The organism is Rhizobium sp. NZLR11, assembly GCF_019685115.1.
Lineage (GTDB): Bacteria > Pseudomonadota > Alphaproteobacteria > Rhizobiales > Rhizobiaceae > Rhizobium.
The window spans coordinates 171,499-227,620 of sequence record NZ_JABDWD010000004.1; the positions used below are offsets into that span (position 1 = coordinate 171,499).

General features: G+C 61.8%; 51 protein-coding genes and 1 tRNA gene (2 of these 52 running past the window's edge). 21 read left to right on the forward strand and 31 right to left on the reverse strand.

All coding sequences use genetic code 11. The annotated features are described in order from the left end of the window. Together HJB83_RS09430 and HJB83_RS09435 are read left to right on the forward strand one after the other, a co-directional pair. Positions 1-838, forward strand: partial view of a tripartite tricarboxylate transporter permease gene (locus HJB83_RS09430; RefSeq protein WP_221131756.1) — the 3' portion only. Its footprint begins 680 nt before the window's first position; only the last 838 of its 1,518 coding nucleotides appear in the window; its start codon lies beyond the left edge, outside the window; the stop codon is at positions 836-838. A 172-nt stretch (positions 839-1,010) separates the two neighbouring features. After that, positions 1,011-1,181: a hypothetical protein gene (locus HJB83_RS09435; RefSeq protein WP_221131757.1), complete on the forward strand. Its 171-nt coding sequence runs from the start codon at positions 1,011-1,013 to the stop codon at positions 1,179-1,181. 167 nt (positions 1,182-1,348) lie between these two features. Here HJB83_RS09435 and HJB83_RS09440 read toward each other — a convergent pair whose 3' ends face one another. Then, positions 1,349-2,440, reverse strand: a complete 1,092-nt coding sequence (locus HJB83_RS09440; protein WP_221131758.1) for a DUF475 domain-containing protein — start codon at positions 2,438-2,440, stop codon at positions 1,349-1,351. A 353-nt stretch (positions 2,441-2,793) separates the two neighbouring features. Here HJB83_RS09440 and HJB83_RS09445 point away from each other — a divergent pair, with 353 nt between their 5' ends. From HJB83_RS09445 to HJB83_RS09455, 3 genes are all read left to right on the forward strand, one after another. Next, a complete protein-coding gene (locus HJB83_RS09445) occupies positions 2,794-3,024 on the forward strand; it encodes a hypothetical protein (RefSeq protein ID WP_221116432.1) in 231 nt (76 codons plus the stop codon). 61 nt (positions 3,025-3,085) lie between these two features. Continuing rightward, entirely contained in the window at positions 3,086-3,265 is a 180-nt protein-coding gene (locus HJB83_RS09450; protein WP_221116431.1) for a hypothetical protein, read from the forward strand. Positions 3,266-3,625: 360 nt separating this feature from the next. Beyond that, entirely contained in the window at positions 3,626-4,348 is a 723-nt protein-coding gene (locus HJB83_RS09455; protein ID WP_207581774.1) for a hypothetical protein, read from the forward strand. A 122-nt stretch (positions 4,349-4,470) separates the two neighbouring features. Here the strand turns inward: HJB83_RS09455 and HJB83_RS09460 are convergent, their stop codons facing one another. The 4 genes from HJB83_RS09460 to cpdR1 form a co-directional block, all read right to left on the reverse strand. Continuing rightward, the gene (locus HJB83_RS09460) at positions 4,471-4,980 is read right to left on the reverse strand and encodes a hypothetical protein (RefSeq protein ID WP_221131810.1); all 510 of its coding nucleotides are present in this window, start codon (positions 4,978-4,980) and stop codon (positions 4,471-4,473) included. A 391-nt stretch (positions 4,981-5,371) separates the two neighbouring features. Then, positions 5,372-6,415 carry a porin gene (locus HJB83_RS09465; RefSeq protein ID WP_207581773.1) on the reverse strand — a complete coding sequence of 348 codons (1,044 nt, stop codon included), beginning with the start codon at positions 6,413-6,415 and terminating at the stop codon, positions 5,372-5,374. A 514-nt stretch (positions 6,416-6,929) separates the two neighbouring features. After that, a tRNA-Val gene (locus HJB83_RS09470) sits at positions 6,930-7,004 on the reverse strand. An 84-nt stretch (positions 7,005-7,088) separates the two neighbouring features. Further along, complete coding sequence (gene cpdR1, locus HJB83_RS09475) at positions 7,089-7,451, reverse strand: response regulator CpdR1 (protein ID WP_003542883.1); 363 nt, start codon at positions 7,449-7,451, stop codon at positions 7,089-7,091. Positions 7,452-7,639: 188 nt separating this feature from the next. Between cpdR1 and HJB83_RS09480 the strand changes: the two genes are divergently transcribed. Both HJB83_RS09480 and hisN read left to right on the forward strand, forming a co-directional pair. After that, positions 7,640-8,521 (forward strand): N-formylglutamate amidohydrolase, encoded by an 882-nt coding sequence (locus HJB83_RS09480; RefSeq protein ID WP_207581772.1) that lies wholly within the window; start codon positions 7,640-7,642, stop codon positions 8,519-8,521. A gap of 312 nt (positions 8,522-8,833) precedes the next feature. Next, entirely contained in the window at positions 8,834-9,607 is a 774-nt protein-coding gene (gene hisN / locus HJB83_RS09485) for a histidinol-phosphatase (protein ID WP_207581771.1), read from the forward strand. Positions 9,608-9,635: 28 nt separating this feature from the next. Here the strand turns inward: hisN and HJB83_RS09490 are convergent, their stop codons facing one another. Then, positions 9,636-10,610 carry an alpha/beta fold hydrolase gene (locus HJB83_RS09490; protein WP_207581770.1) on the reverse strand — a complete coding sequence of 325 codons (975 nt, stop codon included), beginning with the start codon at positions 10,608-10,610 and terminating at the stop codon, positions 9,636-9,638. Positions 10,611-11,032: 422 nt separating this feature from the next. Between HJB83_RS09490 and HJB83_RS09495 the strand changes: the two genes are divergently transcribed. Beyond that, positions 11,033-11,503 (forward strand): Hsp20 family protein, encoded by a 471-nt coding sequence (locus tag HJB83_RS09495; RefSeq protein ID WP_207581769.1) that lies wholly within the window; start codon positions 11,033-11,035, stop codon positions 11,501-11,503. A 68-nt stretch (positions 11,504-11,571) separates the two neighbouring features. Here HJB83_RS09495 and HJB83_RS09500 read toward each other — a convergent pair whose 3' ends face one another. Further along, positions 11,572-12,621, reverse strand: coding sequence for a bile acid:sodium symporter family protein (locus HJB83_RS09500; RefSeq protein ID WP_207581768.1), 1,050 nt, complete (start codon positions 12,619-12,621; stop codon positions 11,572-11,574). A 48-nt stretch (positions 12,622-12,669) separates the two neighbouring features. Here HJB83_RS09500 and HJB83_RS09505 point away from each other — a divergent pair, with 48 nt between their 5' ends. Next, the gene (locus HJB83_RS09505) at positions 12,670-13,524 is read left to right on the forward strand and encodes a LysR family transcriptional regulator (RefSeq protein ID WP_207581767.1); all 855 of its coding nucleotides are present in this window, start codon (positions 12,670-12,672) and stop codon (positions 13,522-13,524) included. A 23-nt stretch (positions 13,525-13,547) separates the two neighbouring features. Here HJB83_RS09505 and HJB83_RS09510 read toward each other — a convergent pair whose 3' ends face one another. Next, complete coding sequence (locus HJB83_RS09510; protein ID WP_221116428.1) at positions 13,548-14,600, reverse strand: low specificity L-threonine aldolase; 1,053 nt, start codon at positions 14,598-14,600, stop codon at positions 13,548-13,550. A 536-nt stretch (positions 14,601-15,136) separates the two neighbouring features. Here HJB83_RS09510 and gltB point away from each other — a divergent pair. The 3 genes from gltB (at position 15,137) to HJB83_RS09525 (ending at position 22,592) form a co-directional block, all read left to right on the forward strand. Next, on the forward strand, positions 15,137-19,861 hold the full coding sequence (gltB, locus tag HJB83_RS09515) for a glutamate synthase large subunit (protein WP_221131759.1): 4,725 nt from the start codon (positions 15,137-15,139) through the stop codon (positions 19,859-19,861). A 221-nt stretch (positions 19,862-20,082) separates the two neighbouring features. After that, positions 20,083-21,537 carry a glutamate synthase subunit beta gene (locus tag HJB83_RS09520; RefSeq protein WP_207581764.1) on the forward strand — a complete coding sequence of 485 codons (1,455 nt, stop codon included), beginning with the start codon at positions 20,083-20,085 and terminating at the stop codon, positions 21,535-21,537. 422 nt (positions 21,538-21,959) lie between these two features. Then, positions 21,960-22,592 (forward strand): hypothetical protein, encoded by a 633-nt coding sequence (locus tag HJB83_RS09525; RefSeq protein WP_207581763.1) that lies wholly within the window; start codon positions 21,960-21,962, stop codon positions 22,590-22,592. A gap of 36 nt (positions 22,593-22,628) precedes the next feature. Here the strand turns inward: HJB83_RS09525 and HJB83_RS09530 are convergent, their stop codons facing one another. Both HJB83_RS09530 and HJB83_RS09535 read right to left on the reverse strand, forming a co-directional pair. Next, positions 22,629-23,864 carry an SGNH family hydrolase gene (locus HJB83_RS09530; protein WP_207581762.1) on the reverse strand — a complete coding sequence of 412 codons (1,236 nt, stop codon included), beginning with the start codon at positions 23,862-23,864 and terminating at the stop codon, positions 22,629-22,631. A gap of 171 nt (positions 23,865-24,035) precedes the next feature. Next, positions 24,036-25,259: a lytic murein transglycosylase gene (locus HJB83_RS09535; protein ID WP_221131760.1), complete on the reverse strand. Its 1,224-nt coding sequence runs from the start codon at positions 25,257-25,259 to the stop codon at positions 24,036-24,038. Between the two features lie 203 nt (positions 25,260-25,462). Here HJB83_RS09535 and galU point away from each other — a divergent pair, with 203 nt between their 5' ends. After that, positions 25,463-26,350: a UTP--glucose-1-phosphate uridylyltransferase GalU gene (gene galU / locus HJB83_RS09540; RefSeq protein ID WP_207581760.1), complete on the forward strand. Its 888-nt coding sequence runs from the start codon at positions 25,463-25,465 to the stop codon at positions 26,348-26,350. 177 nt (positions 26,351-26,527) lie between these two features. Here the strand turns inward: galU and HJB83_RS09545 are convergent, their stop codons facing one another. Continuing rightward, complete coding sequence (locus tag HJB83_RS09545) at positions 26,528-28,066, reverse strand: outer membrane beta-barrel protein (protein ID WP_207581759.1); 1,539 nt, start codon at positions 28,064-28,066, stop codon at positions 26,528-26,530. A 143-nt stretch (positions 28,067-28,209) separates the two neighbouring features. Here HJB83_RS09545 and HJB83_RS09550 point away from each other — a divergent pair, with 143 nt between their 5' ends. Next, positions 28,210-29,205, forward strand: a complete 996-nt coding sequence (locus HJB83_RS09550) for an SIS domain-containing protein (protein WP_207581758.1) — start codon at positions 28,210-28,212, stop codon at positions 29,203-29,205. Between the two features lie 58 nt (positions 29,206-29,263). On the opposite strand, the gene HJB83_RS09555 is transcribed toward HJB83_RS09550, so the two are convergent. From HJB83_RS09555 to HJB83_RS09605, 11 genes are all read right to left on the reverse strand, one after another. After that, complete coding sequence (locus tag HJB83_RS09555) at positions 29,264-29,719, reverse strand: NfeD family protein (RefSeq protein ID WP_207581757.1); 456 nt, start codon at positions 29,717-29,719, stop codon at positions 29,264-29,266. Positions 29,720-29,722: 3 nt separating this feature from the next. After that, the gene (locus HJB83_RS09560) at positions 29,723-30,760 is read right to left on the reverse strand and encodes an SPFH domain-containing protein (RefSeq protein ID WP_207581756.1); all 1,038 of its coding nucleotides are present in this window, start codon (positions 30,758-30,760) and stop codon (positions 29,723-29,725) included. A gap of 192 nt (positions 30,761-30,952) precedes the next feature. After that, positions 30,953-31,987, reverse strand: coding sequence for a ferrochelatase (gene hemH, locus HJB83_RS09565; RefSeq protein WP_221116423.1), 1,035 nt, complete (start codon positions 31,985-31,987; stop codon positions 30,953-30,955). Positions 31,988-32,114: 127 nt separating this feature from the next. Further along, positions 32,115-34,049 (reverse strand): bifunctional UDP-sugar hydrolase/5'-nucleotidase, encoded by a 1,935-nt coding sequence (locus tag HJB83_RS09570; RefSeq protein ID WP_221131761.1) that lies wholly within the window; start codon positions 34,047-34,049, stop codon positions 32,115-32,117. A 169-nt stretch (positions 34,050-34,218) separates the two neighbouring features. After that, positions 34,219-34,539, reverse strand: a complete 321-nt coding sequence (locus HJB83_RS09575) for a hypothetical protein (protein WP_207581753.1) — start codon at positions 34,537-34,539, stop codon at positions 34,219-34,221. Between the two features lie 20 nt (positions 34,540-34,559). After that, complete coding sequence (gene omp10, locus HJB83_RS09580) at positions 34,560-34,928, reverse strand: outer membrane lipoprotein Omp10 (protein WP_207581752.1); 369 nt, start codon at positions 34,926-34,928, stop codon at positions 34,560-34,562. A gap of 172 nt (positions 34,929-35,100) precedes the next feature. Then, positions 35,101-36,552 (reverse strand): homospermidine synthase, encoded by a 1,452-nt coding sequence (locus HJB83_RS09585; RefSeq protein WP_007631624.1) that lies wholly within the window; start codon positions 36,550-36,552, stop codon positions 35,101-35,103. A gap of 182 nt (positions 36,553-36,734) precedes the next feature. Continuing rightward, positions 36,735-37,019 carry a YciI family protein gene (locus HJB83_RS09590; RefSeq protein ID WP_207581751.1) on the reverse strand — a complete coding sequence of 95 codons (285 nt, stop codon included), beginning with the start codon at positions 37,017-37,019 and terminating at the stop codon, positions 36,735-36,737. A gap of 2 nt (positions 37,020-37,021) precedes the next feature. After that, on the reverse strand, positions 37,022-37,651 hold the full coding sequence (locus HJB83_RS09595) for an aminotransferase class IV family protein (RefSeq protein ID WP_207581750.1): 630 nt from the start codon (positions 37,649-37,651) through the stop codon (positions 37,022-37,024). Next, positions 37,648-38,808, reverse strand: a complete 1,161-nt coding sequence (locus tag HJB83_RS09600; RefSeq protein WP_221131811.1) for an aminodeoxychorismate synthase component I — start codon at positions 38,806-38,808, stop codon at positions 37,648-37,650. The genes HJB83_RS09595 and HJB83_RS09600 overlap by 4 nt, the downstream gene beginning before the upstream one ends. 90 nt (positions 38,809-38,898) lie before the next feature. Then, on the reverse strand, positions 38,899-40,755 hold the full coding sequence (locus HJB83_RS09605; protein ID WP_221131762.1) for a M3 family oligoendopeptidase: 1,857 nt from the start codon (positions 40,753-40,755) through the stop codon (positions 38,899-38,901). 207 nt (positions 40,756-40,962) lie between these two features. Here HJB83_RS09605 and HJB83_RS09610 point away from each other — a divergent pair, with 207 nt between their 5' ends. Then, positions 40,963-42,507, forward strand: a complete 1,545-nt coding sequence (locus HJB83_RS09610; RefSeq protein WP_221131763.1) for a sigma-54 dependent transcriptional regulator — start codon at positions 40,963-40,965, stop codon at positions 42,505-42,507. Positions 42,508-42,685: 178 nt separating this feature from the next. Further along, the gene (locus HJB83_RS09615) at positions 42,686-44,521 is read left to right on the forward strand and encodes a DUF882 domain-containing protein (RefSeq protein WP_221159551.1); all 1,836 of its coding nucleotides are present in this window, start codon (positions 42,686-42,688) and stop codon (positions 44,519-44,521) included. Between the two features lie 316 nt (positions 44,522-44,837). Here HJB83_RS09615 and HJB83_RS09620 read toward each other — a convergent pair whose 3' ends face one another. The 3 genes from HJB83_RS09620 to HJB83_RS09630 all read right to left on the reverse strand — a co-directional run bounded on the left by HJB83_RS09620 (position 44,838) and on the right by HJB83_RS09630 (position 46,335). Beyond that, positions 44,838-45,101 (reverse strand): DUF2312 domain-containing protein, encoded by a 264-nt coding sequence (locus tag HJB83_RS09620; protein ID WP_007631616.1) that lies wholly within the window; start codon positions 45,099-45,101, stop codon positions 44,838-44,840. A 91-nt stretch (positions 45,102-45,192) separates the two neighbouring features. Beyond that, positions 45,193-45,498, reverse strand: a complete 306-nt coding sequence (locus HJB83_RS09625; protein ID WP_221131765.1) for a DUF1244 domain-containing protein — start codon at positions 45,496-45,498, stop codon at positions 45,193-45,195. A 48-nt stretch (positions 45,499-45,546) separates the two neighbouring features. Continuing rightward, a complete protein-coding gene (locus tag HJB83_RS09630) occupies positions 45,547-46,335 on the reverse strand; it encodes an N-formylglutamate amidohydrolase (protein ID WP_221131766.1) in 789 nt (262 codons plus the stop codon). A 201-nt stretch (positions 46,336-46,536) separates the two neighbouring features. Here HJB83_RS09630 and HJB83_RS09635 point away from each other — a divergent pair, with 201 nt between their 5' ends. From HJB83_RS09635 to HJB83_RS09645, 3 genes are all read left to right on the forward strand, one after another. Next, on the forward strand, positions 46,537-47,022 hold the full coding sequence (locus HJB83_RS09635) for a DUF1036 domain-containing protein (RefSeq protein ID WP_089152718.1): 486 nt from the start codon (positions 46,537-46,539) through the stop codon (positions 47,020-47,022). Next, positions 47,022-48,461 (forward strand): pyruvate kinase, encoded by a 1,440-nt coding sequence (gene pyk / locus HJB83_RS09640; RefSeq protein WP_207581744.1) that lies wholly within the window; start codon positions 47,022-47,024, stop codon positions 48,459-48,461. The genes HJB83_RS09635 and pyk overlap by 1 nt, the downstream gene beginning before the upstream one ends. 122 nt (positions 48,462-48,583) lie before the next feature. Further along, complete coding sequence (locus HJB83_RS09645) at positions 48,584-49,219, forward strand: LysE family translocator (protein WP_221116420.1); 636 nt, start codon at positions 48,584-48,586, stop codon at positions 49,217-49,219. Between the two features lie 2 nt (positions 49,220-49,221). Here the strand turns inward: HJB83_RS09645 and HJB83_RS09650 are convergent, their stop codons facing one another. The 3 genes from HJB83_RS09650 to HJB83_RS09660 are packed head-to-tail and all read right to left on the reverse strand — an operon-like array spanning position 49,222 to position 50,596. Further along, the gene (locus HJB83_RS09650; protein WP_221116419.1) at positions 49,222-49,779 is read right to left on the reverse strand and encodes a DUF4865 family protein; all 558 of its coding nucleotides are present in this window, start codon (positions 49,777-49,779) and stop codon (positions 49,222-49,224) included. Then, positions 49,776-50,180 carry a cupin domain-containing protein gene (locus HJB83_RS09655; protein ID WP_221116416.1) on the reverse strand — a complete coding sequence of 135 codons (405 nt, stop codon included), beginning with the start codon at positions 50,178-50,180 and terminating at the stop codon, positions 49,776-49,778. Before HJB83_RS09655 ends, HJB83_RS09650 begins: the two co-directional genes overlap by 4 nt. Then, complete coding sequence (locus HJB83_RS09660; protein ID WP_221131767.1) at positions 50,177-50,596, reverse strand: tautomerase family protein; 420 nt, start codon at positions 50,594-50,596, stop codon at positions 50,177-50,179. The genes HJB83_RS09655 and HJB83_RS09660 overlap by 4 nt, the downstream gene beginning before the upstream one ends. Before the next feature lie 117 nt (positions 50,597-50,713). Between HJB83_RS09660 and HJB83_RS09665 the strand changes: the two genes are divergently transcribed. Further along, a complete protein-coding gene (locus HJB83_RS09665) occupies positions 50,714-51,610 on the forward strand; it encodes a LysR substrate-binding domain-containing protein (RefSeq protein WP_207581739.1) in 897 nt (298 codons plus the stop codon). Between the two features lie 4 nt (positions 51,611-51,614). Here HJB83_RS09665 and HJB83_RS09670 read toward each other — a convergent pair whose 3' ends face one another. Continuing rightward, on the reverse strand, positions 51,615-52,559 hold the full coding sequence (locus HJB83_RS09670) for a GlxA family transcriptional regulator (RefSeq protein WP_405048983.1): 945 nt from the start codon (positions 52,557-52,559) through the stop codon (positions 51,615-51,617). Between the two features lie 125 nt (positions 52,560-52,684). Here HJB83_RS09670 and HJB83_RS09675 point away from each other — a divergent pair, with 125 nt between their 5' ends. After that, complete coding sequence (locus tag HJB83_RS09675; protein ID WP_221131768.1) at positions 52,685-53,482, forward strand: SDR family oxidoreductase; 798 nt, start codon at positions 52,685-52,687, stop codon at positions 53,480-53,482. Positions 53,483-53,580: 98 nt separating this feature from the next. Here the strand turns inward: HJB83_RS09675 and HJB83_RS09680 are convergent, their stop codons facing one another. Both HJB83_RS09680 and ggt read right to left on the reverse strand, forming a co-directional pair. After that, positions 53,581-54,555, reverse strand: a complete 975-nt coding sequence (locus HJB83_RS09680) for a threonine/serine dehydratase (RefSeq protein ID WP_207581736.1) — start codon at positions 54,553-54,555, stop codon at positions 53,581-53,583. Between the two features lie 125 nt (positions 54,556-54,680). Continuing rightward, a protein-coding gene (ggt, locus tag HJB83_RS09685; protein ID WP_221131769.1) for a gamma-glutamyltransferase crosses the window boundary here: on the reverse strand, positions 54,681-56,122 show its 3' portion. Its footprint extends 295 nt past the window's final position; only the last 1,442 of its 1,737 coding nucleotides appear in the window; its start codon lies beyond the right edge, outside the window — the gene reads right to left on this strand; its stop codon occupies positions 54,681-54,683.

The window sequence follows — 56,122 nt, forward strand, 5'->3', positions numbered from 1 at the left end:
CCGGATCGCGGAGAAGGTCGAGGCGGTCAAGGGTTCGCTGTGGATGACGGCTGAGGACTGGGCGCGATCATGGAAGCCCTGGTTGCGCGGCACCTTGATCGGCTTTCCGATCGGCGCGATGCCGGCGGGCGGCGCCGAAATCGGCACCTTCCTGTCCTACGCGACCGAAAAGCGGCTGGCGAAGAACCCAGAGGAGTTCGGCCATGGCGCGATCGAGGGCGTGGCCGGTCCTGAGGCGGCAAACAACGCGTCGGCCGCCGGCACGCTGGTGCCGCTTCTGACACTCGGCTTGCCGACGACGGCGACGGCAGCAATCATGCTGGCCGGCTTCCAGCAATACGGCTTGCAGCCGGGGCCGCTGCTGTTTGCCACCAATCCGCAGCTCGTCTGGGGCCTGATCGCCAGTCTGCTCATCGCCAATGCAATGCTGCTGGTGCTGAACCTGCCGATGATCGGGCTCTGGGTAAAGCTGCTGACGATCCCGAAGCCGTGGCTCTATGCGGGCATCCTACTGTTTGCAACGCTCGGGACGATCGGCGCCAACCCGTCGGTGTTCGAGCTTAGCATGCTGCTCGCCTTCGGCGTGCTCGGCTATCTCATGCGGCTCTTCGGCTATCCGATCGCGCCTGCGGTCGTCGGCCTGATCCTTGGGCCTCTGGCCGAGCAGCAACTGCGCCGGGCGCTGGCGATCAGCCAGGGCGACGTCACGACGCTGGTGATGTCGCCGATCGCGGCGGGCCTGCTTATCGTGGCAGCGGCGGCCTTTCTCATCCCGCTGATTCTGCGGCTTCGCGGCCGCGGCCAGGTGCTGGCGCAGCTGGCGGCAAACGAAGACTAGAACAAAGAAGGCTAGAAGAAAAAGACGACATTACCCCCTCCCTCGAGGCCGGCCATGGAAATGTGTGCCGGCCTCCTGTTTCTGCATGGCTGAGGTGATTTTCTGAGCATTGTTGCAGCGGGTGCGGGTGCCCACCTATAACTGGTCAATCATAGAGCGAGAAGAAAAGACAATGTCCGCTATCCGTAATTCAGTCCATACCGGTTTCCTTGGCCGCGCATTTGCTGCGCTCGGTGCCGCAAACGCCGTCAGCGCCGCTGTTGAAGCCGGCCGCCGCCCGCGTGCCCGCGATCTGAGGGAACTCGGCATCGACCCGGTCTCCTTTGGTCAGGTCATCCGCTAAGACCTTCAAGGCATGAATGCATGAAATAGCCCGCAACCGGTTGGTCGCGGGCTTTATTTTTGTCCAATGGGGATGCCGCAACGCTGGGCGTCGCGGCTTTGGTCTTGTTTATGCATGTCGTCATCCCGGAACCGCTGCACACTTCCGGGCGACGTGCATTGTAATCGTCAGGCGTGAAGCTCGTCTTGCTTGGCGGTGTGATCCTCTATCCGCTCGCGCTTGTTGTGGCGGATGGACGACCAGAGCGACAGGCCGATGAGGGCTGCGCCGCCGAGACCGGTGATCACCTCGGGGATGTGCACCAGGGTCTGCGTATACATGATCACCGCGAGGATCAGGATGGCGTAGAAGGCGCCATGTTCGAGATAGCGGTATTCGGCAAGCGTTCCCTTCTCCACCAGCATGATCGTCATCGAACGCACGTACATGGCGCCGATGCCGAGGCCGATCGCAATGACGAAGAGGTTCTGCGTCAAAGCGAAGGCGCCGATAACGCCGTCGAAGGAGAAACTGGCATCCAGCACCTCCAGATAGATGAAGGCGCCGAGGCCGCCCTTGGCGGCAGCGCTCATCGTCTGCTGCGAGGCATCGAGCAGCCCGCCGACCACTTCGACCGCGAGGAAGGTGAGCAGGCCGTAGATGGCGCAATGGACGAAGACGGTGGCTTCCTCGCCGCCGATCAGCCAGGAGAAAACGAGCATCAGCGTCAGCACGAAAGCGATCTCGATGCCCTTGATGGTGGCCGAGCGGGCCATCATCCTTTCAAGGCTCGGAAGCCAGTGGATCTCCTTCTTGTGGTCGAAGAAGTAGTTGAGGCCGACCATCATCAGGAAGGTACCGCCGAAGGCTGCGATCGGCAGATGCGCGTCATTCATGATGCGGGCATATTCGGCAGGTTCGCGGGCGGCTAGCACCAGAGCATCCCAAGGGCCGATCTGTGCGGCGATCGCGACGATTGCCAGCGGGAAGACGATGCGCATGCCGAAGACGGCAATGATGATGCCCCAGGTCAGGAAGCGCTGCTGCCAGACCGGCGTCATCTCCTTCAGCTTATTGGCATTGACGATGGCATTGTCGAAGGACAGCGAGATCTCCAGCACCGCAAGCACCGTGCAGATGAAGAAGACGGTCGCCATGCCGCCGATCGTGCCGGTCGTCTGCCAGCCGAGCACGGCGCCGAGAACGAGGCCGAGGGCAGTGACGATGAAGGCCCAGCGGAAATAGCTGAGCGAGGATTTGTGGGTTACGGACTGGATCATCGCCGCACCTCGCGGCCGCAAATCCTGTTGGAAGGGGTGGCTATGTTGGAAAGAGGAGGCATGCCACCACGGGCATGCGGGTCAGGCATGGTGAGCTTGTTCATCGATGAAAAATCCGCCGGCTAAGCTGCAGGCGATACCGACATCACGAGAGCGCCGTTAAAAACTCTCGCCAGAGGGGCCCGGCACCAAAGTTCCCCGTCAGCCGATGTCTGGAAGGCTGCGGGATAGGCCCTAGGTAATGAACTTCCCCGGCCTGTCAAGGCCGGTGGCCGCATGGAGATCAGGTGTTTTTTTGGAACCATCCCGGTGCCCGACCGTTAGCCACTGGTTGAGCTTAAAAGAGGAGGCCGATGATGCACACTTCGACCCATGTCCCCGACAAACGCGCAGAGGCTGCCGACCGCATGAAGCGGGCAAAGCCAAATCGCATGCAGAAGGCGCAGGTGCTGCCGCCGCATCAGGTCGACCTGACACTGACACCCGGCGTCTATCACGACATTCACGTGCCGGCCCACGTTACCGGTGCAGATCTTTCCAAGGGTGGTCCCGACATCAAGAGCAATGCAGAGACCAAGAAATAACCAGCATTCCGGAAGGCTCTTTTGCGCACTGACGGCAGATTTGAAACAGGGTGAGAACAATATGACGATCAACTTTGTGCCCCGCGAGATCTTCATCCGGCACGAGAATGAATGGCAGGCCGTACGCGAGGCGGCGGACGAGCGCATCAATATCGGCAAACGGGAAAAGCCGCTGGCCGCGTCCGTCGGTGGCACGACACCGGTTGCAAAAAACGATCCTGCAGCCGCACCCTCCGAATGAGCAACAGACAATCACGCAGATACAGGCGCCCGGTATGATGCCGGGCGTCTCGTTTTCGACTGGTCCTCATCCCGATCGACATGCCGTGCGGAATTGGAGCCGAGCCGTTGTTTGAGCTTTCAGAAGGCGAAGAGCACGCAGGCGGCGGCCAGCGTCGTGAGAAGGCAGTCGGCCGATACGGGATTTGTTCGGCTTTTTCCCCTCAGGCGTTTCGATTCCCCCACCGGCTTCTCCGATGCCGGCCGGTGCCTACATGTCATTTGAGGTAAAGATCGGCGAACAAGACATCATCCTGTCGCCGCGCCAACCTTTCAGAAAGGATTGGGCGGCGATAATCCCTGCCTCACGGGAATCGGACAGATGGCCAGGACAGCGACACGCGGCCGCCGCAAGGCGCCGGCGAGAGGAAAGAGCAAAGCGAGCAGCAGTGGCGGATTGCTGCCCTGGGCAGTGATCGGCATCGCCGCGATCGGCGGCATTGTCGCCCACGACCATTGGAAGAGCATTCAGCCGATGTTTGCAGGGCAATCGGCGTCGATGACGCGGGAAACGGCGGAGCCGAGACCTGCCGTCAGGAAGGACGTGTCGCCGAAGCAGGTGGCGCTTGCCACACCCTTGCCGAAAGCCGTACCGCCGGCGCCGCAATCGCAGCTGCTGCCGCCGGCGACGATCCCGACGCCGGTCATCCAGCCGGTCAAGGCGGTGCCGTCCCCGCTTACCCCTGCCAATCCGGAAACCGGGACGGTCGCGTTCGGTTATTGCGGGCAGGGCGCCCATATCAATTGCGTCGGCGATGGCGGCGTCTTCTGGTACAAGGGCGAGAAGATCGTGATCGCCGATATGGCAAGCCCTGTCGTCGACCAGGCGCGCTGCGATGGCGAACGCAGGGTCGCCTTTGCCGCCAAGTCGCGGCTGCTGGCGCTTCTGAACGCCGGTCCCTTCACCATGAATGCCGCGGGCAAAGCCGAGCCCTCAGGCGCGCCGCGCGTCGTCTCGCGCGACGGGCGCTCTTTCGGCGCGCAGCTGATCAATGAAGGGCTGGCGCGCAAGCCGGGCGCTGCCGGCGGCGCCTGGTGTGCCTGACGGCCAGAGCATTTCCGTTTTTCTTCGAATCACGGAATGCTGTGCCTCTTTGTTTTCACGCAATCTCGGGTTTTCACTCAATCCCGGACGTAAAATCGCCGCGCACTTTTGCTGGAACTGCTCTACTTTCCCTTTCTCACCAGTTTGCCGCCGGTGCGGAAGCTGCCGGCAAACGAGGAATCCTTGCTTTCGGCAGTGCATTCGATCGCGATCGGCTTGCCAGCATAGGGATTGCCGAAAGTGCAGAAGCCGGCGACCTTGACCTCCCCGGTCATCTTGTTGCCGACACCCGTGGTGACGAGGCTGAGCGGCAGGCGGGCATTACCGTTGGAAGCGGGCTTGATGCCGCTACCGTCGCCCTGGAACCCAAGCGCCTTGCCATCCGACGTGAAGATGAAGGTCACCACCCCATTGGCGAGGGTGACGCTGGCAAGTTCGTTCTTGCAGCCCTTGGTGGCATCGAACTTGGCGACAACAAGCTTGGCGCATTTGCCGGACAGCGTAATGACCCCCGGAGCCCCTGGAAACGTCTCTACAGGAGCTTGCGCGGCAGAAGCCGGCAGGGCCAGGGCGACGGAAAAAATGGCAGCGGCAACAAACGCGGATAACTTCATTTCGATCTCAAACCCCATGTCCTGGCGAGGCGAATCACACCTCTCAGCCTCGATTCGCCATGGCATGGCTCTGTGTCCGAATTTGGTTCCATTGTCCCCCCGCGGCACAAAGATACCATGGCCGCCGGGCCTGCCGGCGATCGATTGCAAGGTCAAGCAATGGGATTGGCGGCCGGACATCGAAAAAGGACCGATGTGACGCGACGATGGCAAGGCGCTCATCGAGCGCCTGCCGTCTTGGACGCACTTCTGGTCAAGGGGAATGGGCCCAGGCAGGGAAATCCAGGCCCATTCTTTCCCGATCGGAGGTCAGTCAGATCAGGAATTTGTAGCTGCCGGTTTACAGTGCCCCGCGTCTTTTAAGACGCACAGAGGACGCTGCAGCACTTTGAAGTGCTGCAGCCTTTTATTAGAACGCGCGCTGCAGGCGGAAGTAGCCCGAGGTCACGTCTTCAGCATTGTCCGGATCGAGGTACTGAACCGAAACCTTTGCCGAGAGGTTTTCAACGATCTGGTAGTCGATCGTTACGCCGGCCTTCCAGGCGCTGACGTCGTCGTTGAACTCGCCAGCAGTGACACCGTAGTTGTCGTAGTACTGAACAGCCGGGGTAATCTTCAGCTTGTCAGTCGCCTTGATGGCGTATTCGGCCGCGATCGCCCATTCAGCCTTGTTGTAATAGGCGTTCGGGTTCGTTGCGTAGACAACTGCGAGGCCGAGCGTGCCCGGACCGACAGCAACCGTACCCATAGCGCGGACGGCGCCTTCTTCGTTGTCGGTGTCGTAACCGGCAGTGATCTGGTAGCTGAATGCACCAGCCTTGCCGCCGAGACCGACTGCAACGCCGACGTTGTTGGCGGTTTCGCCATCATAGAACGGGCTGTCTTCCAGCTCGTCGACGCTGATGCCAGCGTAGAAAGCGTCGGTTTCGTACTGATAACGGATGGAGTTATGCAGCGTGACCGGCGAACCGATGTCGTCGGTTTCGCCTGAGAGGCCGTCATCCCACCAGCTGTAGAACAGACCGGCGCGGAAGCCGGCGATGTCGATATAAGCGGAGTCGAGCTGAGCCTTCTGAGCGGTTGCGTTGTCAGCATTGAACTGCATGACGATGACGCCGGTCAGCGGACCGTATTCGGTGTCGCTCTTGGCGGTGAACTGAACCTGGCCGCGCGTACGGGCGTCCCAATCCGAGTCGTTGGCGACGGAACCGCCGCCGCCGGCGCCGATCGAGCTGGCGTGCGGAGCAACGTCAACCTGGAAACGGATGTAGCCGTTGATCTTGAGGCAGGTTTCGGTGCCCGGGATGTAGAAGTAGCCGGTGCCGTAAGCGTCGCAGACGCGGACATATTCAACCGGTTCCGGTTCGGCAGCAACGATAGCGTCGGCAGCCTGAGCGCCGGATACTGCTGCAAGTGCAGCAGCGGAGCCGAGAAGAAGGCTCTTAATGTTCATGGAATAACCTCCAGTTCAGATGCAAGAGGATGAAGACCGTTGCCATCGGCAGTCCCTACGTATCTTCATCCCGTGTGACCGAAGCGGCACCCTTTAGCTTGGCGCCTGCCTCGCCGCGGAAATTACATAGGCGATGCTGCGCCGCAACGAGATTGTCGATCATGACAGTAGGCTCGGTCAGCTATGTTGCTGAAATAACACGCGTTTTGTCACAAACCCGTCACCTCTCCGTCACAAAACCGGACTTCCGGATGCTCGAGCAACGAGGGGCTGAATCCCAGCGAGTGATGTGCAATTGATGATCGTGTGAGCACGCCCTCATATGCGGCGCGTCATGACTGCCATCTGCACGGACCAGCCAAGGCCGACAACATGGTTTGCCGGGACAGGCCATGTCGATGTCGCCTCGAGAAGCGGCGAAGGTCCGGCATCGGCAAAAATAAATGGGATGGAGACCGAGAAAATTCACCAAACAGCGGCTTGGCGAAATCCCTTGTGGGGCAAGGGGATCGGATGGTGGGCGTGACAGGGATTGAACCTGTGACCCCTACGATGTCAACGTAGTGCTCTCCCGCTGAGCTACACGCCCATCCGATGGCGGCGGATAGATCACAAAACCTTTGGAGCCGTCAATAGGCTTTTTGCAGTTTTGTGACGTGCCGCCCGGCAAGCCTTACGCGGCAAGCATCTTGTTGACCTCGTCGACGAGATCGCGCAGGTGGAAAGGCTTGGAAAGGACCTTGGCATCCTTCGGCGCCTTCGAATCAGGGTTCAGCGCCACCGCCGCAAAACCGGTGATAAACATCACCTTCAGGTCGGGGTCGAGTTCGGTGGCGCGGCGCGCCAACTCGATGCCGTCCATTTCCGGCATGACGATATCGGTCAACAGCAGCGAAAACGGCTCCTCGCGCAGCCGGTCGTAGGCGCTGGCGCCATTGTCATAGGAAAGGACCTTGTAACCGGCCTTTTCGAGCGCTTTCACCAGGAAGCGGCGCATGTCGTTGTCGTCTTCTGCGAGAAGTATCTTCTGAGTCATCAATCCAGACCGCTGATCAATAAGTTTTTGGTGGGCTGCCAAGCGTTTACACTAGTCTTCACCCGGTAAACAACCGGTGAATTGCCCGTGCCCGACCGCCATCCCTGCTACATAGTATGGACTTGAGGCCGGGCAACTGGCAACATGGGCAAAGCAGTCAGTTCATGACATGGTAAAGAGGGCCGAAAGTGCCGGAAATACGCGAATACGAGCTTTTTGAGGTTCATGAGCCCGTGTCGCAGACCATCCCTTTCGTCTACAACTCCCCCCATAGCGGCCGTATTTATCCACCGGAATTTATCGCGCAGTCCAGGCTCGAGGGTATCGCCATCCGTCGTTCCGAGGATCACTATGTCGACGAGCTGTTCGGCTCGGCCGTCGCACTCGGCGCACCGCTGCTGGCGGCCAACTTTCCGCGCGCCTTTCTCGACGTCAATCGCGAGCCCTACGAACTCGATCCGCGGATGTTCGACGGGCTGTTGCCACCCTATGCCAATGTCAATTCGCTCCGCGTCGCCGGCGGGCTCGGCACCATCCCGCGTATCGTCGCCGAGAACATGGAGATCTATGCGCGGCGCCTGCCGGTGCAGGAGGGGCTCGACCGGGTCGAAGCGGTCTACAAGCCCTATCATGCGGCGCTGCGCCGGCTGATCGCGCGGACGCATGTGCAGTTCGGTTTCGGCGTGCTGATCGACTGCCACTCGATGCCCGGCAATGTGCGCGTCGCCGGCAGCACCGCACGGCCCGACTTCATCATCGGCGATCGTTATGGCACCAGCGCTTCGGCCGAGCTTTCGCGCGCGGCCATCGCCATCCTCGAGGAAATGGGCTTTGCGGCGATCCGCAACAAGCCTTATGCCGGCGGCTTCATCACCGAACATTACGGCCGGCCTTCGCGCGGACTGCACGCGCTGCAGATCGAAGTGAACCGGGCGATCTATGTCGACGAGGTGACGCTGGAGAAACGCGGCGATTTCGCCGTGGTCGCTGAGGCGGTCACGGCTTTCATGCAGCAGATGGCGGACTATGTCGAGAAGTTCGCCGGCGATCGGGCGCTGGCCGCCGAATAACCTCTGTCGATTATACCGACGTCTTTCCACTTGGTCTTCCCGGCCAAAAAAAACCGCGCTTGTAAGCGCGGCTAAGTCTAGGGAGGAAACACCCAAGGAGGGTATTTACAGTCAGAAGACTGTACAAACGACGCTACTATTGCATTGCACAAATGTCAAGCAATATATTGCGCTGCGACATCTTTGGGCAGTGGGCGCGTAATGGAAGCGATTGGAGGGTTCGTCGCAACCCTATCGAACTGCCTGCTGTGTTTGCATTCCCGCTGCTTTTCGTTATGAAAGCGTCACTCCCGCCAGCCAAACGGATCCCTCATGCTTCCTGACCGTTCGTTCTTCAACCGCCTGGCGGAAGCCGCCCGAGCCGAGACGCTGCCGCGCTTCCGCTCCGGTCTCGATGTCACGAACAAGCTTTCCTCCGGTTTCGATCCGGTGACGGAGGGCGACCGGGCGGCCGAACTCGCCATCCGGGCGCTGATCGAGGAGAATTTCCCCGGCCACGGCATTCTCGGCGAGGAACACGGCAATGTCGGGCTCGACCGCGAATATGTCTGGGTGATCGATCCGATCGACGGCACGCGTGCCTTCATCTCGGGCGTGCCGGTATGGGGAACCCTTATCGGCCTGCAGAAAGAGGGGCGGGCGATCATGGGCATGATCGAACAGCCGTTTACCGGCGAACGTTATTTCGCCGACCAGAACGGCTCGCTCTATACCGGGCCGGAGGGGGAGCGGCGGCTGGCGACCCGCCAGTGCGACACGCTTTCGAACGCCATCCTGTTCACCACCTCACCGCATCTCTTTAACGGCGAGGAGATGGAGAAATACCGCGAGATCGAGGGTCAGGTCCGGCTCTTCCGCTACGGCTGCGACTGCTATGCCTATGCGCTGCTTGCCGCCGGCCATATCGATCTCGTCATCGAAAACAGCCTGAAACCCTATGACGTCGGCGGCATCATTCCCGTCATCGAGGGGGCGGGCGGCATCATCACCACCTGGGACGGCGGACGGCCGGAAAACGGCGGCTCGATCATCGCCGCCGGCAGCCGGGCGGTCTATGAGCAGGCGATCGCCGTCCTGCAGCGCTGATCCCAAGCTCGGTCGTGCCGATCGGGTGTCAGGTTCCGAGGGCGGCGACGTCCTGGTTTTCTTCGGCATCGCTGCCGGGAATGAAGGCGTGGAAGGCGGCAAGGGCTGCCGCGCGGTAGGTATCCCGTTCCTGGAAGATCTCGTGGCGGGCGCCGTTGATCGGCACCAGTTGACCGGCGCGGAAATAACGCGATAGCCGCTCCTGCGCCGTGTAGGGCACGACACCGTCACGGGTCGGGGCGATGACGATGGTCGGGATGGTGATCGAGAAGAGATGGTTGGGTGAGGTCACCCGGTCCATGGTGCGAAAAGCCTCGATCAACCAGCGGGCCGTCGGCGGCCCGAGCGTCAGCTCCGGATGGGCTTTCATCATCGCGACATTGCGCTCGAAACGGTGTTCGTCCGAGGTCAGCGGATTGTCGCGGAAATCCGGCTCCTTCAGTTTCGACGTCAGCGGCAGGAAGCCGAGGCCGAGGGCGGTCAACGTGCCGGCTAGCGTTCGGATAACGCGCGGTGATGCCGACTGGCCGGTCAGGCCGATGAAGGGCGCCGACAGCACCATGCGATCGATACGGGTGGTAAGATAGGGGGCGGCCGAGAGCGCGATCAGCCCGCCTGTGGAATGGGCGAGCAGGTAGAAGGGCAGGCGTGTATCCGGCAGCACCACCTTTTCGAGGAAGGTGTCCAGATCGCGCTCGTAATCGACGAAGCGGCGGATGTGGCCGTGATTGCGGCGCTTCAGCAGCCGCGGCGAACCGCCTTGGCCGCGCATGTCGAAGGTAGCGACCCAGAGGCCTTTGGCCGTCAGGTCGCGGATCGTCTCGAAATATTTTTCGATATATTCGTTGCGGCCATGCAGGATGACGACAGTGCCCTTGGCGACCTGGGCGGCGGAACGGAAAACGGCATAACGCAGCCGGTGGCCGTCATGGGTTTCGAAGAACCCCTCCGTGCGGTTTTCCGGGGCGGGATTGTCGGGCGTCGAATAGAGAACCTGATCCATGACTTTGCCAATGCGCCGCTGCTGACTGCTTCGTCTTCAGGGATAACGCATGGCATCCGGCTTGGAAAGCGTTGGGGCCGCCAAGCCGCGGCCCGAAAAGGGCCGGCAGGAGCATGAGGTGCTCACAGCCGGCCGAGTTTGAGGCTGAAGAAGAAGGGACGATGCACTTCAGCCGCCGGGACCAGATTCACCCGACGTTGCGATCTCTAGGCTCATGCGCCTGAATGCGCTCCGAACCGGCCGTTCATGCGCGGTTCACGGGCCGATCGAGGCGAATCCGAAAGGGTCTTGAACTCGTCAAATCCCATCACCATCTCCTCTTTGCGGGTGCCGAAGAGGGCCCGCGCAACCGTCCCGAGGCCGCCAAAGATGGGGTTTCAGGGGCATTTCATCGCAACACGTCGCTTCCACAGGAGGACATCATGCGTCACGTAGACTTCTCTCCCCTTTATCGCTCCACCGTCGGTTTCGACCGGCTGTTCACCATGCTCGACAGCCTTGCCCAGCCGGAGCAGGCCCAGACCTATCCGCCCTATAATATCGAGCGCACCGGTGAAAACACCTATCGCATAACCATGGCCGTTGCCGGTTTCGACGAGACCGAACTTTCGATCGAGGCCCATGCCCATGTGCTGTCGGTGAAAGGCGAAAAGAACGAGGAACCTGCCGAAAGCGGCGAATTCCTCTACCGCGGCATTGCCAAGCGCGCCTTCGAGCGGCGCTTCCAGCTTGCCGACCATGTTGAGGTGACGGCCGCTTCGCTGAAGAACGGGTTGCTGCACATCGACCTTCTGCGCAACATTCCCGAGGCCATGAAGCCCCGCAAGATTGCGATCGCCGCAGAACCGATCGAGGCTCCGAAGGCCATCGAAGCGCAGATTATCAACGGCTGATTGTTTCCCCTTCGGGTAAAAGAGACGGCGCACTCATCGGGGCGCCGTTTTTATTATGGCATTGCGGTTCAAGCCGGGCTCGCGGCTTCGTCTATTTCCTTTTCCGTCGCCCGGCGGGCTGCGGCGGCCGCGTATTTCTGAGCGATAACGGCGCAGACCATCAACTGGATCTGGTGGAAGAGCATCAGCGGCAACACGATCGCGCCGATCGACTGGCCGGCGAAGATGACGTTGGCCATCGGCACGCCGCTTGCGAGACTTTTCTTCGAGCCGCAAAAAGTGATGGTGATCTGGTCGGGCCTGTTGAAGCCCAGGCCGCGGCTGCCGAACATCGTCAAAACGAGGACAATTGCCAGCAGAACCATGTCGGCAACGATGACGACCGCGATATCGGCGATCGAGAAGGTATGCCACAGCCCCTCGACGACAGCTGTGCTGAAGGCGAGATAGACGACCATCAGGATCGAGCCGCGGTCGACCGGCATCAGGATCTTTTTCTTGGCGCGGATCCAGTCGCCGATCCAAGGCTGCAGGATCTGGCCGACAATGAAGGGGGCAAGCAGCTGCAGCAGGATCTGCTGCAGGGCGTCGAAGGAGAAGCCGCCATGGCCGCCGACCGAAAACAGCAGGCCGACGAGCAGCGGTGTCAGAAACATGCCGAAGATGTTGGATGCCGAGGCCGAGCAGATGGCGGCAGGCACGTTACCGCCGGCCATCGAGGTGAAGGCGATCGACGACTGTACGGTCGACGGCAGCACGCAGAGGAAGAGGATGCCGAGATAAAGCGGCTGCGGCAGGATGGTGTCGGGAATCAATCCGAGCGCCAGGCCAAGCAGCGGGAAGATGCCGAAGGTGGTCAGCAGGATGACGAGGTGCAGTCGCCAATGCAGCAGGCCGGCAATGACGACATCGCGCGAGAGGCGGGCGCCATGCAGGAAGAACAGCAGCGCGATGGCAAGATCGGTGGCGATGCCGAAATAACCCGCGAATGTGCCGTGTGCCGGAAGCAGCGAGGCGAGGATGACGGTGCAGACCAGCAGGATGGTGAATGTATCGGGCAGAAAGCGGCGCATGGCAATCTCGCGGCATGATAAAACAGTCATTGCTTTCTCGTCCATTGTGATCCAGGATGCAATGAATAACAGTTATCGAGAAACTGGATATTCATGCTCGACCTTTCGCAATTGCGCAGTTTCGTCGCTGTCGAACAGATGGGCAGTTTCACGCTCGCCGCAGACAGGTTGGGCCTCGGGCAGTCGACGGTCAGCCAACATATCCAGCGGCTCGAGGCTGCGCTTGGGCGCAAGCTGCTCGTCCGTGACACACATAAGGTGATGCTGACCGGCGATGGCGAGGCGCTATTGTCGCACGCGCGCGCGATGCTTTCGATCGCGGGGCAGGTGCAGTCGCTGTTTCAGAGCAACAGCCTGCGCGGCAGCCTGCGGCTCGGGGTGTCGGAGGATTTCGTCACCAGCCAGTTGCCGGCGGTGCTGGAGGATTTCGTTCGTTCGCATCCGTCGGTCGACCTGGAACTGACGGTCGCACTATCAGGCGTCCTCTACGAGATGCAGGACAATGGCGAGATCGACCTGGTGCTCGCCAAGCGCCGGCTCGGCGATGCCCGCGGAAAGCTCGTCTATCGCGAGCCGCTCGTCTGGCTGGCGCGTGATCCGGAGCGTGTGCTGGCCTCCGGCCCTTTGCCGCTGATCGCCTTTCCGCCGCCGAGCGTCACACGGGTAATCGCCTTGGAGGCGCTGGCGCGAAACGGCGTCGCCTGGCGGATCGTCTGCACCTGCGGGAGTCTCAGCGGATTGACGGCGGCGGCGCGGGCCGGGATGGGCGTGCTGGTGCAGCCGCGCAGCATGGCGCCCTCGGGCCTGAAAGAGATCGCTGCGGGTAAACTCCCGGTGCTGGAGGATGTGGAATTCGTGCTGGTGCCGCGCAAAGGGGCGGATCAGGCGCTGGTCTCGGCGCTGTCGGACGATATTCTGCAAAAGGTGAGGGGGCTGAGGTCGGGGTGAGGCACTGCCGTTTCGGCGGTCGATCAGGCGGCCAGGCACTTGAGGAAACCATCCACGTCCGCTTCCGTCGTCGCGAAGCTGGTGACCAGGCGGATCAGGGTTTCACTTTCGGAAACGAGCTCGGGCGTTGCCGCTGGGGTCGGCCATTCGTAGAATTTCGCGCCCTTTTCCTCGGCGGTTTTTGCCGCATGTTTGCTGACGACGGCAAAGACTTCGTTGGACGCGGTCGGCCAGGCGAGGCGCGCGGCGTTGCTTATGGCAATGCCGGCGCGCAGTCGATCGGCCATGCCGTTCGAGTGGCGGGCGAGATCGAGCCAGAGGCCATTTTCGAAATAGGCATCGAACTGAGCGGCGATGAAACGCGACTTGGAGAAAAGCTGGGCGGCGCGCTTGCGGATGAACGGCATTTCCCCGGCTTGATCCGGATTGAAAAAGACGATCGCTTCCGCGCACCAGCAGCCGTTTTTGGTGCCGCCGAAGGACAGCATGTCGACGCCGCGTTTCCAGGTCATTTCGGCAGGCGTAGCGCCGAGCGCGACCAGCGCGTTGGCGAAGCGGGCGCCATCCATGTGGAGCGGCAGGCTGCGCTTTCTGGCGATGGCGGCGATCTCGCCGATCTCCGGCAGGGAATAGACGGTGCCGATCTCGGTTGTCTGGGTGATGGTCACTGCGCTGGCGCGGCCTTGACGGACGGCATCTTCTGGAAAGCCTGCGATTTTGGCGACGAGCTTCGCTGGGTCGATCTTGCCGGCTTCGCCGTCGACGGCAACGAGGCGGGCGGAGTCGGAGAAGAATTCCGGAGCCCCGCATTCATCCTCGATCACATGAGCCTGCGAATGGCAGAAGGTGATGCCGCCGGGGCGCTGGACGCTTGCCAGCGACAGGGAGTTGGCGGCCGTGCCGGTGGCGACGAAGAAGACCGAAACGTCGCGCTCGAAGATCTCGGAAAAGCGGGCCGCGACCTTCTTGTCGAGATCGCCGGCGCCGTAGGCGGCGGCAAAACCGGTCGATTCCATCAGCAATCGTTCGGCAATGGATCGATGGGCGCCGGCCCAATTATCGGAAGCAAAGAACATGAGGGGAAACCGTTGGAAGGGAAAGCTTGGCAAGTCGCAGCGGAGATTACGCCAAAGCTTCACGGGATCAAGGTTGCCGCTCGCGACACATCACAGAAATCGAACTACGCAATCAATAAAAAGAATAATCACGAATATTGTAATTTTATGTCGCGACGACCATTTCTCGGGCAATCTTCCGTCGCAAATTGATGTTTTTTAGCGGCGCGCTCTTGCGGAGCGAAGTGCTTTCTGGCATAGAGCTGATGAATTAGGACAGTGTTGCTGTCCTATTTTGGCCTTCACGGCCGAGGAGGCGCTGAAAACCCTGGAACAGATGGGCTTTCACGCTATAGTTCTTCCGAGCGTCAAGCCTCAAGGGCGGCGCGCGGAGGCGAATGGCAGGCGCGGAACGCGACGGTTTGCTTTCCTTCAAAGCAGATGTCTGCGGCCGATCTTCACCATGCAGCAGCGCTGTCATGCGCCGAACCTATCTTCGGGTTGCGGCGCGGGACGAAAAGCCGCCCGCAGCCCCGCGGGCTTCGACAGGAGGAAAGATGATGACGAAGACGCCATCCATGGAATTTGACCGGTTCGCTGCTGCCGAGGTGCGCGCCACGGCCAATACGTCCAAATCCGCCTCCGGCCTGCCGAAGAAGCAGGGCCTCTACGATCCCCGCAACGAACACGACGCCTGTGGCGTCGGCTTCGTCGCGCATATGAAGGGTCAGAAGTCGCACCAGATCGTCAAGGACGGCCTGTTCATGCTCGAAAACCTGACGCATCGCGGCGCCGTCGGCGCCGATCCGCTGATGGGCGACGGTGCCGGCATCCTGGTGCAAATTCCCGACCGTTTCTTCCGCGAGGAGATGGCCGCGCAAGGCATCACGCTGCCGCCGGCCGGCGAATATGGCGTCGGTCATATTTTCATGCCGCGCGATGAAAAGCAGATCGAGCACTTCAAGAAGGTGATCAAGGACGTCATCGCCGAGGAAGGTCAGGTCTGCATCGGTTTTCGCGACGTGCCGGTCGACAATTCCTCGCTCTCCAAGGCGCCGGCCATTGCCGCAACCGAGCCGCATCATGTGCAGGTCTTCATCGGCGCCGGCGAGGATGCCGAAAACAACGACGAGTTCGAGCGTCGGCTGTTCACACTGCGCAAGGTGATCTCCAACCGCATCTATGACGAGTTCGACGGCGAGGAGAGCAATTTCTATCCGGTGTCGCTGTCGTCGGCGACGGTGGTCTACAAGGGTATGTTCCTGGCCTATCAGGTCGGCGTCTATTACAAGGACCTGTCGGATCCGCGTTTCGAAAGCGCGGTCGCCCTCGTGCACCAGCGCTTCTCCACCAACACCTTCCCGTCGTGGAAGCTGGCGCATCCCTACCGCATGGTTGCCCATAACGGCGAGATCAACACGCTGCGCGGCAACGTCAACTGGATGGCGGCGCGCCAGGCGTCGGTGTCGTCGCCGCTGTTCGGTGAGGATATCTCCAAGCTCTGGCCGATCTCCTACGAAGGACAATCGGACACGGCCTGCTTCGACAATGCGCTCGAATTCCTGGTGCGCGGCGGTTATTCGATGGCGCATGCGGTGATGATGCTGATCCCGGAAGCCTGGGCCGGCAACCAGTCGATGGCCGCCGAACGCAAGGCCTTTTACGAATATCATGCCGCCTTGATGGAGCCCTGGGACGGGCCGGCGGCCGTCGCCTTCACCGACGGCAAGCAGATCGGTGCGACGCTCGACCGCAACGGCCTGCGACCGGCGCGCTACCTCGTCACCGATGACGACCGCGTCATCATGGCGTCGGAAGCCGGCGTGCTGCCGGTTCCGGAGGAGAGGATCATTCAGAAGTGGCGCCTGCAGCCGGGCAAGATGCTGCTGATCGATATGGAAGAAGGCCGCATCATCTCCGACGACGAGGTGAAGTCGCAGCTGGCGACGGCGCATCCCTATCGCAGCTGGCTCGGCCGCACCCAGCTTATCCTGGAAGAACTGAAGCCGGTGGAGCCGCGGGCGCTGCGCCGCGACGTGTCGCTGCTCGACCGTCAGCAGGCCTTCGGTTACACGCTCGAAGACACCCGCATCCTGATGTCGCCGATGGCGACGACGGGCCAGGAGGCGATCGGCTCGATGGGCACGGACACGCCGATCTCGGCGATGTCGGAAAAGCCGAAGCTGCTCTACACCTATTTCAAGCAGAACTTCGCGCAGGTGACGAACCCGCCGATCGACCCGATCCGCGAGGAACTGGTGATGAGCCTCGTCTCCTTCATCGGGCCGCGGCCGAACATTCTCGACCACGAGGGTGCGGCGAACGCCAAGCGGCTCGAGGTGCGTCAGCCGATCCTGACCAACGGCGATCTCGAGAAAATCCGCTCGATCGGTCATACGGAAGACCGTTTCGACACCAAGACGCTGGATTTCACCTATGATATCGAGCGCGGCGCGGCTGGCATGCCCGAGATGCTCGACCGGCTCTGCGAGCGCGCGGAAGCCGCCGTCAAGGGCGGTTACAACATCATCGTGCTCTCCGACCGCCAGATCGGGCCGGACCGGATCGCCATTCCTGCGTTGCTTGCCACAGCGGCGGTGCACCATCACCTGATCCGCAAGGGGCTTCGCACCTCGGTCGGTCTCGTCGTCGAGACCGGCGAACCACGCGAGGTCCATCATTTCTGCCTGCTTGCCGGCTACGGCGCCGAGGCGATCAATCCGTACCTCGCCTTCGACACGCTGCTCGACATGCATGCCAAGGGCGAGTTCCCGAAGGAAGTGGATGCCACCGAAGTCGTCTACCGCTACATCAAGGCGGTCGGCAAAGGCATCCTCAAGGTCATGTCGAAGATGGGCATCTCGACCTATCAGTCCTATTGCGGCGCGCAGATCTTCGATGCGATCGGCCTGCAGTCGGAGTTCATCGACAAGTATTTCTTCGGCACCGCGACGATGATCGAAGGCGTCGGCCTCGAGGCGATCGCGGCGGAGACCGTCGACCGCCATACCGCGGCCTTCGGCACGGATCCGCTGCTTGCCACGACGCTCGACATCGGCGGCGAATATGCCTACCGCATGCGCGGCGAAAGCCATGCCTGGACGCCCGATGCAGTCGCCGCCCTTCAGCATGCCGTGCGCGGCAATGCCGAGGACCGCTACCGCGAATTCGCCGATATGGTGAACAATTCGGCGCTGCGCATGAACACGATCCGCGGGCTCTTCAGCGTCAAGAGCGCCGAGGCGCTCGGACGCAAGCCGGTTTCGATCGACGAGGTCGAGCCGGCGGCCGATATCGTCAGGCGTTTCTCGACCGGGGCGATGTCCTTCGGCTCGATCTCCAGGGAGGCGCATACGACGCTGGCGATCGCCATGAACCGGATCGGCGGCAAGTCGAACACCGGCGAGGGCGGCGAGGAATCCGACCGCTACATGCCGCTGCCCGATGGTTCGATGAACCCGGAACGTTCGGCGATCAAGCAGATCGCGTCGGGCCGCTTCGGCGTCACCACCGAATATCTCGTCAATTCCGACATGCTGCAGATCAAGGTGGCGCAGGGCGCCAAGCCCGGCGAAGGCGGCCAGCTGCCGGGTCACAAGGTCGATGCGACGGTTGCCAAGACCCGCCATTCGACGCCGGGTGTCGGCCTGATCTCGCCGCCGCCGCATCACGACATCTACTCGATCGAAGATCTGGCGCAGCTGATCTACGATCTGAAGAACGTCAACCCGACCGCGGATGTCTCGGTCAAGCTCGTCTCGGAAGTCGGCGTCGGCACGGTTGCTGCCGGCGTTGCCAAGGCACGCGCTGACCACATCACGGTCGCGGGCTTCGACGGCGGCACGGGTGCGTCGCCGCTGACCTCGCTGAAACATGCCGGCAGCCCCTGGGAAATCGGCCTTGCCGAGACCCAGCAGACGCTGGTGCTGAATGGCTTGCGTTCGCGCGTCGCGCTGCAGGTGGATGGCGGCCTGAAGACCGGCCGCGACGTCATCATCGGGGCACTGCTCGGCGCTGATGAATTCGGCTTCGCCACCGCGCCGCTGATTGCGGCCGGCTGCATCATGATGCGCAAGTGCCATCTCAACACCTGTCCGGTTGGTGTGGCGACGCAGGATCCGGTGCTGCGCAAGCGCTTCAAGGGCGCTCCGGAGCACGTCATCAACTACTTTTTCTTCGTTGCCAACGAAGTGCGCGCAATCCTCGCCTCGCTCGGGTTTACCCGGCTCGACGATATCATCGGCGCCTCGGAGCTCCTTGAGAAGGACGAGATGCTGAACCACTGGAAGGCGAAGGGCCTCGATTTCAGCCGTATCTTCCACAAGGTTGATGCTGCCAAGGAGGAGACCTTCTGGACGACCCGGCAGAAGCACCCGATCGACGATATTCTCGACCGCGCGCTGATCGAGCAGGCACAGCCGGCACTGACCGCCAAGACACCCGTTGCCTTCGAGGTCGGCATCAAGAACGTCGACCGGTCGGTGGGCGCGATGCTTTCCGGCGAAGTCGCCAAGCGTTACCGCCACCGCGGGCTGAAGGAAGACACGATCAATGTGACGCTTCGCGGCACGGCCGGCCAGAGTTTCGGCGCCTTCCTGGCGCGCGGCGTCACCTTCAACCTGATCGGCGACGGCAACGACTATGTCGGCAAGGGGCTTTCGGGCGGAAAGATCATCATCCGGCCGCCGGAGAATTCGAGGATCGTGGCCGAGAACTCGATCATCGTCGGCAACACCGTGCTTTACGGTGCGACCGAGGGTGAATGCTACTTCCGCGGTGTGGCGGGCGAGCGGTTCGCCGTGCGCAATTCGGGCGCAATCGCGATCGTCGAGGGTGTCGGCGACCATGGCTGCGAATACATGACCGGCGGCGTCGTCGTCGTGCTCGGCGCCACGGGCCGCAACTTCGCGGCCGGCATGTCCGGCGGTGTCGCCTACGTGCTCGATGAGACCGGCGATTTCGCCAGCCGCTGCAACATGGCGATGGTCGAGCTCGAGCCGGTGCCCGAGGAGGACGACATGCTGGAGAAGCTGCATCATCACGGCGGCGATCTCATGCACAAGGGACGCGTCGACGTCTCCGGCGACATGACGCGCCATGACGAGGAGCGCCTTTACCAGCTGATCTCCAACCATCTGCACTATACGGGCTCGACCCGCGCCAAGCAGATCCTCGACAGCTGGGCCGACTACCGTCCGAAGTTCCGCAAGGTCATGCCGGTCGAATACCGTCGTGCGCTCGAGGAAATGGAACGCAGTCGGATGGGCATCGCCGCGGAATGATTTGTACTGGGGCATCCGTCACCTGCTGACTGAGGTGACGGATGACGAAATATCTCGACGACCCGTGTGGAGCCGACGGCGAAGGCTGTCTTGATCGCACGGATGTCTTGCAAGGGATATGATCCAATGACGGTCAAGACAAGCAACTCGCTCGGGCTACCGGGACTGACGATAGACAGATTGGCTGCGGTGAGGCGGTCATGAGGGTAAGGGACGAAAATATGGGTAAGGTAACAGGGTTTCTGGAAATCGACCGGCAAGTGGCGAAGTACCAGCCGGCGTCGGATCGTATCCGTCATTTCCGTGAGTTCACGATCCCGATGTCGGACCTGGAAGTGCAGAAACAGGCTGCGCGCTGCATGGACTGTGGCATCCCCTATTGCCACGGCCCCACCGGTTGCCCGGTTCATAACCAGATCCCCGACTGGAACGACCTCGTGTACAACAACAATTGGGAAGCGGCGATCCAGAACCTGCATTCGACCAACAACTTCCCTGAATTCACCGGGCGCGTCTGCCCGGCGCCTTGCGAGGAAGCCTGTACGTTGAATCTCGAGGATGCGCCGGTTGCCATCAAGACGGTCGAGCAGGCAATCGCCGACAAGGCCTACGAGCTCGGCTTCATCCGGCCGCAGCCGGCCACGGTGCATACGGGCAAGAAGGTCGCCGTGATCGGCTCCGGTCCTGCCGGCATGGCGGCCGCCCAGCAGCTCGGCCGCGCCGGCCACGAGGTGCACGTCTATGAGCGCGAGACCAAGCCGGGCGGCCTGCTGCGTTATGGCATCCCCGATTTCAAGATGGAGAAGAACTTCATCGATCGCCGTGTCGAGCAGATGAAGGGCGAGGGCGTCACCTTCCATTGCGGCGCCAATGTCGGCGTCGACGTCAAGGTCGAGCAGCTGTTGGCCGATCACGACGCCGTTCTCTACTGCGGCGGCTCCGAAACCCCGCGTGAGGCTGGCATTCCGGGCGCCGACCTTGCCGGCGTGCATGATGCGATGCCCTATCTCGTGCAGCAGAACCGCCGCGTCGGGCGCGAGAACATCGACAGCGTCGGCTGGCCGTCAGACCCGATCCTTGCCGGCGCCAAACACATCGTCGTCGTTGGTGGCGGCGATACGGCTTCGGACTGCGTCGGCACGGCGTTTCGCCAGGGAGCCGTCAAGGTCACCCAGCTCGACATTCGGCCGCAGCCGCCGGAGAAGGAAGACAAGCTTGCCGTCTGGCCCTTCTGGGCGACGAAAATGCGCACCTCCTCCTCGCAGGCCGAGGGCGCGGTGCGTGAATTCCAGGTGGCCACACTTGAATTCGTCGGCGAAGACGGCGTGCTGATCGGTGTCAAGTGCTGTGAGGTCGATGAACGCCGGCGGCCCGTTCCGGGCACCGAATTCGTCATCCGGGCCGATCTCGCCTTCATCGCCATCGGTTTCCGTGGCCCGTTCACCGGCAGCGTGCTGAAGGAGCTCGAGGGCAAGCTGACGCTCAACACCGACAAGCGCGGCTCGACCAACGTCGTCGCCAACGACCGCAACTACAAGACTTCGGTCGACAAGTTCTGGACGGCGGGCGACGTACGCCGCGGCCAATCGCTGGTGGTCTGGGCGATCCGCGAAGGCCGCCAGGCGGCGCGCGCTATCGACGAGGAATTGATGGGCTCGACCGTCCTGCCGAACTGACCGTCGGCGGCACAGACGCTCACAACACAAGAGCTCCGCCCTACGGCGGAGTTTTATAGTAAAGCGCTGCGTGTCCTGTCGGCGCGCAAGGACGCTTTAAAGCGCGTCGGATCAAATTTGATTCATGCGACGCGCTTTAGCTCTTTGTTTTGATGCATGTCGTTATCCCGGAACCGCTGCACACTTCCGGGCGACATGCATTATCGCTTTGGACTATACCCGGGTGCGACCGCTTGACGCGCCGGCATTCGGCGCAAGCCTCAGGCAATACCGGGAAGCGAGATTTTCGCAGGACGCGGGCTCGGGAAGAGTCGGCGGCGACCGGAGCGGAGGTGCCATGCCGTTTCGGTGAAGGCATTTCATCATCGGCCGCGGGCGTTAGGGACATCGACCGCCGCGAATGTTCGACAAGGATTTTTCAAATGGTTTCTGCACTTGACAGCACGCGGCTGGTTTCTGCCCGATATGCGCTGAAAAACCTTCGCAGCTCCGATGACAGTTCGCAGGATACGCAGAGTTCGTCGGCTGCCGGTATCTTGAGCAGCTATGGGCTCGATCCGAGCTCCGCCTCGCTGCTTTCCAACCAGGCCCTGTCAGGGCTGCTCGACACGCTTTCATCCCAGAACGACACGTCCGATGCGACCGACACGACGGGCGGAAGCGCCGACGTGACCAGCGCCTCCTTCATGTCGATGCTGAAGAAGCAGCTGCAGGATGCGGCTGCGGCCGAAGGCGAGAGCGGCAAGGCCCACGACATGCTAGCCGCCCTCGAAGCGGGCACGCTGACCATCTCCGACCCGACGCAGGGCGTATCGATTGCTGCCTGGGACGTGGACGATGCCGATGAGGCGGAAACTCAGAGCAAGGACGGCAAGGAGATCGATGTCAGCGGCTGGAGCGACTTCCTCGATGCGCATCTGGAGCGCGGCGCCGACGGCGCTTTCGTCAAGGAAAACGGCAGCTATGTCGACCAGACGAACGACAGCAACGCCTTCTTCGGCCTGATCGGCTCGAACTACTATTATCTGAGCTGGCCGCAGGCGACGGCGACATAAACGGAACGACGAGCAAGGCTGGCGCACGCGGCCTTTTCATTTGACCGAGACTTCGGCCGCCGTCTTTGCCACCGGCAGGCGGTAATCATCGATGCGCCCAGGAGGCGCGGGCGTCATTTCGCCCTGCTCGACCAGCAGGTCGCGGGGCGACCGCGTCAAAGCCACAGGCGGCGGCCTTGCGCCGAGAAGCTCGGCGCCGCCGTCGAGATTGGGATCGGAGAGGCTGATCGGCACGGTGTGTTCGGCCGGATTAGCGGGAAGGCCGAGACCGGGCAGATTGCTGGAGTCGAGGCGAACCAGATCGGGGCTTGCCTGCGTGCCGAGAAGACGCCGTGCCGGTTTTTCCACATAGAAGGCGAGCTTGCGCCGACCGGCCTGGGTAAGGTTGATGCCATCGGATGTGCGCAGTCTGACCTGCTGGCCGTTCACATCCGAACCGGTGACGATGAAGTTGCTGTTTTCATCGACGAAACCATCCCAGATATCGACGAATTCACCACCGATGCTTTCGACCTGATTACGGTAGAGCTGGTTCATCTGGACGGCATCGGCCGTCATCTGATCGGATTCGAAGGCGGGAAGGCCGACCCAGAGCAGCGGGATCTTGCGGTCGGTAACTTGCCTGCCGAAGGAGAGAACACGGCGGCGGTATTCGGTAAACCAGCTATCGGTGCGGAATTTTTCCTTGGCCGTATCGGTCATCATCTGCTGGCGATCGTTGGCGCCGATCATCACGACGACCATTGCCGGCTTCAGCTCGTCGATCATCTTCGGCAGTTGTTCCGGCCAGTCGTAATAATCGTCGCGGACGAGACCCGATGAGACATTGCCGCGGGCTTCAACGACAACCCCCGGCGAGGTCTCGAAGGCGGCAGTGAGGCCGTCGCCAAGGCCGCTGGCCAGGAAATCGCCGACGATCAGGATCTTCTTGGCGTCGCCGAGCTTCTGCACCACCGGCTCCTCCTGCACGGGCGCGCGGAGCGGCGGCGCGGTGCGGGTGTTGACGACGGCTTTCTGCGACGGCGGTCGCTTGTGCTGCTGGCGCCTCGGCTGCGGGACGTCGGGGGCTTGCGGGCCGTCGTCGAGATAGCGCCGGCCGAGGAAGAAATCGAGGATCGAACGCCGCTGGTAGCGCTGCTCCTGCGCTTCCGCAATATGCACCGGCGCAAGGGCGCCGAGGCATAGCGAAGCGGCCGCCACGGCGAGCATGAGCCAACGGATTGGGGTTCGATCAGTTTTATTCGTCATGGGCAGTTCCGCATCTGCCGGCATCTTGCACGCAGGGTAGGCCAGCGTCCACTCCCGCTGCTATGTAGGTCACGGTTCTGCCAGTTGTAGGGCATATGCCGAAAAGTATGTGTGGTCTTCGGGCGGCATCATACCCTATTTCCTTGATTCAAAGGCGGATTCAGGTTCCGTTCGATCCGGTCGGGATCATCAGGTCTAGCGGCGTAGTGCGTTCAGAAGCGGCAGCGAGGGCTCGCCATCCGGCTGCATTCCGATGCGCGACTGCGCGGCTGAGATCGCCGCCTTCGAACCCGAGCCGAAATTGCCGTCGACCTCGCCATTGTAATAGCCGAGCGTCTTCAGGCGGGTCTGCAGCTCGAATTTCTCGGTGACGTCAAGGGCGCCGTCCGGGCGCGGCCAGCGCTGCTGCAGGCCGCCGTAGCCGGCGATCTGGTCGGCGAGCAGGCCGACGGCAAGCGCATAGCTGTCCGACGCATTGTAGTTCTTGATGGTGAAGAAGTTGGCGGTCATCAGGAAGCCTGGGCCGCCGGCGCCAGCCGGCATCTTCAGCATGGCCTTGGTGGTGCTCTCTCGGAAAGCCTTGCCGTTCGGGCGTGCCAGGCCGAGTGCCGCCCATTGGGCCAGTGTGTGGGTTTTGCCGGCCTGCTTGGCGGCTGCGGCGGGAACGACAACCTCGTAGCCCCAGGTCTTGCCGGTGTCCCAGCCGTTCTTCATCAGAAGATTGGCCGAGGTCGCCAGTGCATCGGGCACCGAGTTCCAGATGTCGCGATGGCCGTTGCCATCGGCATCGACAGCATAAAGCAGGTAGCTTGTCGGAATGAACTGGGTGTGGCCCATGGCGCCGGCCCAGGAGCCGGTCATCTCGCGTGCCGGCACATCGCCGTTCTGCAGGATCTTCAGCGCGGCGACCAGCTGCTTCTTGGCGAATTTGGCGCGGCTCGGATCGGCATAGCCAAGCGTTGCGAGCGCCCGCGGCACGTAGTGCAGCCGGTCGTCCTTGTCGAGGATTGCGCCGTAATTCGATTCCATCGACCAGATGGCCAAGAGAATGGTCTTGTCGACGCCGAATCGCCGCTCGATCGCATCGAGCGTTCTTGCGTGCTTAACGGCCATCTCGCGGCCGATCTTGATCGTATAGGGATTGACACGGGAATCGACGTAGTCCCAGATTTTCGAAGTGAATTCCGGCTGGTAGGCCGCCTTTTCGAGCACGGTCGGATCGGGCTCGGTCACTCCGGAAAAGGCCTTTTGATAAGTTGCCTTACTGATGCCACTCTGAGCGGCAGTTTGGTAAAAATCCGCGATCCATTTCTGGAACCGGGAATCGGCTTTCGCGTTGTCAGGAACCAGCCCGACCTGGGCGGCGACAACGAGGGCGAGAGCAAGACCACGAAGGGAGTATTTGTGATTCTGGGCCATCGACAATCGTATCCGTCATCTTCAGTTTCCGGTGCAGCGGGGCATCATGTCCGCCCAAACCCGAGACTACAGGAACGGAGTCAACAAATTCTTTACCATGGCGATCCGCTGCGGTCACCATTTGCAAAACCGTAGCAATTCTATACTAGTTAAAGCTAAAAAGCTCCATTTCCAAGCGATATGATCGAACCAGGAGGCCGCGTGTGGCTCAACACAATAAAGTTCGTAAAGCAGTATTTCCGGTTGCGGGGTTAGGAACGCGATTCCTACCGGCAACCAAGGCTGTTCCGAAGGAAATGTTGACCGTCGTCGACAAGCCAATCATTCAATATGTCGTCGATGAGGCGATCGAGGCCGGGATCGAACATCTGGTTTTCGTCACCGGACGCAACAAGCACGTCATCGAAGATTATTTCGACATCCATTTCGAGTTGGAGCAGACGCTGCGCGAGCGCGCCAAGAAGGCCGAGATAACCCTTCTCGCCCAGCAATTGCCGAAGGCCGGCACGGTGAGCTTTACCCGCCAGCAGGAGCCGCTCGGCCTCGGCCACGCGGTTTGGTGCGCCCGCGAAATCGTCGGTGACGAGCCCTTCGCACTGTTGCTGCCCGATATGATCATGAAGGGCGACAAGGGCTGCATGAAGGGCATGATCGACCTCTACGGCCAGAGCGGCGGCAATATCATCGCCGTTGAGGAATGCGCGCCCGACCAGGCCCATAAATACGGCATCGTCGGCGTCGGCGAGGCGATCGGCGATGGCTTCCGAATCACCGGCATGGTGGAAAAGCCTGCCAAGGGGACAGCGCCTTCCAACTTCTTCATCAACGGTCGCTACATCCTGCAGCCGGAGATCTTCAAGATCCTCGAAACCCAGGAGCGTGGCGCCGGCAATGAGATCCAGCTTACCGACGGCATGCTGAAGCTGCTGAAGGAGCAGGATTTCGCCGGTTACCACTTCCGCGGCGCGACCTACGACTGCGGCGCCAAGGATGGCTTCATCCTGGCAAACGTCGCCTTCGCTCTCGAACGCGACGATATCCGCCCGACCGTCGAAGGCGGCTTCAAGGAATTGCTCGCCGGTCTGAAGTAACCTTCCCGCACAGCATATAAATGATAGAGCGCCGCGTATCCTCCCAGATGCGTGGCGTTTTTGCATCCCTAAATTAAAGCGCGTCGCACTTAGCTTGATTCATGCGACGCGCTTTAGCTCTTTGTTTTTGTGTATGTCGTTATCCGGGAACCGCCGCACACTTCCCGGCGACATGCATTAGCGCTTCAACTTGAGACCAACGCCGGCTCGCAATTGCTGCGAATCGGTGCCTTCCTTGCGCGTTGTCAGCTCGTAACCGAGCGTGCTGGTCAAATCGAGATAGCGGTTGATGTTCCAGGTCAGACCGGTCGCGGCGGTATAGACGAGTTCGTCATTGATGGTGCTATCTGTGGGATAATCGCGCCACGTTACCCCGCCGATCATCGTCCCGACCAGATTGTCGCGCAGCTGGTGGGTGACCGTCGTCGTCAGCGCGTGCGAGACGTAGCCGCTTTCGCCCGCCGTGGTCGAGGGCTGGATGCTCGTCTGCAGGTCGAGATTGACGTCGGTGCCGCGGATCGGCGACCAGAGCAGGCTCGCATCGAGCGTGGCGGTATCGATCGAGGACAGGCGGCTGTCTTCGAAATTCGCCATCTCGTAGCCGACACCGACTTCACCCTTCAGCTTTTCGCCGAGGTCGACCTCGACGCCTGCCTTGGCGCCATAGGCGTGGCCAGAACGCTCATAGCCGGCGGAATCGCGCGTCTCGTCATAGACACTCCGGCCGATCGTCGCCTCGATGAAGGGGATGAGCGCGGGGGACAGCTCGTAACCGACGCGGCCGCGCAGCGTGCCAGCCGTCTGGTTGCGGTCGCTCAGCTCAACGGTCGTGCCGTTCGCAAGCGTGGCATCCGAATAGATCGAGCGGGTCAGTGCCAGTGCCGTCGTGCCGCGCAGGATGCCGAAATCGCGTTGGACTGAGGCGCCCGCGCTAAACTCCTGCACATCAGACTGCTGTGCTGCGTTGGCGATGGCCTCGGGATCGTCCGTATCCTCGCGGTAGAAATTGTACCCGGCGGTGAGATGCGCGACCGTATCGTCGGAAAGATCCAGCCGGAGGTCGCCGTTGACTTTGAAGGACGGCTGCTCCTCGCCCTCGCCGCTGATATTCCTCTGCCAGGCGCCTTCCGAAGTTACGGTCAGCTGATGCCGGCCCCAGTCCGAGGTCAGGGTCGCGGCTGCGTCCGTTTCGAGGAAGGCGCGCCGTTGCCTGGTGTTGCCGTCCTTGGTGGTCTCGGTGTTGATGCTCTGGGTGACGCTCGGGCGGAGCACGAACGTGCCGATCGGAATGCCCGGCGTTTCGGCCGCCGAGGCACTTTCGGCAGTCCTACGGCGCGGCAGCGTCTCGTCGATCGGCGTTTCGCGTGTGTTCAGCCGGCGGATGTCGTCGTCGAGGATGGAGCCGGTAATGTCGTCGCTGGCTTGCGCATCCGGTATCGCCGGCCTCTGCTGGGCATCGTCCGCGTTCGCGGATGTGCCGTTTGTCGCGGGCGTGGCGGTATCGTCGGTCTCGTCATCAAAACCGGCAGCATTGTTCGTGGTGCGATAGTCCTGAGAGGCCGTGGAGCGCCTGTTTGCCGTGCCTGCCGGCTGCGGCGAGGCGGACTGTGCAAAGGCTGTCTGACCGAGCAGCAGACTGCAGAACGCGACAAACGAGACGGCACGGCTCATGGCGCGGAGCGGCGTCACACTGCTCGTCTGTTTTGGCTGGCCCATGCAATTCGCGCCTGACATGCTTTCGGTTCTTACCCAAAGGTAAAGCCTCGTGGTTAATCATTCGTTGCCGGCGGCGGGCGCTGTTCACATTTCGGAAAGAGTGCGGGGTGGACTTGGAAAGTGAAAAGGTCTAACGCAATTTCATGAACAGAAGAGCGATAAACCTCGTTGAAAACAGCGTGCTCGAATCGGCAAAACGCACGATAGAGACCGAAAGACGCGGTCTTGAAGCGCTTGAACAGGCCTTTGACAATGGATTGGCCGGTCCTTTCACGCGCGCCATTGAAGTGATCGGCGACATCTCGGGGCGGGTCATCGTCACCGGCGTCGGCAAAAGCGGACATATCGGCGCCAAGCTCGCGGCGACGTTCGCTTCAACGGGGACACCTGCCTTTTTCGTGCATGCGGCGGAGGCCAATCACGGCGACCTCGGCATGATCGCGCGCGACGACGTCGTGTTGGCGATTTCCAAAGGCGGCGAGAGTGCTGAGCTCAAGAGCATCATTTCCTTCACGCGGCGCTTCTCCATTCCGCTGATCGCGATCACTTGCAGCGACCGTTCCTCGCTTGCGACCGCCGCCGATATCGTCCTTCTCGTGCCGAATGAGCAGGAGGCCTGCCCGAATGGGCTGGCGCCGACGACCTCGACGCTGATGCAGCTTGCGATCGGTGATGCGCTGGCGGTGGCGCTGTTGGAGGCGCGCGGTTTTACCGCGACGGACTTCCACGTGTTCCATCCCGGCGGCAAGCTGGGGGCGAGCCTGATGCACGTCGCCGATATCATGCATACCGGCGAGCGGCTGCCGCTCGTTGCCAAGGGCACACCGATGCCGGAGGCGATCACGGTGCTGTCGCGCAAGCATTTCGGTTGCGTCGGCGTGCTTGACGAGGATGGGCGGCTCTGCGGGATCGTCACCGAAGGCGACATGGCGCGCAACCTGACCCGCAATCTCTCCGAACTTGCCGTCGACGACATCATGACGCGGACGCCGAAAACCGTGAAGTCGACGGTGCTGGCGACCGCCGCCCTGGCGTTGCTCAACCAGCATCACATCGGCGCGCTGATCGTCACCGACGACGACCGCAGGCCGGTCGGACTGGTGCATTTCCATGACCTACTGCGGATTGGCGTCGCCTGAGGCGCGCCGCGATCCAACGGGTTCACTTCCTGCGCTTTAGGTCTTTGTTTTTGCTCGATCAGACAGGTTCGACTGTGAGGTCGCGGCCGTTGCTCGAAACCACCTTCACCTGCGTTCCGACGGGCAGGTCCGGTCCCATCACCTGCCATAGCGTATCGTCGAGGCGGATGCGGCCGCGGCCCTCGCTGATCGGTTCGTGCAGCGTCGCGGTGCGGCCGACGAGGCTCGCGCCGCGCTGATTGAGGAAGGGCTCGTCGGTCGTGGAATTGCGCAGCGTCAGCCGACGGCCGGCGAACGTCGTGGCTACCGCGAGCAGCGCAAAAAGGATCGCCTGCAGCTCCCAGACCCAGAAGGCGCTGTCCCAGAAGAGCAGCGACAGCGCGCCGACGATCAAGGCGGCCAGGCCGATCCAGACCAGGAAGAAGCCGGGTACGATCATTTCCGCGGCGAGCAGCACGAGGCCTGCGACCCACCAACTCCACGGACCAAGTTCGGCGACGATCTTCGCCAGCATGGCTTATCGCTCCGGATCGGGATTGAAAGGATTGGGGGTCGACGGATTGATCGGCGGCGTCGAGCGCGCCGGCGCGGGGCGCGGACGCGACAAGGGTGGCAGCGTTGCCGGGTTGTTGCCGGCATCGCCGAAGACTTCGCGGGCAATGGCGCCGATGCCGCCGAGCGAGCTGAGGATGGACGAGGCTTCCATCGGCATCATCACGATCTTGGAATTGGATGCGGAGCCGATCGAGGTGAGCGCCTCGGTGTATTTCTGCGCAACGAAATAATTGATCGCCTGAATGTCGCCGGCGGCGATCGCTTCGGAGACCATCTTGGTCGCTTTGGCTTCAGCCTCGGCCAGGCGTTCGCGAGCTTCAGCATTGCGGAAGGCGGCCTCGCGCTGGCCTTCGGCCTGGAGAATGGCCGATTGCTTGGCGCCTTCGGCCCTGAGGATCTGCGCGTTGCGCGAGCCCTCGGCTTCCAGCACCTGGGCGCGCTTCTCGCGCTCGGCCTTCATCTGGCGAGCCATGGCATCGACGAGGTCGCGCGGCGGCTGGATGTCCTTGATCTCGACACGAGTGACCTTGATGCCCCAGGGATGCACGGCCTCGTCGACGACGCGCAGCAGCCGGTCGTTGATTGCATCGCGGTTGGAAAGCAGCTCGTCGAGATCCATCGAGCCCATGACCGAGCGGATGTTGGTCATGGTCAGATTGAGGATGGCATTTTCGAGATTGGCGACCTGATAGGCGGCCTGGGCGGCGTTCAGCACCTGATAGAAGGAGACGGCATCGGCCGAGACCGAGGCATTGTCCTTGGTAATCACCTCCTGGGTCGGCACGCTCAGCACCTGCTCCATCACGTTCAACCGGGCGCCGACACGCTCGATGAAGGGAGTGATCAGGTTAAGTCCGGGCTCCAGCGTGCGGGTATAACGCCCGAAGCGCTCGATCGTATAGCGGTAGCCCTGCGGCACGGTTTTGATCCCGGCAAAGAGCACCAGAATGACGAAAATGACCAGCACGATCACGACGATATCGAAGCCGCCGAACAGCATGAAAAATTCCTCTCATCCGCGCATGCGCGCGCGTGCACACCATAGATGTGGTGAGTTAGCATGTTCTTTGCGAGGAGGAAACGACACACGCATGCCCACCTCCCATCCAAGTGGAAAGAAGGTTTGGTCTTGCAATGCCCATTCGGGCTGTCGCCGGCTAACCGTGCAGTGCTGCCTTCTGAAAACGGTTTCTCAGACCCAGCCCTGCAATTCGCGGCGGACGACCTTTTCCAGCACCGTCATGCCGTCCTCTCCGTCGTTGAGGCAGGGGATATGCGCGAACGTCTCGCCGCCGTTCTCATGGAAGGAATGAGCAGCCTGTTCGGCGATCTCCTCCAGCGTCTCCAGACAGTCGGAGACGAAGCCGGGATTGATGACAGCGATGCGCTTGACGCCGTCCTTGGCAAGCTTCTCCACTGTCTTGTCTGTATAGGGCTGCAGCCATTCCTCCGGCCCGAATCGGGACTGGAAGGTGACCATGAAGTTTTCCTTGGTGAGCCCGAGCCGCTCGCGCAGCAGCCGGCCGGTCTTCTGGCATTGGCAGTAATAGGGATCGCCCTGCTTGAAATAGGATATCGGAATGCCGTGGAAGGAGGCGAGCAGCATTTCGGGCTTCCAGTCGAGCGTCGAAAGATGCCGTTCGACAGACTTCGCGAGCGCCTCGATATAGGTCTCGTCGTCGTGATAGGCGGGCACGGTGCGCAGCGCCGGCTGCCAACGCATCGAGAGCAGCTTCTGGAAGGCCTTGTCGTTGACCGTGGCGGTCGTTGCCGCCGCATATTGCGGATAGAGCGGGAAGAGCACGATGCGGTCGCAACCCTCTTGCTTCAGCGCCTCGATGCGCGAAGCGATCGACGGGGTGCCGTAGCGCATCGCCCAGTCGACCTTGACGTTATCAAGATCCCTCAGGCGCCCGGTCATCAACTCCGACTGGTTGCGCGTGTAGGTGCGGAGATAGCTTTCGTTCTTCTCCTTGTTCCAGATCAGCTCATAGGCTTTGCCGACTTTCTGCGGGCGGGTGTTGAGCACGATGCCGAACAGGATCGGATACCACTTCCAGGGCGACCATTCGATGACGCGGCGATCGGTCAGGAATTCCCTGAGATAGCTGCGCATCGAGGTATAATCGGTGCCGTCGGGCGTGCCGAGATTGACCAGAAGGACACCCACCTTGCCTGACTTGACGGCCGGATGGTCCGCCGGGCGGTGTGAAAGATCTGCTGTCATTTGGCCCCAACGCTCTCTTTTCTGTCTCGTCGGCTCATACGCAGCCTGGAGATCTTGGTTCACCCTATAGAAAGAAAAACCGGCCCGGGAAACCCCGGACCGGTCATGGCAATCGGGACAAATTGTCTTATTTTGCCGGAACTTCGATCTCTTTGCCGACCGTCAGGTGGCGTGGGTTCGGACTGCCGTTGGCCTCCGAAAGCTTCCGCCATAGCGTGCCGTCGCCATAGAAGGTCACGGCGAGGTCCCAGAAGGTGTCGCCCGCGGCGATCACGTGGGTGGACGGCGCCGTTGCGGCGGGTGCTGACGCCGGTGCCGGTTCCGCAGTAGGGGCGGGTGCGGCCGGCGTGGCCGGAGCTGGCGCTGCAGCAGGGGCGGGGGCAGGTTCGGTGGTTGGTGCAGGTGCTGCCGGCGTCGCCGGAGCAGCGGGTTCGGCGGCGGGCGCCTGCGCCACAACCGCGGCGATTTCGGTGACGCGGCCGTCGGTATAGGGTTTATACGGTGAGTGGGCGGCCAGATATTCGGCGGTCACGTCGGCGAGATCCGGACCGAAATCATAGGCGTTCTTGCCGTCCTTAAAGATCGAATAGCCATCGCCGCCGGCCCGCATGAAATTGTTGGTGGCGACCTTGTAGGTCTTACCAGGGTCGATCGGGGCGGAGTTGTCGCCCTCCTTCACCTGGACATCGCTGACGCGGCTGCCGACAGGTTTGGACTGGTCGAAGGAGAATTTCAGGCCGGCGACCTGCGGGAAGCGGCCGGCGCCCTGATCGATCTGGCTGACGCCGTTTTCAAGCGCCTTGACGACATCTGCGCCGGTTGCCTCGAACGTGGCCAGCGTGTTCTGGAAAGGCAGGACGGTGATGACTTCGCCCTGGGTGACCTCGCCGCCGTCGATCGAAGCACGCAGACCACCGCCATTCTGGACGGCGATGGTAACGCCTTGGTTTTTGGTGCGGTCGAGCATGGCGTCGGCCACCAGATTGCCCATCGAGCATTCCTTGACGCGGCAGACCTTGCGGTCGCCCTCGATCGGGGCCTCGGAGGAACCGATGACCTTCTTGCGCAATTCTTCGATCGGTTTGGCCAGTTCGGTGATGCGGGCAACGACGGCCGGATCGGGCGTAAAGGTTGAATCGATCAGGATCGGATCGCCCTTGGCATCCTTGACGACGCCGCTATCGTCGAAATTGACGACGAGATCGCCGAGATATTTGCTGTAAGAGGCAGCCTGAACGACCGGCACCTTGTAGCCACCGGGATTGTCGACCATCGTCGGGTAGGGGCCTTCAGCCTTTGGATCGGTATTGGAGAGCAGGCTATGGGAGTGGCCGCCGACAACGACATCGACGTCTGGGATCTTGGCGATCAAAGCGAGATCGCGGGGGTAACCGACATGGGTCAACGCGATGATCTTGTTGACGCCCTGGCCCTTCAGATCCTGAACGGCGGAGGTGATCGCCTGGACGTCATCGGCGATCGTGACATTCGGGCCGGGGGAGGAAAGTTCGGCCGTATCATTGGTGACGGCGCCGACAATACCGATCTTCTGGCCGCCGACATCGAGCACCAGCGACGGCTTGATGCGGTCGCCGAGCTTGGAGGTGGCTGTCGCCTTGACGTTCGCCGTCACGACAGGGAACTGCACCTTGTCGAGGAAGGTCGCAAGCCCGTCCTCGCTGTCGTCGAATTCATGGTTGCCGACGGTCATGGCGTCGAACTTCATCAGGTTCAGGAATTCGGCTTCGGCAGCGCCCTTATAGGTCGTGTAGAAGAGCGAGCCCTGGAAATTGTCCCCGGCATTCAGGAGGACGACGTTCTTGCCCGACAGCGCCTGACGCCGCTGGTCGATCGCGACCTTCAGGCGGGCAGCACCCCCGAAGCATTCGTTCTTGCCTTCTTCCTCGGCCGAGCAGGTGGAGTCGAACTTGTTGATCGATTCGATGCGCGAATGGAAATCGTTAATATGAAGAATATTGAGTTCGTAATCCGCAAAGGCAGCGCCCGCGCTCAGCGCCAGCATGGACGCGGTCAAAAGACCGAAGCTGAAAGACTTCGTCATCCCTGTTCTCCTGATTGGGCGAGAGATCCCCCTGATCCTCGCCGATCCCTTCATAGTCCGCCGGGGGCGGTCCCGGCCTGCGGATGTTCCATCAGAGGATGGGCGACCGCAAGAGAAAGCTGGGCTAGGCCTGACGCTTTCCAAGGGGGCAGGGCAAAAAAGCCGGTTGCTATCCCCGGCATTCGCCGGCGGCGGCATTTCGATAGAGTTCGTGCACGGCCTCCGCAATATTCGGAACCGTAGCGAGCGCGATGCTCAAACAGAGAAGGAAAATGAGGCGATTAAAGCGCCGGCCGGCTCGATAGGCAAAGAGTGCGCCGGCGCCGTAGATCAATATTGCCGGCACGGCCAACATCAGCACCTGGCCCGGTCTGTCGCAATCGGGAGCGGCGATGCCCTGGGCACGATAGACGTTGGCCGGAAAAACGACGGCAAGTGCTGCAAGCGGCAGCGCGAGCAGCAGGACGAGATAAACGGCGAGGGCGCGCATGGCGTGCTTAGCCTATCCCCTTAGCCTCGGCGGGAAAGCGTGAATTGTGCGCCGGAATCGGAGGTGCAATTGAGCTGGCTCTGATTGACAAGGGCGCAATTCACCTTGGACTGGGTCTTACGCACCAGCGAGGTCATGTTGATCTCCACCAAGGTCGGCGAAGTGTTGATATAGGTGCCCGAGGCAAGAAGCTGGTTGCTGTCGGTCGTGCGGGTGGTGAAACTACCGCCCTGGAAGGTGGAAACGATGCCGTTCGGATCGCTCCAGTTGCCTTCGACGCCGGTGGCTGACGGCGTCATTGCAACTGGCAGGCGGCGCGGCTCTGATGAAACGCAGGCGGCAAGAGCAGCCGCTGCACCGACAAGAACGAGACCAGTTCTGATTTTCATAAAGCTTCTCCCGGCGAATCGGCGCGGCGGAACACCCGCCAAGTTCGGGCAAAACATGGCGCGCGCCCGCCGTGAAGGCAAGCCTTGGCGGCGCGCCGGGCGGCATTTAGACAGCCGGCGTTACAAAAATGCCCGCCTTGCGGCGGGCATCTTCAGGGTCGCGCGAGCGATCTCAGCGAACGAGAATGTTCTTGAACTGCCACGGATCCTTGGTGTCGATATCTTCCGGGAAGAGGCCTGGGCGGCCATCGAGCGGGGTCCAGTCGGTGTAGTGTCCCTCGACCGGGCCGAGATAGGGCATCTGTACTTCGAGGCAGCGCTTGTAGTCGATCTCGTCGGCCTCGACGATGCCGGCATTCGGGTTTTCCAGCGCCCAGACCATGCCGGCGAGAACAGCGGAGGTCACCTGCAGGCCAGTGGCGTTCTGATAGGGCGCGATGCGGCGCGTTTCTTCCAGCGACAGGCGCGAGCCATACCAGTAGGCGTTCTTCTCATGGCCGTAGAGCAGGACGCCGAGTTCGTCGATGCCGTCCTCCAGTTCGTCCTCGTCGAGAACGTGGTGGACCGGCTGCGCCGTACCGCCATTGCCGAACATCTCATGCAGCGAGAGCACGGCGTCGTTGGCCGGGTGGTAGGCATAGTGGCAGGTCGGGCGGAAGGTCACTTCGCCGTCCTTGTCACGGACGGTGAAATAATCGGCGATCGAGATCGACTCGTTGTGGGTGACGAGGAAGCCGTATTGCGGGCCGGGCGTCGGGCACCAGGTGCGTACGCGGGTGTTGGCGCCCGGCTGCTCCAGGTAGATCGCCGCCTTGTTGCCCTTCTTGTGCTTCTTGGCGTTCTTCGGCATCCACTCTTCATGCGTGCCCCAGCCAAGTTCGGCCGGCTGCAGGCCTTCGGAGATGAAGCCTTCGACGGACCAGGTGTTCCAGAAGACGTTGAGCGGCTTCGGATGCTTGGTGCGCTGGGTGTCGCGCTCGGCGATGTGGACGCCCTTGACGCCGAGCTTCTTCATCAACTTTGCCCAGCCTTCGCGATCGTGCTGGTCCGGTTCCTCGAATTTGAGGCCGGTGTCGTTGGCGAGATTGACAAGCGCCTGCTTGACGAACCAGGAGACCATGCCCGGATTGGCGCCGCAGGTGGAGACGGCGGTGGCGCCACCCGGGTTCTTTGCCTTTTCCTTGCGCATGGTTTCGCGCAGCGCATAGTTGGTGCGGTCGGCATTGCTCATGCCCTTGTCGAAATAGAAGCCGAGCCAGGGTTCGACGACGGTGTCGACATAGGGCACGTCATGCTTGCGGCAGAGCTTGATAATGTCGAGCGAGGAGGTGTCGACCGAGAGGTTGACGCAGAAACCCTGGCCTTCGCCTTCGGTCAGCAGCGGCTTCAGCAGTTCCTTGTAATTTTCCTTGGTGACATATTCCTTGATGTGGCGAACGCCGTGCTTCTTCAGAATCTCCATGTCGGAGGGCTCTTCGCGCGGGTCGATGACGACCATCCGGCTCTTGTCGAATTTGAAGTGGCGCTCGATCAGGGGCAGGGTGCCGCGGCCGATGGAGCCAAAGCCGATCATCACGATCGGACCGGTGATTTCGGCATATACCGGATAGTTTTGTTCCGTCATTCTTTTCTCCTATGGAAGGGGACGAGGCGTTCAGCCCGAAGAATTCTTTTGAAATTGCCGCAGAGATGCGAAGTGACCGGCTCTAACCATAAAACGGCGTCACAATAAAGAGCGTTGAGGGGGAAAGGGCAAATATCGGGTCGGCGAGGGACGACGGGATCATCCGACCGGCCTCTCTAAAATCAGCGCTTCAGGATTTCCAGCCCTTCGGCCGTCGTCGTCACCGCAAGCTCGGTGATGTCGTATTCGGCAACACCATGGATTGTAAAGGGATCGGCGGCGACATAGGCCTCGATTGTGGCGCAGTCGCCGACTGCCAGGATCGCGCCGCCGGTGCGCGGCACCTTGCGGCCGGAGGCGAGGAACCAGCCCTTCGCATAACCCTCCTTCACCCAGGCCAAGTGCGGCTCCATATGCCGGTCGGCTTCGTCATTGGATTTGATGTAGGTGAGGGAGAGAATGAACATGGTCAGTTCCTGACGAGGTTTGCGCGGATCAGGCCGCGCAGCGAGTTGCCGATATAAAGCGCGCCGGCATCGAGATCGGCAAGCGTGAGGCGGCCGACATGTGCCTTGCGGGCGCAGATCAGCTCCGTGCGCAGCACGCCGGCGAGCAGGCCGCAGGAGATCGGCGGGGTGCGCAGCATGCCGGTTCCGTCGTCCAGGAAGATCGAGGTGATGGTGCCCTCGCAGACTTCGCCGCGTTCGTTCAAAAGAATGACTTCGTCGGCCTCGTCGAGCCTGTATTCGGCGCGTGCGCTTTCGTAGACGGCGCGGCGGGTGGTTTTGACGCGCAGCAGCCTGTCGGTGGAGTTCAGACGTGTCTCGGCAAGGCGCACGGTCCAGGTGGTGTCGGGCGCCAGCGGCACGAACGCGGCGCTTGTCACCTCGATGTGGCCTTGGGCGTCGAAAGTCAGGCGGACACGCAGCCGACCGGCAGCACCGGCAACGGCTTCGTCAAGCCTTGCCATGGCGTCGATCGGTTGCGGGAAGCCAAGGCGACGGGCGGAGCGGGAAAGCCGGGCGAGATGCAGCCGCAGGCGGATAAAACCCTCACCAGGCTGCCAGCGCAGCGTCTCGACCAGCGAAAAATCGATCATCGTGCAATCCATTGGTCGCCGACGGCGAAGCGGGCCTTGAGCAGGCATTCCTCATATTCGGCCTCGGCTGTGGAATCAAAGACGATGCCGCCGCCGACATTGAAGACGGCTCTGCCGCCGTCAAAAAGCGTGATGGTGCGGATGGCGACGGAAAAGCGCATGGCGCCGCTCGGCGAAATCATGCCGATCGCGCCGCAATAGGCGTCGCGGGGCGTGTCTTCGAGCGCATGCAGAATTTCCATCGACCGCATCTTCGGCGCGCCGGTGATCGAGCCGCAGGGAAAGAGCGCGGAGAAGACGTCGCGGATCGAAAGATCCGGACGGAGCCTTGCCTGCACATGGCTCACCATCTGGTGGACGGTCGGATAGGTCTCGATGTCGAAGAGCTTCGGGACGTCGAGCGTGCCCACCTCGGTGATGCGGGAAATATCGTTGCGTAGCAGATCGACGATCATGCGGTTTTCCGCCTGCGTCTTGATATCGCGGCGCATGGCCTCGATGATTTCGGCATCTTCGGCCGCGGTAGCGCCGCGTTTCGCAGTGCCCTTCATCGGATGGGTCTCGATCCAGCCCTCTTCATCAATGCGGAAGAACAGTTCCGGCGAGCGCGAAAGGATAACCGGACCGCCGAGATCAACCAGCGCGCCGTATTTGACCGGCTGGCGTTCGATCAGCGACCAGAAGGCAGTACGGGGATCGCCGTTCCAGCGGGCCTCGACCGGCATGGTGAGGTTCGCCTGATAGGCGTCGCCAAGCCGCAGGTGCTGGTGCAGGCGGTCGAAGCGCTCTTTATAGAGAGGGAAATCCCAGGCAGCCTTGGGGGCCGTCAGGAATTCCTCGTTTTCGAGGCGCTGTTTTGGTTGGGCAAGCGGGTGTGTGTCCGGCTGCGGGGCGTCGAAGACGCCGAAACAGAGTAGCGGCGTTTCACGGTTTTCCCCGGCGAAGGGAGCGAGTTTTTCTTCGAAGAGATATCCGGCCTCGTAGGCCATGTACCCGGCGAGCCATTTGCCCTCGGCCTTGGCCTCTTCCATTCGGGCAAGGCCGGCAAAGAATTCGCCCCGCGTCCTGGCAATAATGATCTCTGCCGGCTCGGCGAAAAGCATCACCTGTCCTGATGTGTCGTCGCGGTAGAGAATAGAGGGTTGGGTTTCGGCCATCAGCGGCGTCTTTTCTTGGAGCACGATCCCTTATCCGCCTGCCGGCGCCTCTCCCCGCCTGCGGGAAGAGGTCGGCCGTGGGGAGGCAGATCAGGCAGCTCTATCCAAAGCTTCCAATTCGTCGATCAGCCCTTCGATCATCGACAGGCCCTGGCTCCAGAACGACGGATCGGTGGCGTCGAGGCCGAAAGGCTTCAAAAGTTCCGAGTGGTGCTTGGTGCCGCCAGCCTTCAGCAGTTCGAAATACTTTTCCTGAAAGCCCTTTTCGGCTTTCTGGTAGACGGCATAGAGCGAATTCACCAGGCAATCGCCGAAGGCATAGGCATAGACATAGAAGGGCGAATGGATGAAATGAGGGATATAGGCCCAATAGGTCTCGTATCCTTCAGAAATGTTGATCGCCGGCCCGAGGCTTTCCGACTGGACGGAGAGCCAAAGTTCGCCGATGTCGTCGGCGGTAAGTTCACCTGATTTGCGGGCGGTGTGGAGCTTGCGCTCGAATTCGTAAAAGGCGATCTGGCGCACGACGGTGTTGATCATGTCCTCGACCTTCTGGGCGAGCATCGCCTTGCGCTCGCGCATGTCGCTGGTTTTTTCCAGGAGCGCGCGGAAAGTCAGCATCTCGCCGAAGACCGAGGCGGTTTCGGCAAGCGTCAGCGGCGTCTGGCACATCAGCGCCCCTTGCGCGCCGGCCAGAACCTGGTGCACGCCGTGCCCGAGTTCATGGGCAAGCGTCATCACGTCGCGCGGCTTGCCCATGTAGTTGACCAGCACATAGGGGTGGGCCGAGGGAACCGTCGGATGGGCGAAGGCGCCGGGCGCCTTGCCGGGGCGGACCGGGGCATCGATCCACTGCTCGTCGAAGAACCGCCTGGCGATCGCCTCCATCTCGGGGGCGAAATTGCCATAGGCCGAAAGTACCGTGTCCTTCGCCTCGGGCCAGGAGATGACGGCAGTGGAGGTTTCCGGAAGCGGCGCGTTGCGGTCCCAGAAATTCATCTGCTCCATGCCGAGCCATTTCGCCTTCATCTTGTAATAGCGGTGCGAAAGGCGGGGATAGGCTTCGCGGACGGCGGCGGCCAACGCATCGACGACCTCGCGCTCGACGCGGTTTGCCAAGTGGCGGCTGTCGGCAATGTCCTCGAAGCCGCGCCAGCGGTCGGCGATCTCCTTGTCCTTGGCAAGTGTATTGGTGATCAGCGTGAAGGTGCGGATATTCGCCTTGAATGTTTCGCCGAGCGCCATGGCGGCCTTGCGGCGGGCTTCGGGGTCCTTTTCCTGCAGCCTGTTCAGCGCCACTTCGAGCGGCACTTTCTCGCCATCGATATCGTAGCGAAGTTCCGCCATGGTTTCGTCGAAGAGGCGGTTGAAGGCAGCGGCCGATGTCATCGACTTTTCGAGGAAGAGCTGTTCCAGCCTGTCGTCGAGCTGGTAGGGCTTGTCCTTCCTGAGGTCGATCAGCCAGGGGCGATAGTGTCCGGCGGCGGTATCTCTAGCCATGCAGGCGTCGATCACCGCGTCGTCGATGCGGTTCAGTTCCAGCGCGAAGAACAGGAGATGGCCGGAGAATTCGGTGATCTTGGTCTGCACGTCGCCATAGAGCTTGCCGTTTGCCGGATTGGCGGTGTCGGAGAAATAGGTGAGGCCGGCAAAGGAGCCGAGGCGGCCGATGATGTCGTCCAGCGCCTCATATTCTTTCAGCGCCGCGCCGATGCCCTCAGTGCCGGCCTTGGTCGCCGCCGTGGCCAGTTTGCCCTTCCACTTTTCTTCAAAGGCGATCGCGGCCTTGCCGGCCTTTTCCATGTCGGCGACGAAGGCGGTCGAGGTGGCGGAGGGATAAAGATCCTGCAGCTTCCAGACCGGCAGTTCGCCGAGCGCCGGATCGGTCGCCCCAGCTGGCGCTGCTGCCGACAAAAGAAGGCTGGCGTGCGGGAGCTTGATTTTCATGGGGCAATTCCTCTCCACTTTCATAACAGGTCTGCTTGAATAAGCGCGAGAAGGCCCGGCATCAAGGGCCTTTCGGCGCAAGAAAGGCATCGGTTCGGCACGAAAATGACCCGTTCCAATCGTTAAAATGCAATTATTTCTCAAAACTGGATGTTCAAGCCTTCCTGTCAGAGTGCGCTCCATGGTTTCGCATGAAGTGAGGCGACAATGACCGGTTACAATGAGCTCAAGGGAGCAGGGCAAATCCTCGTGGTCGAGGACGACCCCGTGCAGCGCCGCCTGCTCAAGAATGCAATCGAGCGGCACGGCCATGTCGTGCACCAGGCGGAAAACGGTCGCATCGGCCTGGAAATGGTCAAACGCGACAGCGGCCTTTTCAGCGTCATCGTGCTCGATCTGATGATGCCGGAGATGACCGGCCTCGAGTTCCTCGACGCGCTTCACGAATTCGGCACGCAGATCCCGGTCATCGTTCAGACGGGGCAGGGCGGTATCGAAACGGTGGTGCAAGCGATGCGGGCCGGTGCCTTCGACTTCGTCGTCAAGCCGGTCTCGCCCGAGCGCATCGCCACCTCGATCTCGAACGCGATGAAGCTCGACCAGCGCGAGGTGAAGGCGCGGGCCGGCCGCCGGTCGCGCTCAGGCTCGGTCGGCTTCGACGACATCGTATCGGCAAGCCCGGCGATGATCCGCGTCATCGATCTCGCCCAGCGGGCGGCTCAGTCCAATATTCCCGTCGTGCTCGAAGGCGAATCCGGTGTCGGCAAGGAACTGGTGGCACGTGCCATCCAATCCGGCGGCGACCGCTCGAACAAGCCCTTCGTCACGGTCAATTGCGGGGCGATCCCGCATAATCTCGTCGAGAGCATTCTCTTCGGCCATGAGAAGGGTGCGTTTACCGGCGCGACCGAGCGCCATAGCGGCAAATTCATGGAAGCCGACGGCGGCACCATTTTCCTGGACGAGATCGGCGACCTGCCGCTCGATGTGCAGGTGAAGCTGTTGCGCGCCGTGCAGCAGGGCGAGATCGAGACCGTCGGTGCGCGCACCGCCCATAAGGTCAATGTCCGGCTGATCTCGGCGACCAACAAGGATCTGATCGAGGAGGTCAAGAACGGCCATTTCCGCGAGGATCTCTACTATCGCCTCAACGTCTTCCCGATCACCATTCCGGCGCTGCGCAAACGCAAGGAGGACATTCCGAATCTGGTGCGTGTCTTTGCCGAGCGCTTCTCCAGCGAGCAGAAAAATGGTCGCCGCATGACGGTGAACTCGGGCACGCTGGCGTTGCTGACCGCCTATGACTGGCCAGGCAATATCCGCCAGCTCGAAAACGCAATCTTCCGCGCGGTCGTTCTCGCCGAAGGGCCGGAGCTGACCGAGGGGGACTTCCCGCAGATCGCCGCCCAGCTTCCGGAATACGAAGTCGTGGATCACCTGGCGCTCGTTGCCGACAATACCGGCCTCGATCCCGACGACACCTATGGTGAGGATTTCAGGGCGTCGATCTCGGGAGCGGTGCATCACCGTCTGTCCGAAGCCTCCGAAAACGCGATCGCCAGCGTCAATCCCGCCGGCGACGTACGCAGGCTTGCCGATGTCGAGGAAGAGCTCATTCGATTCGCGCTCAAATTCTATCGCGGGCAGATGAGTCAAGTGGCGCGCAAACTTGGCATTGGCCGGTCCACACTTTATCGCAAGCTCAAGGATTACGGTATAGACCCCGACAATCCCCAGAAAGATGCGGCTTAAGCGCTTTTTGTTAAGACTAAGGCAACCACGATTTGTTACTGGTCATAAACCACTTGTTAGTGGCTCGTTCACTATGTAAAGAAAAGGTTGATCATGTGTGGCATTTTTGCCATCGTGTGACCGCATTTGACAGTCATCTGAGACAGTACGGGACATTGTCTGTCTGACGGGGATCGAGTTGCCGAATCTGAATGGGAATTCCAAGCGTTCGCGCTTGAGCTGGCGTTTGTTGTGCGCCGACATTTGCGGAAAGGCAATAAGGACGGCAGCGGCCGCCCTTCTTGCGCTCGCGGTTTCCTCACCGGTATTCGTTGGTACACCTTCGCAGGCCGCGGGCGACACCCGCAGCCTCAAGCTCTATTTCATCCATACCGGCGAAAAAGCCGTCATCACCTACAAGCGCAACGGCAAGTTCGACCCGAAGGGTCTGGAGCAGCTGAACCGCTTCCTGCGCGACTGGCGCAAGAATCAGCCGACGAAGATGGATCCGCGCCTGTTCGACCTGATCTGGGACGTCTATCGCCAGAGCGGTTCGAGGGACTACATCAACGTCGTCTGCGGTTTCCGTTCGCCGGGAACTAACGAGATGCTGCGCGGCCGCTCGCGCAACTCAGGCGTCGCCGAAAAGAGCCAGCATATGCTCGGCAAGGCGATGGACTTCTTCATTCCGGACGTCAAACTCGCGACATTACGTGGGATCGGCATGAAGATGCAGGTCGGCGGCGTCGGCTTCTATCCGAAATCAGGATCGCCCTTCGTGCATATGGACGTCGGCGGCGTTCGCGCCTGGCCGCGCATGAGCCGTGACGAGCTTGTCCGGCTTTTCCCGAACGGCAACACCATTCATATTCCGGCTGACGGCAAGCCGCTGCCGGGCTACCAGCAGGCGATGGTCGACTACAAGCGCCGCGTCAGCGGCACGCAGATCGAGATCGCCAGCGCCTCCGAATCGGCGCCGAAGCACAAGACGCTGTTTGCCGCGCTGTTCGGCGGCGGAGCGGATGAGCAGGAAGACGATACGGACGATTCGACCCCTGTTGCCGTCGCCAAGGCGACGCCGCCGAAGGCCGAGCCAGCCCCTGCCGAGTCGCAACAGACCGAGGTCGCCGATCTGAACGCGCCGGTGCCGCAGGTTCGCCCGGCATTCAGCAACCAGCCGGCCGGCAGCGACGTGGCGAGCGCGCTCGTCGCACCGTCTTCGGGTAATGCGGCGCAACAGGCTCTTGCAGCGGCCCTTCCGGCCGATCAGGCCCAACCGCAGCAGTTTGCCGATCTCAGCGCCTATAGTATTCCGGTCCCCTCGCTTCTCGGCCCGCGCCGTGCGCCTGGCGACGCCGAGCTTGCGTCGCTGACGGGCGCCAATGCCCTGCCGGTTCCGACGCCGGTCGAACGCCCTGCCGTTGCCGAGAACCTTCTTGCCGCGGCCGATGCCGATCCCGAAGCGGAGGCCGACGAAGCTGATCAGGACGCGTTGTCTCCCGCCGTCGCCGATGCGCTCGACCAGCAGCGAAACGAGGGTGCGGAAAGTCAGATCGCGTCGAAGGCGCCGCCAATCACAGTAGAGCAGGCGATCAACGCCGCGATGACGCAAAAGGCGCCTGCCGCAAAGCCGCCGCTCGAACTCGCCGCCTTGGCGCCGATGTCCAAATCGGCAAGCTTTGACGACGGCTTCGACGAACCGGCCGCCGAAAGCGCTGTGGCTCAAGGACTTCCTGCCAAGGGCGGCCGCCCGACGCACAAGGAAGCCGCCGCAGCCGATGCCAGCCGCGCGGCAGTGCGCACCGAGCCGAAGCTGACGGAAAAGATGATCTCGCAGTGGGCGCTGACCAATGCCCGCCTTGAAATGGCCTCCAAGCAGGTCAAGGCGCCGCGTTTCGTCAGCCAGACGATGCGTGCCCAACCGACCGCCGTCTATGCCGAGGGCTTCAATGTCAAGACCGCTTCGGTCGACCCCGCCCGCTTCAGCGGCACGGCGGTGAACTTCATGCAAGTGCGCAAGTTCAACACGAACTGAGCCGGCCGATCATGAAATATCGAAAACCGTCGGAGCGATTCCGGCGGTTTTTCTTTGTCCGCTTCCACCGAGGCGAGGTGACCGTTTAGCCAAGCGTGTTCCAGAGCATGATGCCGAAAAGTGTGAGCGGTTTTCTTATGACATCCTGTTCTAAAGCGCGTCGCATCAAGCTTGATTCATGCGACGCGCTTTAGTCCTTTGTTTTATGCATGTCGTTATCCCGGAACCGCTGCACACTTCCGGGCGACATGCATTGGGCAAAAGACAAGCCGCCGGAAGGCCCGGCGGCTTGTCGGCATCCGCGATGCGCGGCGGATCAGCCTTCCGGCGGCGACTCGATCATACCGAGCGCGAGCAGGTAGGTGTCGAGGATGGCTTCCTCCTCCATGCGCTCCTGCTCGTCCTTCTTGCGCAGCGCCACGACCTTCTTCAGGATCTTGGTATCGAAGCCGGTTCCCTTGGCTTCGCCATAGACGTCCTTGATATCGTCGGCGATGGTCTTCTTTTCTTCTTCCAGCCGTTCAATGCGCTCGATGAAAGCGCGAAGCTGATCGCGGGCGACGCCATGAGCATCAGACATCGTGTTCTCCTGATTTTTCGGGTGATCAATTTGGATGCACGTGACTGCCGCGAAGCGGCGTCACGGTCAAGCCTGTTGTCGGCAAGCCAAGCTATTTGTGTGGGTTGTTCAGTTCAAAAGCAGCCTTTTGCACAGGCGAGGCCTCGTTCTGGTGAAGATTCTTCCAGTCTTCATACGGCATGCCATAGACCATCTCGCGCGATTCGTCCCGGGTAATTGGGACACCCTCGGCCTCGGCGGCTTCGCGATACCAGTTCGACAGGCAGTTGCGGCAGAAGCCGGCCAGGTTCATCAGGTCGATGTTCTGAACGTCGCTGCGTTCGCGAAGATGTGCGAGGAGGCGGCGGAAGGCGGCGGCCTCGAATTCGGTCTGCTGTGTTCTGCTGAGCGCGGTCATCTCGATTTCCTTTCTTCAACAGGGGCCTTTCACCCAATCGGGTTTCATTCAATAAGGCCCCGTGCGCGACAGGTGGACGTCGTATTCGTGCAGGGCCGGATCGGCATTCATCGCCGCAAAGATCGGCGCCAGGCGTTCGGCCCATGCTGATATTCCGGCCTCGTCTGCGATCAGGTCCTGGCGCACCTCGAGCAGCGCGTGCGGAATGCCGGTGATCATGCAGTGCTGGTACATGGTATCGCCCTTCAGCGCGCCGTCATAGGGTTCGTTATCGCCGACGACAAGATCGGGATCGGCGCGCAACCTTTGGAGCAGCGGCCCGACGGCGCGGTGGTCGCTATCCCAAAGCACGGCGGCGTGCCAGGGGCGGGAAATGCCCTTCCAGGCCGGGGTGAAGGAGTGCAGCGACAGCACCAGCGGCGCCCTGCCGGTGGCATTCGCCACCTTGTCGATCGTTACGGCCACGGCACCGTGATAGGGGCGATGAAAGGTTTCGATGCGGGCATTCCACTCCTGCGGCGTGATCGGATGATTGCCTGTTATGACGGCGCCGTCGGAGATCTTCATGATCAAGGTCGGATCGTCTTCGCCGCGGTTCGGGTCGATCAGCAGGCGCGAAAAGCCGCCGACTACCGCGGGCACGCCGAGCCTCGCCGAAAGCTGCCGCGTCAGCCCCTCAATGCCGATGTCATAGGCGATGTGCCGGGCGAAGGCGGCGTCGGGCAGGCCGAGCCGGCCATATCGCGCCGGAAGGCGGTTCATCGCGTGATCTGCGAGGATCACCATGCCTTTGTCATGTTTGCCGGGTAGGATTTCGAAGGATTGGAAGTCGTCCATCAGGAATTCCCGTTTGTCATTGCGCAGTCGGTGGCAGTGATCGCATGCGTCTGCGCCACGTTCAAGCGCCGCAGGCGGACAGCGGTTGAGCCGGACCCTCGACGGGTGGTTTGTGAAAGGAAATATAATCGATTAGCATTGCGTTGACTTTCGCTTGACGGCGGCGCAAGAAGACACCGATACGAATAACCGTGGAGCTATTTGGGAGCCGTGTTGATCCAAGCCGCGCCAAGTTTCCTCACGCGGTCCGGACCGCTGGTCCGTCTCGCTCTGTTCGCTCTTGCAGCCATCATGCCGTTTTTCATCGCAGATGCCGCACGCGCCGATTTTCGCGTCTGCAACGGAACGCAAAATCTCGTCGGCGTCGCGATCGGCTACCGGGCCAAGGATGGCTGGATGACCGAGGGCTGGTGGCAGGTGCCGGCAACGACCTGCGCCACGTTGATCGAGGGAGAATTGCAGTCGCGTTATTATTACCTCTACGCAGAGGACGCCGCCCGGGGAGGACGATGGACGGGCGACGTGCAGATGTGCGTGGCGGAAAACGAGTTCAAGATTACGGGTGTGCAGGATTGTTATGCCCGCGGTTACCAGAAGATGGGATTCAAGGAATATGATACGGGCCGCCAGGGTAGCTGGATGGTCCAACTCTCCGACACCCCAGGGACGCAAGAAAGCCAGAATTGATGAAGCGTAATCGCAAAATTAAAATCCTCGCCACCCTCGGGCCTGCCTCCGCCGAGGAATCGATGATCGAGAAGCTGCACCAGGCCGGTGCCGATGTCTTCCGCATCAACATGAGCCATGCAAGCCACGACCTGATGCGTACGCTGATCCAGCGCATCCGCTCGGTTGAAGCGCGCTGCGGCCGGCCGATCGGCATTCTCGCTGACCTGCAGGGACCGAAACTGCGTGTCGGCAAGTTCGTCGACAGCAAGGTCGACCTGAAGCCCGGCCAAACCTTCACGCTCGACAACAACGAAGCGCTCGGTGATCAGAACCGCGTCTTTCTGCCGCATCCCGAGATCCTGGAATCGGTGCAGCCCGGCCACCGCCTGTTGATCGATGACGGCAAGCTCGCGCTCCGCGCCGAAAAATGCGACGGCAAGAGCATCGTCACCACTGTTATTTCGGGCACGCGCATCTCCGACCGCAAGGGCGTCAGCCTTCCCGACACGCTGCTCGGCGTCGGCGCACTGACAGACAAGGACCGCGCCGACCTCGACGCCGTGCTCGCCACCGACGATGTCGATTGGGTGGCGCTGTCCTTCGTCCAGCGTCCCGATGACCTTGCCGAAGTGCGCAAGATCGCCCGTGGCCGTGTCGGCCTGATGTCGAAGATCGAAAAGCCGCAGGCGCTCGAGCGTATCGAGGAAATCATCGAGCTTTCCGACGCGTTGATGGTCGCCCGCGGCGATCTCGGGGTCGAAATGCCGCTCGAATCGGTTCCCGGTATCCAGAAGCAGCTGATCCGCGCCTGCCGCCGTTCGGGTAAGCCGGTGGTCGTCGCCACGCAGATGCTGGAATCGATGATCTCCTCGCCGGTGCCGACGCGCGCCGAAGTTTCCGACGTCGCAACCGCCGTCTTCGAAGGTGCGGATGCCGTCATGCTCTCGGCCGAATCCGCTTCCGGCGATTATCCGGTCGAGGCCGTCTCGACCATGGCGTCGATTGCCACCGCCATCGAGCGCGAGCCGCATTATCCCGGCATCATCTACGCCCAGCGTGCCCAGCCCGAAGCGACCGGCGCCGATGCGATCTCGCTTGCTGCCCGTCAGATCGCCGAGACGCTGAAGCTGTCGGCGATTGTCTGTTACACCTCGTCGGGCACGACGGGCCTTCGCGCCTCGCGCGAGCGGCCGCAGGTGCCGATCCTGGCGCTGTCGCCGATCATCAAGACGGCACGCCGCCTTGCCGTCGTCTGGGGCCTGCATTGCGTCGTCACCCATGACGCGACCGATCTCGACGACATGGTCAACCGCGCCTGCCGCATCGTCGCCGACGAAGGCTTCGGCAAGCCGGGCGACCGCATCATCATCTCGGCCGGCGTGCCGCTCGGCACGCCCGGCGCCACCAATATGATCCGCATTGCCTATATCGGCTCCGACGGCCAAAGCGGCATCTGATCCGATCGGTCCGTTTGAAAGCCCGCTGCCTCAAGAGGCGGCGGGCTTTTTCTTTGACAGGACAGCATTGCTAAGCGCTGCTGTGCGTGCAAGTTTCGATCCCTGGATTGGGAGGGATCATCATGGATATCGTCACGCTTCTGGCTTTTGCAGCCGTTTCTTTTGTCGGTATCGCCACACCGGGGCCGACGGTGCTGCTGGCGCTGACCAATGGTTCGAGGCATGGCCTGCGCCGGGCGATTGCCGGCATGATCGGCGCGGTGCTTTCCGATTTCGTGTTGATCGGCGCCGTCGCGATCGGCCTCGGCGCCTTGCTGGCGGCATCGGAATTCTGGTTTTCAATGCTGAAATGGGCGGGTGCTGCCTATCTCGCCTTTCTCGGCATTATGCTGCTGCGCTCGAAGGGCACGATCGATGCGGCGCTGAAATCCGGGGCGTCTTCGAGGGCGATATCTCCCTTCTCGATCGGACTGAAGAGCTTCATGGTCGCGGCGACCAATCCGAAGGGCTATTTGTTCTTCTCGGCCTTCCTGCCGCAGTTCATTGATCCCACCCTGCCACAGGCAACGCAGTATGCGCTGCTCGCGCTCACCTTTGCCGCACTCGATTTTCTCATCATGTTCGGCTACGCCTTTTTCGGCTCGCGGGCGGTGCGTTTCCTGAAAACCTCGGGCGCCCTATGGTTGGAACGGGCTTGCGGCGGCGCGCTGTTGGCGCTTGCCGGCTCGCTCGCCTTTTATCGCCGGGCAATTGCTTGAGCTCAGGGTCGAGCCAGGGATAGATGGCCGACGCGATAGGCCTGCGTGTGCGCGTCAATTTCAGGAATTTCTCGCCACAGCCTGAAGCGCACCCGCGTCCATGTCGTCGGCTCGAAGCCGGAGGCCGAGGCGAGTGCGCCGCCGGTCGCGACGTCGGCCGCAGCCTCCGCGCTGTCGGCACGGCGGATTTCGGTGAGCGGCGCGTAGGGCTCGATACGCAGTACATCGCGCGTGGCAAATCTGGCCGCGGCGACGTCCGGCGAGATTTCTGCCTGCCAGACTATCCAGGTCCTCACCTGCGGCCAGCCGAAGGCGCCGGTGAGCGTTTGGAAAGCCGGGCCGCAGAGGAAGTCGCTTGCCCCTTCCGGCTCTTGCCAGAGATAGAAGGGCGCATAGAGATTGTCGCGGCTGCCGAATTCGCCCTTAAGGGCACTGAGATAGGCCTTGAAGCCGAGATTGGGAAAGCCGTCGAGCAGCGGACCTTTGTCGCGGATGCGGCGGTCGATGACCGACATGTCGTAATCGGCGGGCAGGGTAAAGCTGTACTGCATGGCGATCATGACCGGGCCTCCACCGGCTGCAGCCATTCGACGATGCTTCCGTTTTCGGCCGGCTGGATGCTGATATAGCTGAAAGGGCTGTCATCGGCTGCGCCATGCCAGTGGCGCTCGCCGGGGGCAAACCAGACGGCGTCGCCGGCGCGCAGTTTCTCGACGGGACCACCCTTGCTCTGTGCCAGCCCATGACCCGAAAGCACGTAGAGCAACTGGCCCCTGGGGTGCGTATGCCAGCGTGTGATAGTGCCGGGATCGAGTGTCGCGCGCATTGCGGTGTTCTCACCGTCGGCCCCGCCTTCGAGCAACATTTCGACCCAGAAAGGCGCCGTTGCAACGCCTTCCGGCGAGCGCACCGCCCTGCCGGGGCGCCTGATGGTCATCGTCTTCGGGTTCAACGTGGTCATTGCCGGCCTCCGACCGTCCGCAGCCGCCAGTCGGGATCGGTCATCTGGGCGATGCCGTTGCCGAAAGACCAATCATCCGGTGCGCTGGTGCTGATGACGATCATCACATCCTCGGGCCGGAGGCCCGGCGATTGCGCCAGAAGTTCGCCGAGCCGCCGATAGAGCGCAGCCTTCATCTCGGCTGTCCGGGGCCTGCCGATCGTGATCGAGATGTAGACGAAATCGTCGGAGCGGGGACCGGCGAGGTAGCTGCGGTCGAAGATCAGCTCGTTCTCATCATGCTGATGGATGGCCTGGAAGCGGTCGTTTTCGGGCACGTCGAAGGTCTCGACCAAGGCACGCTGGATGTTGTCGGCCAGTGCGGCGAGATAGTCCGACGACTTGCCTTTGCGAAGCGAAATTCGAACGAAGGGCATCTGGATCTCCATGGTTCAGGCCGTTCGTCGGCCTTGACAGCAGAACCATCGCACAGCACAATGATGCTGAAAATCAGAAAGTTATGGATCGATGATCCTGAAAAATGGGATTATAGAATGCGGCGGACAATTTTCGATCTCGATGTGCTCCGTACCTTTTCGACCGGTATGGAGCTCGGCAATTTCGCCAAGGCGGCCGAAAGGCTCGGGCGTTCCACCTCGGCGGTCAGCGCGCAGCTGAAGAAGCTGGAGGAGCAGGCCGGCACGCCGATCTTCCGCAAGGTGGGGCGCGGCCTGGCGCTGACCGACGCCGGCGAGACGATGCTCGGTTATGCCAGGCGGCTGCTGGAACTCAACGACGAGGCGGCTGCGGCCGTGCACAGCGTCGAGCTGGAGGGCTGGGTGCGGCTCGGCCTGCAGGAGGATTTTGGCGAAAACCTGCTGCCGGAGGTGCTCGGCCGCTTCGCGCGTGCCCATCCGAAGGTCCGCATCGAAGCGCGGGTGGTGCGCAATGCCGAACTGCTCGAGCGCGTCACCTCAGGCAAGCTCGATCTGGCGCTTGCCTGGAGCGATGGCACACGGACTTCGCATTGCGAGCAGATTGGCGAGGTGCCGATGCGTTGGATTGGACCTGTCGAGGGAGCCCCGGGCTGGCATGCGGCAAGCGGTGAGCCGATGCCGCTCGCTTCGCTGGAGGCGCCATGCCTATTGCGAAGTGCTGCGACCCGGGCACTTGACGAGGCGGGCATTTCCTGGCGTCTCGCCTTTGTCAGCCCCAGCCTCGGCGGTCTCTGGGCAGCGGCGGCGGCGGGCCTCGGCATCACCATCCGTACACCGATCGGCCTGCCGGCAAAGGTCCGACCGCTGGCGCCGGAGACGATTGGCCTGCCTGATTTGCCAAAGCTCGGTTTGGTCCTGCATCGGGCCGAAGCCGAACCGCAACCGGCTGCGGCCCGGCTTGCCGAACTCGTGCTGCAATCGGTGCATGGCGCCCTGCGCGGGACGGCGGCCTGACACATCACATCTGCCGTTGCTGTAGGGCGGTGCGCCGAATTGCCTGCGGCGGCTGGCCGAAAGCGCGCAGGAAGGCACGGCGCATGCGCTCGTGATCCCCAAAGCCGGTTTCGCGGGCAACGACGTCGATCGGGTGGCGGCCCTGCTCCATCATCAGGCGGGCGGCTTCCAACCGCAGGTTCTCAACTGCCTTGGCCGGTGATTGTCCGGTCTCGGCGCGAAAGGCGCGGCTAAACTGGCGGAGGCTAAGGTGGGCCGCTTCCGCCAGTTCCTCAACTGGCAGCGCCGATTTCAGATTGCTGCGGGCGTAGGCGAGTGCCTTCTGGATGCGGTCCGATTTGGGCTCCAGTTCCAGAAGGGCGGAAAATTGCGACTGGCCGCCGGCCCGGCGATGATAGACGACGAGCTTGCGGGAAATGGCACGGGCCACCTCGAAACCGTGATCCTTCTCAACCATCGCCAAAGCCAGATCGAGACCGGCCGTCATACCGGCCGAGGTCCAGACGGAACCGTCGATGATGAAGATCCGGTCTTCTTCCATTTTTATTTTTGGATATCGGCTTTGCAGTTGGCGCGAGACATACCAATGCGTCGTCGCCCGACGGCCGTCGAGAATGCCGGCTTCGGCAAGAAAGAAGGCGCCGGTGCAGATCGAGGCCAAGCGACGGGTAGCGGGCAGGGCGGCGCGGATGAAGTCGGCTTCTGCTGCGCTCGGCAGCCTGACGCCAGGCGCTCCCGCCACGATCAGCGTGTCGAGGGCCGGGTCGCCAAAGGCCTCCGTCTCCATCACCATGCCAAGCGAGTTGGCAATCGACCCACCATGTTCAGAGAGATAATGGATGTCGTAAGCCTTTTCCTCAAGTTCGATATTGGTGAACTCGAAGGCGGAAACGGCCGCCAAGCTCATAATCTGGAAGCCGGGATAGAGCAGAAAGCCAATTCGTTGCACGATCATCAGATCCCAAATGATGTCCTGAAAGGTGGTATATATGACATTCAGGACATGCGCAATCGGGCGTAAGACTCTCCTCAAGCGCAGGGCATCAGGCCAGGGCGTATTCAAGGAGACGGATCATGACACAGGAACTGAAGGGCACGGCGCTGGTGACCGGTGCATCCTCGGGCATCGGCGCAGTCTACGCCCATAGGCTGGCGAAGCAGGGTTACGACCTCATCATCGTCGCCCGCAACGGCGAACGGCTGAAGTCGCTGGCAAGCCGGTTGACGGCGGAAACCGGCCGGACGGTCGAGACTGTCGTGGCCGATCTCGGCGACAAGACAGGCCTCGGCCGCATCGAAGGCGTACTGAAGGAAGACCGGAGCATTACGCTTCTCGTCAACAACGCCGGCGTCGGCGGAACGGCGCCGCTGCTTTCCTCCGATGTCGACAAGATGCAGGCGATGATCGAGCTCAATGTGACGGCGCTGACACGGCTGACCTATGCCGTCGTGCCGGGTTTCGTCGCCCGCGGCGGCGGTACGATCATCAATATTTCTTCCATCGTCGCGATCTCCCCAGAGATGCTAAATGGCGTCTATGGCGGCACGAAAGCCTTCGTACTCGCCTTCAGCCAGTCGCTGAAGCATGAGCTGGCGGAAAAGAACATCCGCATTCAGGTCGTGCTGCCCGGCGCCACTGCGACGGAATTCTGGGGCATCGCCGGCACGCCGGTCGAGTATCTGCCGAATGAGATCGTGATGTCTGCAGAAAACATGGTCGATGCGTCGCTCTCGGGCCTCGGGCAGGGCGAGTTCGCAACGATCCCGTCACTCGAGGATGCAGGCCTGCTTGCCGCCTACGAGGAGGCGCGTCAGGCGTTGATGCCGAACCTGTCTCGCACCGTGCCGGCGGAACGCTACAAGATCGCATGACGGTCGCCGATGAAAGACCGTCCGCCGCTGCTGCTGCGGACGGGTCACGGGCGTTCCTGAAATCCGAGGCCGTTTACAGCCTGCGCCGACACGGTATCTCAGCCGAAGCGTCCGAGCGCCATGGCGAAGATATCGGCATCGACATTGCCGCCTGAGGTAACGGCAACGACGGTGTCGCTTTCCAGCGCCTCGCCATGGAAGAGGGCGGCGGCAAGCGCCACGGCACCGCCGGGCTCGACGACGATCTTCAGCCGGGTGAAAGCCAGCGCCATGGCGCGCAGCGCCTCATCATCGGTGACGACGATGCCGGCGCCGGCGAGACGCTTGAGGATCGGGAAGGTGATATTGCCAGGCTGCGGCGTGAGGATCGCATCGCAGATCGAGCCTGCTGTCGACGCATTGCGTTCGATCCTGCCGGAGGCGAGCGAGCGGGTGGTGTCGTCGAAATCTTTGGGCTCGCAGGGGCGGACGCGAAAGCCAGGGGCGCTGGCTTCGAGAGCGAGCGCGATGCCGGAGGTCAATCCGCCGCCGCCGCAGGAAACGAGGACTTCGGCTGACGTTACGCCTTCCTCTTTGGCTTGCTCGGAAATCTCCAGACCGGTCGTGCCCTGACCGGCGATCACCAGCGGTTCGTCGAAGGGCTTGATCAGCGTCAGGCTGCGCTCGGCTGAAAGCCTCGCGCCGATCTCGTCGCGATCCTCATTGACACGGTCGTAGAGGACGACTTCGGCGCCGAAGGCGCGGGTGTTGGCGATCTTCAGCTTCGGTGCATCGCTTGGCATGATGATGACGGAGGGCACATTGTGCAGCTTGGCGGCAAGCGCGACCCCCTGGGCATGGTTACCGGAGGAGAAGGCGATGACGCCCTTGGCGCGCACGGCCGGATCGAGGCCGGAGACGGCAGACCAGCCGCCACGAAACTTGAACGAGCCGGAATGCTGCAGGCATTCCGCCTTCACGAACAGGCGCCGGCCGGCGATCTCGTTGAGGAAGGGGGAGGATAGAAGCGGCGTACGCCTGATGTGACCGCGCAGACGGGCGCGGGCGGCGACAATCATTTCAATGCTGACCATTCGGGAATCGTCCTGCTTGCGGGTTCGCTCTTGCTTAGGGTGCGGCAAGCGACTTGTGAACGGCGACTTTGTCACCGTGACATAAATGGTGCATCGCGTTTGCAGCTCGCCGCAAGCTGCCGACGTCAGTAGCCGTTGGCCGAACCCTCCGCCGCGCGGCTGTCCATGGCCCCATTGTACCGCGCACCGCCGCCCTTTTCGATGGCGGCGAGGCTTTTGCCGCCGACGAGGATGCCGGCGGCCTGGCCCCAGAGCGGCGCGTCATTGCCGCCATCGAAGCTGTAGCCCATGGCGGCGAGGGTCTTTTCCGTATCGGGCGACAGCGCATAGGGTTCGAGATAGACCTTGTCGGGCTGCCATTGATGGTGGATACGCGGCGCGTTCACCGCCTGGCTGATATCCATGCCGAAATCGACGACGTTGAGGATCGCCTCCAGCGTAATGGTGATGATACGCGAGCCGCCGGGGCTGCCGATCACCATGAAGGGCTTGCCGTCCTTGGTGACGATCGTCGGGCTCATCGAGGAGAGCGGTGTCTTCTTCGGAGCGATGGCATTCGCTTCGCCCTGCACCAGGCCGTAGAGGTTCGGCACGCCGGGCTTGGAGGTGAAATCGTCCATCTCGTTGTTGAGCAGGACGCCGGTGCCCGGTGCCACGACGGCGGCGCCAAAGGAGCCGTTCAGCGTATAGGTGACGGCAACGGCATTGCCCTCGTCGTCGATGATCGAATAATGCGTCGTCTCGGTGCTTTCCTTGCCGCCGAGCGGTTTGAGGTTGGCGGAAGTGCCAGCCTTGTAGGGATCGATCTTGGCGTCGATTTCCTTGGCATAGGCCTTGTCGATGAGCTTTGCGACCGGATTCTCGATGAAATCGGGGTCACCGAGCGCAGCATTGCGATCGACATAGGCATAGCGCATTGCCTCGACCATGACATGGACGGTGTCGGCTGAACCGTAGCCCAGGTAGGAAAGTGGATAATTTTCGAGAACGTTGAGGATCTCGCAGATGATGACGCCGCCGGAGGAAGGCGGCGGTGAGGAGATGATGTCGTAGCCGCGGTAATTGCACTCGACCGGCTTCAACTCGCGCACGGAATATTGCTCGAAATCCTCCTTGGCGAGGATGCCGCCCTTGGCCTGGCTTGCCTTGACGATCGCCTCGGCGGGTGCTGCCTTATAGAAGGCGTCCGGACCTTTTTGGGAGATGCCTGCCAGGACCGCGGCAAGGTCGGGCTGATCGAGCTTTTCGCCCGATGCATAAGGTTTGCCGTCGGGTTTCAGGAAGATCTTCGCCGCCGCCTCGTCTTTGGCGAGCCGCTTGGCGCTGCCGGCGAGGCTCGCGGCGTCGCCCTGTTCCAGCGTGAAGCCCTCCGTGGCGAAGCGCAGTGCCGGTGCGATCAAATCCTGGCGCGACTTTGTACCGTATTTCTCGCGGGCGGTTTCGAAGCCCATGACGGAGCCTGGAACGCCAACGGCAAGATAACCGTCGAGGCTGGCGCGCGGCACGATATCGCCCTTGGCATCGAGATACATGGTCTTCGTGGCGGCGAGCGGCGCACGTTCGCGAA

What these genes read in the sequence shown, in the direction of transcription:
- HJB83_RS09665 (WP_207581739.1), top strand. Translation starts at nt 50,714, where the DNA reads ATGCGGCGGACAATTTTCGATCTCGATGTGCTCCGTACCTTTTCGACC.
- omp10 (WP_207581752.1), bottom strand. Translation starts at nt 34,928, where the DNA reads ATGAAAATCAGAACTGGTCTCGTTCTTGTCGGTGCAGCGGCTGCTCTT.
- HJB83_RS09650 (WP_221116419.1), bottom strand. Translation starts at nt 49,779, where the DNA reads ATGATCGCCATGCAGTACAGCTTTACCCTGCCCGCCGATTACGACATG.
- HJB83_RS09575 (WP_207581753.1), bottom strand. Translation starts at nt 34,539, where the DNA reads ATGCGCGCCCTCGCCGTTTATCTCGTCCTGCTGCTCGCGCTGCCGCTT.
- HJB83_RS09560 (WP_207581756.1), bottom strand. Translation starts at nt 30,760, where the DNA reads ATGCTGTTCGGCGGCTTCGATATCGTCGTGATCGTGCTGGTCATTTTC.
- HJB83_RS09545 (WP_207581759.1), bottom strand. Translation starts at nt 28,066, where the DNA reads ATGGGCCAGCCAAAACAGACGAGCAGTGTGACGCCGCTCCGCGCCATG.
- HJB83_RS09655 (WP_221116416.1), bottom strand. Translation starts at nt 50,180, where the DNA reads ATGACCACGTTGAACCCGAAGACGATGACCATCAGGCGCCCCGGCAGG.
- HJB83_RS09595 (WP_207581750.1), bottom strand. Translation starts at nt 37,651, where the DNA reads ATGATCGATTTTTCGCTGGTCGAGACGCTGCGCTGGCAGCCTGGTGAG.
- HJB83_RS09645 (WP_221116420.1), top strand. Translation starts at nt 48,584, where the DNA reads ATGGATATCGTCACGCTTCTGGCTTTTGCAGCCGTTTCTTTTGTCGGT.
- HJB83_RS09525 (WP_207581763.1), top strand. Translation starts at nt 21,960, where the DNA reads ATGGTTTCTGCACTTGACAGCACGCGGCTGGTTTCTGCCCGATATGCG.
- HJB83_RS09435 (WP_221131757.1), top strand. Translation starts at nt 1,011, where the DNA reads ATGTCCGCTATCCGTAATTCAGTCCATACCGGTTTCCTTGGCCGCGCA.
- HJB83_RS09585 (WP_007631624.1), bottom strand. Translation starts at nt 36,552, where the DNA reads ATGACGGAACAAAACTATCCGGTATATGCCGAAATCACCGGTCCGATC.
- HJB83_RS09570 (WP_221131761.1), bottom strand. Translation starts at nt 34,049, where the DNA reads ATGACGAAGTCTTTCAGCTTCGGTCTTTTGACCGCGTCCATGCTGGCG.
- HJB83_RS09535 (WP_221131760.1), bottom strand. Translation starts at nt 25,259, where the DNA reads ATGGCCCAGAATCACAAATACTCCCTTCGTGGTCTTGCTCTCGCCCTC.
- HJB83_RS09620 (WP_007631616.1), bottom strand. Translation starts at nt 45,101, where the DNA reads ATGTCTGATGCTCATGGCGTCGCCCGCGATCAGCTTCGCGCTTTCATC.
- HJB83_RS09625 (WP_221131765.1), bottom strand. Translation starts at nt 45,498, where the DNA reads ATGACCGCGCTCAGCAGAACACAGCAGACCGAATTCGAGGCCGCCGCC.
- HJB83_RS09450 (WP_221116431.1), top strand. Translation starts at nt 3,086, where the DNA reads ATGACGATCAACTTTGTGCCCCGCGAGATCTTCATCCGGCACGAGAAT.
- HJB83_RS09600 (WP_221131811.1), bottom strand. Translation starts at nt 38,808, where the DNA reads ATGGCCGAAACCCAACCCTCTATTCTCTACCGCGACGACACATCAGGA.
- hisN (WP_207581771.1), top strand. Translation starts at nt 8,834, where the DNA reads ATGCTTCCTGACCGTTCGTTCTTCAACCGCCTGGCGGAAGCCGCCCGA.
- HJB83_RS09550 (WP_207581758.1), top strand. Translation starts at nt 28,210, where the DNA reads ATGAACAGAAGAGCGATAAACCTCGTTGAAAACAGCGTGCTCGAATCG.
- hemH (WP_221116423.1), bottom strand. Translation starts at nt 31,987, where the DNA reads ATGACAGCAGATCTTTCACACCGCCCGGCGGACCATCCGGCCGTCAAG.
- HJB83_RS09520 (WP_207581764.1), top strand. Translation starts at nt 20,083, where the DNA reads ATGGGTAAGGTAACAGGGTTTCTGGAAATCGACCGGCAAGTGGCGAAG.
- pyk (WP_207581744.1), top strand. Translation starts at nt 47,022, where the DNA reads ATGAAGCGTAATCGCAAAATTAAAATCCTCGCCACCCTCGGGCCTGCC.
- HJB83_RS09505 (WP_207581767.1), top strand. Translation starts at nt 12,670, where the DNA reads ATGCTCGACCTTTCGCAATTGCGCAGTTTCGTCGCTGTCGAACAGATG.
- HJB83_RS09610 (WP_221131763.1), top strand. Translation starts at nt 40,963, where the DNA reads ATGACCGGTTACAATGAGCTCAAGGGAGCAGGGCAAATCCTCGTGGTC.
- HJB83_RS09605 (WP_221131762.1), bottom strand. Translation starts at nt 40,755, where the DNA reads ATGAAAATCAAGCTCCCGCACGCCAGCCTTCTTTTGTCGGCAGCAGCG.
- HJB83_RS09660 (WP_221131767.1), bottom strand. Translation starts at nt 50,596, where the DNA reads ATGCCCTTCGTTCGAATTTCGCTTCGCAAAGGCAAGTCGTCGGACTAT.
- HJB83_RS09490 (WP_207581770.1), bottom strand. Translation starts at nt 10,610, where the DNA reads ATGGATCAGGTTCTCTATTCGACGCCCGACAATCCCGCCCCGGAAAAC.
- HJB83_RS09590 (WP_207581751.1), bottom strand. Translation starts at nt 37,019, where the DNA reads ATGTTCATTCTCTCCCTCACCTACATCAAATCCAATGACGAAGCCGAC.
- HJB83_RS09530 (WP_207581762.1), bottom strand. Translation starts at nt 23,864, where the DNA reads ATGCCGGCAGATGCGGAACTGCCCATGACGAATAAAACTGATCGAACC.
- HJB83_RS09460 (WP_221131810.1), bottom strand. Translation starts at nt 4,980, where the DNA reads ATGGGGTTTGAGATCGAAATGAAGTTATCCGCGTTTGTTGCCGCTGCC.
- HJB83_RS09495 (WP_207581769.1), top strand. Translation starts at nt 11,033, where the DNA reads ATGCGTCACGTAGACTTCTCTCCCCTTTATCGCTCCACCGTCGGTTTC.
- HJB83_RS09455 (WP_207581774.1), top strand. Translation starts at nt 3,626, where the DNA reads ATGGCCAGGACAGCGACACGCGGCCGCCGCAAGGCGCCGGCGAGAGGA.
- HJB83_RS09630 (WP_221131766.1), bottom strand. Translation starts at nt 46,335, where the DNA reads ATGGACGACTTCCAATCCTTCGAAATCCTACCCGGCAAACATGACAAA.
- HJB83_RS09555 (WP_207581757.1), bottom strand. Translation starts at nt 29,719, where the DNA reads ATGCTGGCGAAGATCGTCGCCGAACTTGGTCCGTGGAGTTGGTGGGTC.
- HJB83_RS09675 (WP_221131768.1), top strand. Translation starts at nt 52,685, where the DNA reads ATGACACAGGAACTGAAGGGCACGGCGCTGGTGACCGGTGCATCCTCG.
- HJB83_RS09500 (WP_207581768.1), bottom strand. Translation starts at nt 12,621, where the DNA reads ATGGACGAGAAAGCAATGACTGTTTTATCATGCCGCGAGATTGCCATG.
- gltB (WP_221131759.1), top strand. Translation starts at nt 15,137, where the DNA reads ATGATGACGAAGACGCCATCCATGGAATTTGACCGGTTCGCTGCTGCC.
- HJB83_RS09440 (WP_221131758.1), bottom strand. Translation starts at nt 2,440, where the DNA reads ATGATCCAGTCCGTAACCCACAAATCCTCGCTCAGCTATTTCCGCTGG.
- HJB83_RS09510 (WP_221116428.1), bottom strand. Translation starts at nt 14,600, where the DNA reads ATGTTCTTTGCTTCCGATAATTGGGCCGGCGCCCATCGATCCATTGCC.
- cpdR1 (WP_003542883.1), bottom strand. Translation starts at nt 7,451, where the DNA reads ATGACTCAGAAGATACTTCTCGCAGAAGACGACAACGACATGCGCCGC.
- HJB83_RS09680 (WP_207581736.1), bottom strand. Translation starts at nt 54,555, where the DNA reads ATGGTCAGCATTGAAATGATTGTCGCCGCCCGCGCCCGTCTGCGCGGT.
- HJB83_RS09445 (WP_221116432.1), top strand. Translation starts at nt 2,794, where the DNA reads ATGATGCACACTTCGACCCATGTCCCCGACAAACGCGCAGAGGCTGCC.
- HJB83_RS09465 (WP_207581773.1), bottom strand. Translation starts at nt 6,415, where the DNA reads ATGAACATTAAGAGCCTTCTTCTCGGCTCCGCTGCTGCACTTGCAGCA.